The organism is Pseudomonas sp. R43(2017) (assembly GCF_002112345.1).
Classification (GTDB): Bacteria; Pseudomonadota; Gammaproteobacteria; order Pseudomonadales; family Pseudomonadaceae; genus Aquipseudomonas; species Aquipseudomonas kribbensis.
The window spans coordinates 555,315-611,727 of record NZ_NEHJ01000001.1; the positions used below are offsets into that span (position 1 = coordinate 555,315).

Annotated in this window: 55 protein-coding genes (1 of these 55 running past the window's edge); 33 read left to right on the forward strand and 22 right to left on the reverse strand. The window is 60.5% G+C overall.

Annotation, left to right across the window (positions count from 1 at the left end; translation table 11 throughout):
* Positions 1 to 50: 50 nt before the first annotated feature.
* Positions 51 to 374 (reverse strand): hypothetical protein, encoded by a 324-nt coding sequence (locus tag CAG02_RS02395; RefSeq protein ID WP_085741427.1) that lies wholly within the window; start codon positions 372 to 374, stop codon positions 51 to 53.
* A 185-nt stretch (positions 375 to 559) separates the two neighbouring features.
* On the opposite strand from CAG02_RS02395, the gene CAG02_RS02400 reads away from it, so the two are divergent.
* Positions 560 to 1,420, forward strand: a complete 861-nt coding sequence (locus CAG02_RS02400) for a Ku protein (RefSeq protein ID WP_085708148.1) — start codon at positions 560 to 562, stop codon at positions 1,418 to 1,420.
* Between the two features lie 54 nt (positions 1,421 to 1,474).
* Here CAG02_RS02400 and lpxO read toward each other — a convergent pair whose 3' ends face one another.
* Positions 1,475 to 2,374: a lipid A hydroxylase LpxO gene (gene lpxO / locus CAG02_RS02405; protein ID WP_085708729.1), complete on the reverse strand. Its 900-nt coding sequence runs from the start codon at positions 2,372 to 2,374 to the stop codon at positions 1,475 to 1,477.
* A gap of 391 nt (positions 2,375 to 2,765) precedes the next feature.
* On the opposite strand from lpxO, the gene CAG02_RS02410 reads away from it, so the two are divergent.
* Positions 2,766 to 4,352 (forward strand): ABC-F family ATPase, encoded by a 1,587-nt coding sequence (locus CAG02_RS02410; protein ID WP_085708149.1) that lies wholly within the window; start codon positions 2,766 to 2,768, stop codon positions 4,350 to 4,352.
* A 138-nt stretch (positions 4,353 to 4,490) separates the two neighbouring features.
* Entirely contained in the window at positions 4,491 to 5,678 is a 1,188-nt protein-coding gene (locus CAG02_RS02415; RefSeq protein WP_085708150.1) for an MFS transporter, read from the forward strand.
* A 3-nt stretch (positions 5,679 to 5,681) separates the two neighbouring features.
* On the opposite strand, the gene CAG02_RS02420 is transcribed toward CAG02_RS02415, so the two are convergent.
* Both CAG02_RS02420 and CAG02_RS02425 read right to left on the reverse strand, forming a co-directional pair.
* A complete protein-coding gene (locus tag CAG02_RS02420) occupies positions 5,682 to 6,719 on the reverse strand; it encodes a dienelactone hydrolase (protein WP_085708151.1) in 1,038 nt (345 codons plus the stop codon).
* Positions 6,720 to 6,954: 235 nt separating this feature from the next.
* Entirely contained in the window at positions 6,955 to 7,566 is a 612-nt protein-coding gene (locus CAG02_RS02425; protein WP_085708152.1) for an FMN-dependent NADH-azoreductase, read from the reverse strand.
* 128 nt (positions 7,567 to 7,694) lie between these two features.
* Between CAG02_RS02425 and CAG02_RS02430 the strand changes: the two genes are divergently transcribed.
* Together CAG02_RS02430 and CAG02_RS02435 are read left to right on the forward strand one after the other, a co-directional pair.
* Positions 7,695 to 8,603, forward strand: a complete 909-nt coding sequence (locus tag CAG02_RS02430) for a LysR substrate-binding domain-containing protein (protein ID WP_085708153.1) — start codon at positions 7,695 to 7,697, stop codon at positions 8,601 to 8,603.
* Positions 8,600 to 8,959: an MmcQ/YjbR family DNA-binding protein gene (locus CAG02_RS02435; protein WP_085708154.1), complete on the forward strand. Its 360-nt coding sequence runs from the start codon at positions 8,600 to 8,602 to the stop codon at positions 8,957 to 8,959. The genes CAG02_RS02430 and CAG02_RS02435 overlap by 4 nt, the downstream gene beginning before the upstream one ends.
* A 3-nt stretch (positions 8,960 to 8,962) precedes the next feature.
* Here CAG02_RS02435 and CAG02_RS02440 read toward each other — a convergent pair whose 3' ends face one another.
* Positions 8,963 to 9,391, reverse strand: a complete 429-nt coding sequence (locus CAG02_RS02440) for a DUF1294 domain-containing protein (protein ID WP_085708155.1) — start codon at positions 9,389 to 9,391, stop codon at positions 8,963 to 8,965.
* A complete protein-coding gene (locus CAG02_RS02445) occupies positions 9,388 to 10,218 on the reverse strand; it encodes an undecaprenyl-diphosphate phosphatase (protein WP_085708156.1) in 831 nt (276 codons plus the stop codon). The genes CAG02_RS02440 and CAG02_RS02445 overlap by 4 nt, the downstream gene beginning before the upstream one ends.
* A gap of 302 nt (positions 10,219 to 10,520) precedes the next feature.
* Between CAG02_RS02445 and CAG02_RS02450 the strand changes: the two genes are divergently transcribed.
* From CAG02_RS02450 to CAG02_RS02490, 9 genes are all read left to right on the forward strand, one after another.
* Positions 10,521 to 12,155 carry a methyl-accepting chemotaxis protein gene (locus CAG02_RS02450; RefSeq protein ID WP_085708157.1) on the forward strand — a complete coding sequence of 545 codons (1,635 nt, stop codon included), beginning with the start codon at positions 10,521 to 10,523 and terminating at the stop codon, positions 12,153 to 12,155.
* A gap of 81 nt (positions 12,156 to 12,236) precedes the next feature.
* Positions 12,237 to 12,800 carry a nicotinamide riboside transporter PnuC gene (gene pnuC / locus CAG02_RS02455; RefSeq protein ID WP_085708158.1) on the forward strand — a complete coding sequence of 188 codons (564 nt, stop codon included), beginning with the start codon at positions 12,237 to 12,239 and terminating at the stop codon, positions 12,798 to 12,800.
* Positions 12,797 to 13,321, forward strand: coding sequence for an AAA family ATPase (locus tag CAG02_RS02460; RefSeq protein WP_085708159.1), 525 nt, complete (start codon positions 12,797 to 12,799; stop codon positions 13,319 to 13,321). The genes pnuC and CAG02_RS02460 overlap by 4 nt, the downstream gene beginning before the upstream one ends.
* Before the next feature lie 344 nt (positions 13,322 to 13,665).
* A complete protein-coding gene (locus CAG02_RS02465; RefSeq protein ID WP_085708160.1) occupies positions 13,666 to 14,115 on the forward strand; it encodes a hypothetical protein in 450 nt (149 codons plus the stop codon).
* A gap of 1 nt (position 14,116) precedes the next feature.
* Positions 14,117 to 14,686, forward strand: coding sequence for an adhesin (locus tag CAG02_RS02470; protein WP_085708161.1), 570 nt, complete (start codon positions 14,117 to 14,119; stop codon positions 14,684 to 14,686).
* Positions 14,687 to 14,757: 71 nt separating this feature from the next.
* Positions 14,758 to 15,750 (forward strand): heme utilization protein, encoded by a 993-nt coding sequence (locus CAG02_RS02475; protein ID WP_085708162.1) that lies wholly within the window; start codon positions 14,758 to 14,760, stop codon positions 15,748 to 15,750.
* A gap of 63 nt (positions 15,751 to 15,813) precedes the next feature.
* Entirely contained in the window at positions 15,814 to 16,494 is a 681-nt protein-coding gene (locus CAG02_RS02480) for a C39 family peptidase (protein WP_085708163.1), read from the forward strand.
* 44 nt (positions 16,495 to 16,538) lie between these two features.
* Positions 16,539 to 17,285 (forward strand): hypothetical protein, encoded by a 747-nt coding sequence (locus tag CAG02_RS02485; RefSeq protein WP_085708164.1) that lies wholly within the window; start codon positions 16,539 to 16,541, stop codon positions 17,283 to 17,285.
* 46 nt (positions 17,286 to 17,331) lie between these two features.
* Positions 17,332 to 18,639, forward strand: a complete 1,308-nt coding sequence (locus CAG02_RS02490; RefSeq protein WP_085708165.1) for a transporter — start codon at positions 17,332 to 17,334, stop codon at positions 18,637 to 18,639.
* A gap of 94 nt (positions 18,640 to 18,733) precedes the next feature.
* On the opposite strand, the gene CAG02_RS02495 is transcribed toward CAG02_RS02490, so the two are convergent.
* Entirely contained in the window at positions 18,734 to 20,059 is a 1,326-nt protein-coding gene (locus CAG02_RS02495; protein WP_085708166.1) for a sigma-54 dependent transcriptional regulator, read from the reverse strand.
* A 344-nt stretch (positions 20,060 to 20,403) separates the two neighbouring features.
* Here CAG02_RS02495 and CAG02_RS02500 point away from each other — a divergent pair, with 344 nt between their 5' ends.
* The 3 genes from CAG02_RS02500 (at position 20,404) to nhaB (ending at position 23,819) form a co-directional block, all read left to right on the forward strand.
* Positions 20,404 to 20,670: a hypothetical protein gene (locus CAG02_RS02500; RefSeq protein WP_085708167.1), complete on the forward strand. Its 267-nt coding sequence runs from the start codon at positions 20,404 to 20,406 to the stop codon at positions 20,668 to 20,670.
* A gap of 282 nt (positions 20,671 to 20,952) precedes the next feature.
* Positions 20,953 to 22,242: a hypothetical protein gene (locus CAG02_RS02505; protein WP_085708168.1), complete on the forward strand. Its 1,290-nt coding sequence runs from the start codon at positions 20,953 to 20,955 to the stop codon at positions 22,240 to 22,242.
* Between the two features lie 74 nt (positions 22,243 to 22,316).
* Positions 22,317 to 23,819, forward strand: a complete 1,503-nt coding sequence (nhaB, locus tag CAG02_RS02510; RefSeq protein ID WP_085708169.1) for a sodium/proton antiporter NhaB — start codon at positions 22,317 to 22,319, stop codon at positions 23,817 to 23,819.
* A gap of 45 nt (positions 23,820 to 23,864) precedes the next feature.
* Here the strand turns inward: nhaB and CAG02_RS02515 are convergent, their stop codons facing one another.
* Genes CAG02_RS02515 through gnd form a run of 3 tightly spaced genes read right to left on the reverse strand, consistent with a single transcriptional unit; the run spans position 23,865 to position 27,171 of the window.
* Positions 23,865 to 24,674, reverse strand: a complete 810-nt coding sequence (locus CAG02_RS02515; protein ID WP_085708170.1) for a Cof-type HAD-IIB family hydrolase — start codon at positions 24,672 to 24,674, stop codon at positions 23,865 to 23,867.
* Entirely contained in the window at positions 24,671 to 26,194 is a 1,524-nt protein-coding gene (gene zwf, locus CAG02_RS02520) for a glucose-6-phosphate dehydrogenase (protein ID WP_085708171.1), read from the reverse strand. The genes CAG02_RS02515 and zwf overlap by 4 nt, the downstream gene beginning before the upstream one ends.
* Positions 26,191 to 27,171, reverse strand: a complete 981-nt coding sequence (gene gnd / locus CAG02_RS02525; protein ID WP_085708172.1) for a phosphogluconate dehydrogenase (NAD(+)-dependent, decarboxylating) — start codon at positions 27,169 to 27,171, stop codon at positions 26,191 to 26,193. Before gnd ends, zwf begins: the two co-directional genes overlap by 4 nt.
* Positions 27,172 to 27,443: 272 nt before the next feature.
* Between gnd and CAG02_RS02530 the strand changes: the two genes are divergently transcribed.
* From CAG02_RS02530 to CAG02_RS02540, 3 genes are all read left to right on the forward strand, one after another.
* Positions 27,444 to 27,626, forward strand: coding sequence for a DUF6026 family protein (locus tag CAG02_RS02530; RefSeq protein WP_085708173.1), 183 nt, complete (start codon positions 27,444 to 27,446; stop codon positions 27,624 to 27,626).
* Positions 27,627 to 27,839: 213 nt separating this feature from the next.
* Positions 27,840 to 29,588: a phosphoethanolamine transferase CptA gene (locus CAG02_RS02535; protein ID WP_085708174.1), complete on the forward strand. Its 1,749-nt coding sequence runs from the start codon at positions 27,840 to 27,842 to the stop codon at positions 29,586 to 29,588.
* A 227-nt stretch (positions 29,589 to 29,815) separates the two neighbouring features.
* Positions 29,816 to 30,022: a hypothetical protein gene (locus tag CAG02_RS02540; protein ID WP_085708175.1), complete on the forward strand. Its 207-nt coding sequence runs from the start codon at positions 29,816 to 29,818 to the stop codon at positions 30,020 to 30,022.
* An 83-nt stretch (positions 30,023 to 30,105) separates the two neighbouring features.
* Here the strand turns inward: CAG02_RS02540 and CAG02_RS02545 are convergent, their stop codons facing one another.
* The 7 genes from CAG02_RS02545 to CAG02_RS02575 form a co-directional block, all read right to left on the reverse strand.
* Positions 30,106 to 30,603: a GNAT family N-acetyltransferase gene (locus CAG02_RS02545; protein WP_085708176.1), complete on the reverse strand. Its 498-nt coding sequence runs from the start codon at positions 30,601 to 30,603 to the stop codon at positions 30,106 to 30,108.
* Between the two features lie 97 nt (positions 30,604 to 30,700).
* Positions 30,701 to 31,282 (reverse strand): DinB family protein, encoded by a 582-nt coding sequence (locus CAG02_RS02550; protein WP_085708177.1) that lies wholly within the window; start codon positions 31,280 to 31,282, stop codon positions 30,701 to 30,703.
* 17 nt (positions 31,283 to 31,299) lie between these two features.
* Positions 31,300 to 32,418 (reverse strand): cell division protein ZapE, encoded by a 1,119-nt coding sequence (gene zapE, locus CAG02_RS02555; protein ID WP_085708178.1) that lies wholly within the window; start codon positions 32,416 to 32,418, stop codon positions 31,300 to 31,302.
* A gap of 22 nt (positions 32,419 to 32,440) precedes the next feature.
* On the reverse strand, positions 32,441 to 32,782 hold the full coding sequence (locus CAG02_RS02560) for a nuclear transport factor 2 family protein (RefSeq protein WP_085708179.1): 342 nt from the start codon (positions 32,780 to 32,782) through the stop codon (positions 32,441 to 32,443).
* Positions 32,783 to 32,833: 51 nt separating this feature from the next.
* On the reverse strand, positions 32,834 to 33,550 hold the full coding sequence (locus CAG02_RS02565) for a YafY family protein (protein ID WP_085708180.1): 717 nt from the start codon (positions 33,548 to 33,550) through the stop codon (positions 32,834 to 32,836).
* Positions 33,551 to 33,638: 88 nt separating this feature from the next.
* A complete protein-coding gene (gene speB / locus CAG02_RS02570) occupies positions 33,639 to 34,598 on the reverse strand; it encodes an agmatinase (protein ID WP_064381781.1) in 960 nt (319 codons plus the stop codon).
* Positions 34,599 to 34,627: 29 nt separating this feature from the next.
* Positions 34,628 to 35,719, reverse strand: coding sequence for a polyamine ABC transporter substrate-binding protein (locus CAG02_RS02575; RefSeq protein ID WP_085708730.1), 1,092 nt, complete (start codon positions 35,717 to 35,719; stop codon positions 34,628 to 34,630).
* 99 nt (positions 35,720 to 35,818) lie between these two features.
* Here CAG02_RS02575 and CAG02_RS02580 point away from each other — a divergent pair, with 99 nt between their 5' ends.
* The 4 genes from CAG02_RS02580 to CAG02_RS02595 all read left to right on the forward strand — a co-directional run bounded on the left by CAG02_RS02580 (position 35,819) and on the right by CAG02_RS02595 (position 39,434).
* A complete protein-coding gene (locus CAG02_RS02580; protein ID WP_085708181.1) occupies positions 35,819 to 36,718 on the forward strand; it encodes a LysR family transcriptional regulator in 900 nt (299 codons plus the stop codon).
* Positions 36,719 to 36,817: 99 nt separating this feature from the next.
* Positions 36,818 to 38,284: a nucleobase:cation symporter-2 family protein gene (locus CAG02_RS02585; protein ID WP_085708182.1), complete on the forward strand. Its 1,467-nt coding sequence runs from the start codon at positions 36,818 to 36,820 to the stop codon at positions 38,282 to 38,284.
* Between the two features lie 70 nt (positions 38,285 to 38,354).
* The gene (locus CAG02_RS02590; protein WP_085708183.1) at positions 38,355 to 38,828 is read left to right on the forward strand and encodes an LEA type 2 family protein; all 474 of its coding nucleotides are present in this window, start codon (positions 38,355 to 38,357) and stop codon (positions 38,826 to 38,828) included.
* A gap of 51 nt (positions 38,829 to 38,879) precedes the next feature.
* A complete protein-coding gene (locus CAG02_RS02595) occupies positions 38,880 to 39,434 on the forward strand; it encodes a GNAT family N-acetyltransferase (RefSeq protein ID WP_085708184.1) in 555 nt (184 codons plus the stop codon).
* Here CAG02_RS02595 and CAG02_RS02600 read toward each other — a convergent pair.
* Positions 39,424 to 40,347, reverse strand: a complete 924-nt coding sequence (locus CAG02_RS02600; RefSeq protein WP_085708185.1) for a carbon-nitrogen hydrolase family protein — start codon at positions 40,345 to 40,347, stop codon at positions 39,424 to 39,426. The two genes, CAG02_RS02595 and CAG02_RS02600, sit on opposite strands and share 11 nt — an antisense overlap.
* 84 nt (positions 40,348 to 40,431) lie before the next feature.
* On the opposite strand from CAG02_RS02600, the gene CAG02_RS02605 reads away from it, so the two are divergent.
* Positions 40,432 to 41,346: a LysR family transcriptional regulator gene (locus CAG02_RS02605; protein ID WP_085708186.1), complete on the forward strand. Its 915-nt coding sequence runs from the start codon at positions 40,432 to 40,434 to the stop codon at positions 41,344 to 41,346.
* Here the strand turns inward: CAG02_RS02605 and CAG02_RS02610 are convergent, their stop codons facing one another.
* Complete coding sequence (locus tag CAG02_RS02610) at positions 41,347 to 41,601, reverse strand: hypothetical protein (protein ID WP_007957535.1); 255 nt, start codon at positions 41,599 to 41,601, stop codon at positions 41,347 to 41,349.
* A 153-nt stretch (positions 41,602 to 41,754) separates the two neighbouring features.
* Here CAG02_RS02610 and CAG02_RS02615 point away from each other — a divergent pair, with 153 nt between their 5' ends.
* Positions 41,755 to 42,072, forward strand: a complete 318-nt coding sequence (locus tag CAG02_RS02615) for a YqjD family protein (RefSeq protein ID WP_016982860.1) — start codon at positions 41,755 to 41,757, stop codon at positions 42,070 to 42,072.
* A gap of 55 nt (positions 42,073 to 42,127) precedes the next feature.
* Here CAG02_RS02615 and CAG02_RS02620 read toward each other — a convergent pair whose 3' ends face one another.
* A complete protein-coding gene (locus CAG02_RS02620; protein WP_085708187.1) occupies positions 42,128 to 43,159 on the reverse strand; it encodes an Ldh family oxidoreductase in 1,032 nt (343 codons plus the stop codon).
* 207 nt (positions 43,160 to 43,366) lie between these two features.
* Here CAG02_RS02620 and CAG02_RS02625 point away from each other — a divergent pair, with 207 nt between their 5' ends.
* Positions 43,367 to 48,151: a dermonecrotic toxin domain-containing protein gene (locus CAG02_RS02625; RefSeq protein ID WP_085708188.1), complete on the forward strand. Its 4,785-nt coding sequence runs from the start codon at positions 43,367 to 43,369 to the stop codon at positions 48,149 to 48,151.
* 214 nt (positions 48,152 to 48,365) lie between these two features.
* Entirely contained in the window at positions 48,366 to 49,367 is a 1,002-nt protein-coding gene (locus CAG02_RS02630; protein ID WP_085708189.1) for a FecR family protein, read from the forward strand.
* A gap of 57 nt (positions 49,368 to 49,424) precedes the next feature.
* Here CAG02_RS02630 and CAG02_RS02635 read toward each other — a convergent pair whose 3' ends face one another.
* A complete protein-coding gene (locus CAG02_RS02635) occupies positions 49,425 to 51,767 on the reverse strand; it encodes an acylase (protein ID WP_085708190.1) in 2,343 nt (780 codons plus the stop codon).
* Between the two features lie 298 nt (positions 51,768 to 52,065).
* Between CAG02_RS02635 and CAG02_RS02640 the strand changes: the two genes are divergently transcribed.
* Complete coding sequence (locus CAG02_RS02640; RefSeq protein ID WP_085708191.1) at positions 52,066 to 52,443, forward strand: fe2+ zn2+ uptake regulation protein; 378 nt, start codon at positions 52,066 to 52,068, stop codon at positions 52,441 to 52,443.
* Positions 52,444 to 52,461: 18 nt separating this feature from the next.
* Here the strand turns inward: CAG02_RS02640 and CAG02_RS02645 are convergent, their stop codons facing one another.
* Positions 52,462 to 52,650: a hypothetical protein gene (locus tag CAG02_RS02645; protein ID WP_085708192.1), complete on the reverse strand. Its 189-nt coding sequence runs from the start codon at positions 52,648 to 52,650 to the stop codon at positions 52,462 to 52,464.
* A 157-nt stretch (positions 52,651 to 52,807) separates the two neighbouring features.
* Here CAG02_RS02645 and CAG02_RS29755 point away from each other — a divergent pair, with 157 nt between their 5' ends.
* From CAG02_RS29755 to CAG02_RS02660, 4 genes are all read left to right on the forward strand, one after another.
* Entirely contained in the window at positions 52,808 to 52,945 is a 138-nt protein-coding gene (locus tag CAG02_RS29755; RefSeq protein WP_167443772.1) for a hypothetical protein, read from the forward strand.
* A 263-nt stretch (positions 52,946 to 53,208) separates the two neighbouring features.
* Complete coding sequence (locus tag CAG02_RS02650; protein ID WP_085708193.1) at positions 53,209 to 54,462, forward strand: MdfA family multidrug efflux MFS transporter; 1,254 nt, start codon at positions 53,209 to 53,211, stop codon at positions 54,460 to 54,462.
* A gap of 12 nt (positions 54,463 to 54,474) precedes the next feature.
* Positions 54,475 to 55,605 (forward strand): acyl-protein synthase, encoded by a 1,131-nt coding sequence (locus CAG02_RS02655; protein WP_085708194.1) that lies wholly within the window; start codon positions 54,475 to 54,477, stop codon positions 55,603 to 55,605.
* Position 55,606: 1 nt separating this feature from the next.
* Positions 55,607 to 56,413 carry the 5' portion of an acyl-CoA reductase gene (locus CAG02_RS02660; protein ID WP_085708195.1) on the forward strand. The gene runs 1,644 nt beyond the window's last position, so the window shows 807 of its 2,451 coding nt (coding positions 1-807); the start codon lies at positions 55,607 to 55,609; the stop codon falls past the right edge of the window.

Sequence of the window (56,413 nt, forward strand, 5' to 3'; positions counted from 1 at the left end):
TCAACGTTCCTTTTTTTTGTTTGAAGGGTGAAAAAGAGGGGCTTTTCCATTCAACGGTTGGTTGCCGCGGCCCGGGGGGGGGGGTTGGGAATGAATTTCGGCGGCGTGCTCGGCACCGAACGCAGTGGCTGGCCATTGCCGATGCCGCCGTTCTCGACGGTGGGCTGGCGAGGCGCGGGCACCGTACTCGGCCCACGAATCACCGGATTGGCGGGCTGCGTGCCCTGCATGCTGTTGGGGTTGGCCCGGTGAATCGGGCTGTTATAGGGGTTGCTGCTGTTGCCGGTCGGACTTTGCGCCAGCAACAGGGCATCGGCGTGAACCAGCCCGCCACTGAGGGCCAGCGATGCGATGCCAAGCAGAAAACGGTTCATGGACGGCCTCTCTCGATGCACGTGGAATAGAGCCTTCGAGTCCACGCTACGCCGAGGGTTCGGATTTGTTAACCCGTCATCGCTAAACAAGGTGTAACACCGTTTGACCAGTTGCCCGTCGGCGGGCAACGGAAACTTTCACGCATGCCGACGGGTCACCCGAACATCAAGCGGAGAACGGCACCATGGCTCGGGCAATCTGGAAAGGCGCAATCAGTTTCGGTCTGGTGCACATCCCCGTAGCGCTGGTCTCGGCGACTTCGTCCCAGGGCGTGGACTTCGACTGGCTGGACAGCCGCAGCATGGACCCGGTCGGCTATAAACGGGTCAACAAGGTCACCGGCAAAGAGGTGACAAAGGAGCATATCGTCAAAGGCGTGCAGTTCGAAAAAGGCCGGTATGTCGTGCTCAGCGAGGAAGAAATCCGTTCGGCCCACCCGGTCTCGACCCAGACCATCGACATCTTTGCCTTCGTCGACAGTGAACAGATCCCGCTGCAGAACATCGACACGCCCTACTACCTGGCCCCGGACAAACGCGGCGGCAAGGTTTACGCATTGCTGCGCGAAACCCTGAGCAAAACCAAAAAAGTCGCCCTCGCCCGCGTGGTGTTACACACGCGTCAGTACCTGGCGGCGCTGATGCCGCTGGAGTCGGCACTGGTGCTGGTGAAATTGCGCTGGCCGCAGGAAGTGCGCAGCCTCGATGAACTGGCGCTGGGCAGCGAAGTGACCCAGCCGCAACTTGCGAAAGCCGAACTGGACATGGCCAAACGGCTTGTTGAAGACATGAGCGCCGACTGGAGTCCCGAGGATTACCGCGACGAGTTTGAAGACAAGATCATGGCCCTGGTGGACAAGAAGGCCCATCAAGGCAAGATCGAGGACGTTGAGACCGTTGATGGTGAAGAAGAACGCAAGTCGGCGGATGTGATCGACTTGACCGAACTGCTCAAACGCAGTCTTGGCGGGAAATCACCGGCCAAACCGGCGAAGAAGGCCGCGAGCAAGGCCACCCCGGCGAAAAAGACCAAAAAAGCGTCGTGAAAATGAAATCGGGCGACTGTCTTTCAACAGTCGCCCGATTTATCAGATCAGTTATCAGATCAGAATGAAGATCGCCAGCAGGCCACCGAAGATCGCCCACTTTTCCAGGTAATAGCGCGCGCGATTGCGTTTTTTCAGCTCTTTGCCGCGCAGGCGGATCTTGTAGATTTTGGTAAACAGGCGGTTGATGCCGCCGGTGCGGTCGCCCGCATCGTTCGGCGCACCGGCCGCCGACATCACGGTACGGCTGAACCAGCCATTGAACGCGGCTGCCCAGCGATATTTCATCGGGCGCTCGACATCGCAGAACAGGATGATGCGGTTCTTGTCGGTGGTGTTTTCGGCGTAGTGAATGTAGGTCTCGTCGAACATCACCGCTTCGCCGTCGCGCCAGTGATAGTTCTCGCCATCGACGTTGATGTAGCAACCGGCGTCATTCGGCGTTTCCAGCCCCAGGTGGTAACGGTAGGAACCGGCATACGGGTCACGGTGACGCACCAGTTTCGAGCCTGGTGGCAGCTCGGCGAACATCGCCGCCTTGATCGAGCCGATGCTCTGCACCAGTTCAGTGGTGCGCGGGCACAGTTGCAGCGCCGACGGGTGGCTGTCGCCGTACCATTTCAGGTAGAAACGCTTCCAGCCGGTCTTGAAGAACGAGTTGAAACCGACATCGTCGTACTGATCCGAGCGCTTGATCGCACCGGCACGCAGAAGGTTCTGACCTTCCTCGCGGATTTCTTCCCAATGGGCCTGCAACGGGCTCAGATCGGGAAAGTCCTTCGGGTCGAGGTAGGGTTTGTTCGGTTTTTTCGAAAACAGATAAAGGAAGCAGTTGATCGGCGCGAGAAATGTCGAGTGATCGCTCAACTGACGGCCCAGTTTGTGACGCACACGACCACGCAGGTGAACGTATGCAATGGAAATGACATAAATAGCAGCAATGATGAGTTTCACGGAAATCGTCACACGTCAAAAGTGAACAAACTGCGCGCCTTTCTGGCTGTGGCCATAGGTCTGTAGCAGTGGTCTGGATACAAAACAGCGTCTCGGTGGCACATCCTTGAGCCCATGCCGGGCAAGGGCATTGGGTGAATGGATGGCATTTTAGCCACAGTTTGTAACCAATAGTGAACCTTCATCTGTGAAAAACTGTCCCGCGATTGCGCCAATCGGCATTCCGGGGATCACCGCCCTATCGCTGGAAGAGCCAGACCAGTACAATCGCCGCCAAACTTTACGCGCCCCCCTTGGTTGATGACGGGATTTCCCGCCTCAGCGCACTTCGACTCGGGCCAAGCGCTCCGGCCGCACCCTCGCTACTCAGAATGCTTCGCAGGATAAACCTTTGATTTCTACAGCTAATATCACGATGCAGTTCGGCGCAAAGCCGCTGTTCGAAAACGTTTCGGTGAAATTCAACAACGGCAACCGTTATGGCCTGATCGGCGCTAACGGTTGCGGCAAGTCGACGTTCATGAAAATCCTCGGTGGCGACCTGGAGCCGTCTGCCGGCCAGGTGATGCTCGAGCCGAACGTGCGCCTCGGTAAACTGCGTCAGGATCAGTTCGCCTACGAAGAATTCACCGTGATCGACACCGTGATCATGGGTCACGAAGAGCTGTGGAAGGTCAAGGCCGAGCGCGATCGCATCTATTCGCTGCCGGAAATGAGCGAAGAAGACGGCATGGCCGTGGCCGAGCTGGAAACCGAGTTCGCCGAGATGGACGGCTACACCGCCGAATCCCGCGCCGGTGAACTGCTGCTGGGCCTGGGCATTCCGCTTGAACAGCATTTCGGTCCGATGTCCGAAGTGGCGCCGGGCTGGAAGCTGCGTGTTCTGTTGGCTCAGGCGCTGTTCTCCGATCCGGAAGTGCTGTTGCTCGACGAACCGACCAACCACCTGGACATCAACACCATTCGCTGGCTGGAATCGATCCTCACCGTGCGTAACAGCACCATGATCATCATTTCCCACGACCGTCACTTCCTGAACAGCGTCTGCACCCACATGGCCGACCTGGACTACGGCGAGCTGCGCCTGTTCCCGGGCAACTACGACGAGTACATGACCGCAGCGACCCAGTCCCGTGAGCAACTGCTGTCGGACAACGCCAAGAAGAAAGCCCAGATCGCCGAACTGCAGACGTTCGTCAGCCGCTTCTCGGCCAACGCCTCGAAAGCCAAGCAGGCCACTTCCCGCGCCAAGCAGATCGACAAGATCCAGCTGGCCGAGGTCAAGCCATCGAGCCGCGTGAGCCCGTTCATCCGTTTCGAACAGACCAAAAAGCTGCACCGCCAGGCCGTGACCATCGAACAGATGTCCAAGGGCTTCGACGGCAAGACCCTGTTCAAGAACTTCAGTTTCACCGTTGAAGCCGGCGAGCGCGTGGCGATCATCGGCCCGAACGGTATCGGCAAGACCACCCTGCTGCGCACCCTGATGGGCGAACTGACCCCGGACGCCGGCACCGTGAAGTGGACCGAAAGCGCGGAACTGGGCTACTACGCTCAGGACCACGCCCACGACTTCGAAGACGACGTGAGCCTGTTCGACTGGATGGGTCAGTGGACTCAGGGCGAGCAAGTGATTCGTGGCACCCTGGGCCGCATGCTGTTCTCCAACGACGAGATCCTCAAGTCGGTGAAGGTGATTTCCGGTGGTGAGCAAGGTCGCATGCTGTTCGGCAAGCTGATCCTGCAAAAGCCGAACGTTCTGGTGATGGACGAACCGACCAACCACCTGGACATGGAATCGATCGAGGCGCTGAACCTGGCGCTGGAAAACTACCCGGGCACGCTGATTTTCGTCAGCCACGACCGTGAGTTCGTATCGTCCCTGGCCACGCGCATCATCGAGCTGAGCCCGAACGGCGTGACCGACTTCAGCGGCACCTATGACGATTACCTGCGCAGCCAGGGCGTCGTGTTCTGATAGCGGCCTAGAGTCGAAAGCCCCGCCCCATGGCGGGGCTTTTTATTGCGCCCAGGAAAGATAGTTAGCCTGCTTTCTTTTATTCCAGCGCCAAGCCATGATGCGGACTCTCCCACCGCCGCCCGCGAACGAGCCCTCATGTCTGCGCAGCAACAGCCACCGCAAAGCTCCATGGCGATCACCCTGCAGATCGTCTCCATCGTTTTCTACACTTTTATCGCCTTCCTCTGCATCGGTCTGCCGATTGCGGTGCTGCCCGGTTACGTGCACGAACAACTGGGTTTCAGTGCCGTCGTTGCGGGTCTGGTGATCGGGTCGCAATACCTGGCGACTCTGCTGAGCCGGCCAATGGCCGGGCGCATGTCGGATACCGTCGGCACTAAGCGGGCAATCGTCTATGGCTTGCTGGGGATCGTCCTCAGCGGTGTGCTGACATTCATATCGACCGTGCTTCAGGACTTCCCGCTGGCAAGCCTGATCATTTTGATCGCCGGCCGTTTGTTGCTCGGCATCGCACAGGGCTTGATCGGTGTGGGCACCATCAGTTGGTGCATGGGTCAGGTCGGCGCGGAACACACCGCCCGCTCCATCGGCTGGAACGGCATCGCCTCCTACGGTGCCATTGCCATCGGTGCGCCGCTGGGCGTGCTGATGGTGGCCGATTATGGCTTTACCAGCCTCGGTATTGCGCTGTCGGTATTGTCCGCTGGTGCTCTGCTGCTGATCCGCAACAAACCTTCCGTGCCGGTAGTGCGCGGCGAGCGTCTGCCGTTCTGGGCGGTGTTCGGGCGGATCGCGCCGTTCGGTGCCAGTCTGAGTCTTGCCTCGATCGGTTACGGCACCCTGACCACCTTCATCACCCTTTATTACCTCAATCGCGGCTGGACCGGTGCGGCGTATTGCCTGACGGTGTTCGGCGTGTGCTTCATCCTGTCGCGGCTGTTGTTCATTTCCGCTATCGCCCGATTCGGCGGCTTTGCTTCGGCCATCGCCTGCATGAGCATCGAAACCGTCGGGTTGCTATTGCTGTGGCTCGCACCGTCCACCGGTTACGCACTGATCGGCGCCGGGCTGGCGGGGTTCGGGTTGTCACTGGTGTATCCGGCGCTGGGGGTTGAAGCCATCAAGCAGGTGCCCAACTCCAGCCGTGGGGCCGGGTTGAGTGCTTACGCGGTGTTTTTCGATCTGGCACTGGCGGTTGCCGGCCCATTGATGGGCGCGGTGGCGTTGAATCTGGGGTATTCGTGGATTTTCCTCGGCGCTGCGCTGTTGTCCGTGACCGGACTGGCGCTGACCTTGTGGCTCAAGCGTCGGGCGATGGCCTGACGCTTACTGATCCGCCGTCTGCATCCCCGCCCGGGAAGGCTTGCCCAGCGCATGGGAAAAGAACCGCCCGGCCTCGGAAATCAGGTTGCGATGGATGTCTTCGCGATCCACCCCGTCAGCATCGGTGCACAGCGCCGGCATCGCACGGATCTGCTCTTCATTGCACGGCGCCATGAACACGAAGTGCCCGGCCCCGGCCAGCAACTTGAAATCCGGTGCGGTCGGCAGTTTGCGCGCCAGGGCGGCGGCGTTCTTGTCGAAGGCCACCAGTTTGTCGCCGTCGCCGCTGTACAGCAGCACCGGCACATGCACGTCGGCCAGGGTGTGCCGGCCGAATTTCAGGCTCAGCGGCGCCATCAACAGCAAGGCGTGGACTCTCGGGTCGGCCACCGGTTGCAAGTCATCGCGATCGACGATCAGTTCGCCCTGGGTGTTGCAGGCGTCGCGGTCGTCCGGTCGTTCCTGGCAGTAGCGGCGCAAGCGATCCAGGTCAGGCTGCGCACCTGAAAGAATCAACGCGGTCTCGCCCCCTGCCGAATAACCAATGACACCGACCTGATCGGCGTTCACGAACGGCGCGAGCATGCGGTCGCCAAGGGTGGCGGTAATGGCTTCGGAAATCTGGATCGGCCGGCCATACAGATTGCTCAAGGTGCCGAGGCGACTGTGATCCTTGGAGTTGTCGCCGGGATGAATCACTGCCACAACCACAAAGCCCTTGCGGGCCAGCGATGTGGCGAGGTCGTGCAGGGCCAGCGGCGTGCCGGTGTTGCCGTGGGACAGCATCAACATCGGAAAGCGGCCGAGGGCGATTTTGGTGTCTTCGCCGGCTTCGACCGAATAACCCTCGAGCAGGCTCATGTGCTCGCGGTCGCTGGAGGGATAGAACGCGATGGCACGCATCGGTTGCAGGTCGAGCGGATCGAGGAACGTCATTTCGTGATAACCGACGCTCCAGCGTGGGTGCTGGCCGGGGGCTGCGTGCACTGAATTCAGGCTGCCGAGCAGGCAAATCAGTAACGTTGCACAAAGACGCATCATGGGATGCCCCACCCTGTTGTTACTCAATCGAAAGATCCGTTGTGTTCGACGCCCGAAACTCCGTGGTTCGGTGTTCCGGCGCGGCGTTGCACTCAGACGTTGATCGTAAGACTGCATAACCCGGGCCAGATTATGTAACAGTCGGACACAAAAAACCCCGTATCTGGCCCTTGCAGAACCAGAATACAGAGTTTTTTGGGTGTTGCCTGAACGAGAGCTGTTCTTTACGAAAGCCTTACGCTGCGGCGAACAGTTGCTCGCTGATGCGGGCGTGGGCCGCGCTCATAGCGTTGTTGCGAACTTCCTCACCGTAGGCCAGGCCTTCGGCACGGACGATTTCGATGTCGGTGATGCCGAGGAAGCCGAAGACCAGTTTCAGGTAGTCTTCGTGAGCAACGCCCGAAGCCTGACCGGCGTGGATGCCGCCCGAGGTGGAGACGATGATCACTTTCTTGCCACCGCACAGGCCTTCAGGGCCGGCTTCGGTGTAGCGGAAAGTCTGGCCGGCGACGGCGATGCGGTCGATCCAGGCCTTGAGCTGGGTTGGCACGGTGAAGTTGTACATCGGCGCGGCAACGACAATGGCGTCAGCAGCGATGAATTCGGCCAGGGTGTTGGCGCTCAGTTCGGCTTCGTGCTGTTGTGCGGCGTTGCGCAGTTCAGCGGTGGTGCCGGCGGCGACCAGAGTGGTGGACGAGAAGTGGCTGATGGCGTCGGCAGCCAGGTCGCGGTAGGTCACGACAGCGCTTGGCTCGGCGGCTTGCCAGGCTTTGACGACTTCGGTGCTCAGCTGACGGGAAGCGGAGTTGTCGCCCAGAATGCTCGAATCGATGTGCAGCAGTTTCATAGTGGAATCTCCTGGAAAGAATCGCCGGTGGCGACGGAATGGAGACAATCCTACCTACGAAACCAATAGCTGATTAGACGGCAACAATGCGATAGTTTGTCCCACTGATAGAACAGTCGGAATTCCCCATGCAAGACCTCAACGATCTCTACTATTTTGCCAAAGTGGTCGAGGCCGGCGGATTCGCCGCTGCCGGCCGCTTGCTGGGCATTCCCAAGTCGCGCCTGTCGCGGCGAATTGCTGAACTGGAAGAACGTCTCGGCGCACGCTTGCTGCAACGCACTACCCGTCAATTGAAGCTGACGGCGGTTGGCGAACGCTATCTGCGTCACTGCCAGGCGATGCTGCTGGAAGCGGAAATGGCCGATGAAACGGTGGCCAGCATGTCCAGCGAACCCCGTGGCCGCCTGCGGGTGTCGAGCCCCACGGGGCTGGCCCATGAAATGCTGCCGGTGGTGATCAGCAACTTTCTCGGCAAATACCCGCAGGTGCAACTGGAAGTCACCCTGATCAATCGCCGGGTCGATCTGATCACCGAAGGCATCGACGTCGCCCTGCGCGTGCGCGAACACGGCGACGAAGAACCGATGCTGGTAACCCGCCGCTTGCGTCAGGCGCAAATGGTGGTGGTCGCGAGCCCTTCCTTTATACAGGGCGTGGAAATCAATCATCCGCAGGACTTGAAAACCCTGCCGGTGCTCGGTGCGCTGGAAGCCGATCGCATGGTGCATGTGCGCCTGCTCGATCAGCACGGCAAGAGTTGCGATCTGGCACTGGAGGCCCGACTGGGCATCGACGATTTCATCGTGCGCAAGGCTTGTGTGCTGGCCGGCCAGGGTTTCACCCTGCTGCCGATGATGTATTGCGAAGCGGAGCTGAACAACGGCACGCTGGTGCAATTGCTGCCGGGCTGGTCGTTGCCCGGCGGCTGGCTGCAAGCGGTGTACCCGCACCGACGCGGGGTGATGCCGGCGGTGCGCGCGTGGATCGATCATCTGGTCGAATCGTTCAATGCCTGTGGAGAGCGGCTGTTATGAAACAAGGAAAGATGAGCGAGAAGGATGTCGCGGATTTCTGCCTGGCATTGCCCGGCGCCCGGGAAGACTATAAATGGGGCGGTGTGCGGGTGTTTTCGATTGCCGGCAACAAGATGTTCGCCTTGCAGGGGCTGCGCGGTGAGTCGCTGGCGTTCAAGGTCGACAAGGATCTGTTTCTCGGCCATTGCGACCGACCGGGCATTCACCCGGCGCCGTATCTGGCGCGGGCGCAGTGGATCATCATGCACCCGCCCTACCCCTTGGGCGCCGAGGAACTGCGAGGATTGCTACAACGCTCTCATCAACTGGTGGTGAGCAAGCTGCCGAAGAAAACCCAGGTGGGTTTGCTGCTGTAATCCCTACCCCAGCGCCAACAGGTTCGAACCGAGGAACAACTGATCGATCCAGAACACCTGGTGCAGCGCGACGATCACCCAGAACAGAATCTGAAACGACACCTTGCGCGTCTTGTGCCGGAAGACTTGCTGGGCGATCAATGCGCCCGGCCAGCCGCCCGCCAGTTCCACGGCGTGCAGGACGTTTTCCGGCGTGCGCCAGGCGTCGGCGCGGGCCTTGCGCTTGTCGGCCCAATACAGGAAGAACGCCAGCACACTGACAATCCCGTAGGCCGCCAGCGGCACCCGCGAAATCCCGCGCAACCACATCGACAACGAACCGAACAGCGGCAACGCACAGACGATCAGCAACACCATCAGCTTCAACTTCAAATGCTGAATGTTGCCACCGGACGGGCCGCGATCCGGGCGGCGTGCGCGGGAATCACTCATGCCTTGGCCGCCGCCCAGTCCACCCAGCCGAACTGCCAGGTCGCCAGAATCAACAGGCCGAACACGATCCGGTACCAGGCGAATGCCGCGTAGCTGTGGCTGGCGATGAACTTCAGCAAACCGCGCACGGCGATCATGGCGAAAACGAATGCAGTGACAAAACCGATGGCAAACACCGGGAAGTCCGCCGGCACGAACAGCGCGCGGTACTTGTAGCCCGAATACACCGCCGCACCGACCATGGTCGGCATCGCCAGAAAGAACGAGAACTCGGTGGCAGTCTTGCGCGACAGACCGAACAACAGGCCGCCGATGATGGTCGAGCCGGAGCGCGAGGTGCCCGGGATCATCGCCAGACATTGGGCGAAGCCGACCTTCAGCGCATCTTTCCAGGTGATCTCGTCAACGGTTTCGGCGTGCACGTCATGCTGCCGGCGCTCAGCCCACAACATGATGAAACCGCCCACCACCAGCGCCGTCGCCACGGTGATCGGGTTGAACAGGTATTTGTGAATCAGATCGGCAAAGATCACGCCCAGCACCACGGCGGGCAGGAAGGCGATCAGCAGGTTGGCAGTAAAGCGTCGTGCACTCGGCTGGGTCGGCAAGCCGATGACCACGTCGAGAATCTTGCGGCGAAACTCCCAGACCACCGCGAGAATCGCGCCGAGCTGAATGATGATGTTGAACGCCATGGCGCGTTCACCGCCAAAATTCAGCAGGTCGGCGACGATGATCTGGTGTCCGGTACTGGAAATGGGCAAAAACTCCGTCAGCCCTTCTACAACTCCAAGAATCAGTGCCTGCAAGGCGGTCCAAAGGTCCATCAATCCCCCAAAGAGCGATGCGCTCAGGCATGCCCCGATAGTATTTTTTTACGTTCACTGCGTTCAGCGTAGCTGTGTTGCTGTACCGATTCCGCGGGCCAAGGATCCACACGAAACGGTCAAAATTCCGTGAAATGGCAACTTGGGTTCAGGTTTTCACCCACGGGGCCGAAATCCTAACAGACAAGCCGTAATCGCGCTGCCGCGCTCTACGACTTGGGTCGCGTATGCCCGGCCACTGAAACGTGGTTGGATGCTGGCGGTGATTTATTACAAGAAAAAGAAACCGGAGTGACAGCGTTATGAACAGCTTGCGCAGTGTGTCGATCAGCCGACGCTTGTGGCTCATCTTGATTGTGGCGGTGGTCATGCTGCTGACCCTGGGCCTGTTGATGCTCAAGCAGATCCACGATGACCTGTATCACGCCAAGGCCCAGAAAACCCAGCATGTGGTGCAGACCGCCAGCGGTTTGCTGACCTACTACCAGGGCCTGGAAGCGGCCGGGACCCTGACCCGCGACGCCGCCCAGAAACAGGCGCTGACTGCGATTCGCGGCCTGCGTTACGACCAGAACGATTACTTCTGGATCAACGACCTCACGCCCGTGATGGTCATGCATCCGACCAATCCCAAGCTCGAAAGCCAGAACCTCTCGGCGATCCGCGACCCGGACGGTTTTGCGGTGTTCAACGAGATGGTTGCCATTGCCAAAGCCAAGGGCGCCGGCATGGTCGATTACCGTTGGCCGAAACCCGGTGCCAGCGAGCCGGTGGCCAAGACCTCCTACGTGAAACTGTTCGAGCCATGGGGCTGGGTGCTGGGTTCCGGTGTGTACGTCGACGATGTGCAGGCCGAATTTCAGGGCCAGGTCATCAAGGCGTCCGTTGTTGGCTTGGTGATCGCGCTGATCATGGGCGTGCTGGTGATTCTCATCGCCCGCAGCATCGTCCGTCCGTTGCAGGAAACCGTGAACGCCATGGCCAATATCGCCAGCGGCGAAAGCGACCTGACCCGCAGCCTCGACACCCATGGCCAGGACGAAGTCACGCAACTGGCCCATCACTTCAATGCCTTCACCGCCAAACTGCGCCGGGTCATCGGCGATTTGCAGGTGTCGGCCAGCGCGCTGGGCCAGTCCTCCACTGAATTGGGCAATGACGCGAACCAGGCCCAGCAACGCAGCCAGCAACAATCGCAGCAGATGGAGCTGGTGGCGACGGCCATCAACGAAGTCACTTACGGCGTGCAGGATGTAGCGAAGAACGCCGAGCATGCCGCCAGCGAAATGCGCGATGCCGAAGCCCAGGCGCAGCAAGGCCAGATCAACATCGACGGCAGCCTGCAACAGATCGACAAGTTGTCCGGCACCATCGATCAGGCCGTCGAAGTCATTCGTACGCTCGCGACGGAAAGCACGCAGATCGGCAGCGTTCTGGAAGTGATCCGTTCGATTGCCGAGCAGACCAACCTGCTGGCACTCAACGCCGCCATCGAAGCCGCCCGGGCCGGCGAACAGGGCCGTGGTTTTGCCGTGGTGGCGGATGAAGTTCGTTTGCTGGCGCAACGCACGCAGAAATCCACGGCGGAAATCCAGTCGATGATCGAGCGCCTGCAAAATCATTCCGAAGCCGCCGTTAAAGTGATCGGCGACAGCAGCAAGGCGTCGCAACTGACCATCGAGCAGGCCGGACTGGCCGGCGCCAGCCTCAATGCCATCGGCCAGGCGCTGCGCAACCTCAACGGCCTGAACGCCTCGATCGCCAGTGCGACCCTGCAACAGGCGCACGTGGTCGAGGACATCAACCAGAACGTCACCCAGGCCGCCGGCCTTTCCCACAGCACCGCACTGGCTGCCGAACAGTCGAGTGCCGCCAGCGTGCGGCTCGGTCAGTTGAGCGAGCAACTGAACGGTTTGCTTCGCCAGTTCCGCGTCTGATCCCGGTCACCGGTGGGAGCTCACTCCCACCGGTTTTTGGGTACAATCCGCTCCCTCTTTTACTCCCTCCAAGGATCTTGCATGTCCGGGCTCGAACTGTTTGCCGCCGCCCTCGGTGTGATCGCCGTCTGGCTGACGGTCAAACAGACCCCCTGGTGCTGGCCGATCGGGCTGGTCATGGTGCTGCTCTACAGCTGGATCTTCTTCGAGGTGAAGCTGTATTCGGACATGTTGCTGCAGGTGGTTTACGCCGCGCTGCAAGTCTACGGCTGGTGGCAATGGACCCGGGCCGGGACGATGCATGACGGGCGTGAGGTCAGCCGGCTCGACACACCTTCGATGCTCAAAGGGCTGGCCATCGGCGCGGCCGGCAGCCTTTTGCTGGGCGCCGCCATGGCGCACTGGACCGATGCCGCGCAGCCCTGGCTCGACGCGGCGCTGACCGCTTTCAGCCTGGTCGCGCAATTCTGGATGGCGCACAAGCGCCTGCAATGCTGGGCGCTGTGGTTCGTGCTGGATGTGATCTTCGTCGGCCTGTTTCTTTATAAAGGCCTTTACCTCACCGCTGCGCTGTACGCCCTGTTCACCCTGATCGCGGTGCAGGGCTGGCGGGAATGGCGCGCCGATCCGGCGTTGCGCGCATGAAAGTCGTTGTCCTGACCGGGCCGGAATCCACCGGCAAGAGCTGGCTGGCGGCCGGGCTGCAGCAACAGTTCGGCGGTTTGCGGGTGGATGAGTACGTGCGCTGGTTCATCGAGCAGAATCCCCGGGACACCTGCCTCGCAGACATTCCCGAGATTGCTCGCGGCCAATTGCAGTGGGAAGACGAGGCGCGGGTGCAGCAGCCGTCGTTGCTGATTCTCGACACCCATTTGTTGAGCAACATTCTCTGGAGCCAGACGCTGTTCGGCGACTGTCCCGACTGGCTGGAACCGGAACTGCTGGCGCGTCATTACGACCTGCACCTGCTGCTCTCCCCGGAGCAGATCGACTGGACCGACGATGGCCAGCGTTGTCAGCCGCAGTTAAGTGAACGACTGGGGTTCTACGACGCCACCAAGGCCTGGCTGGAGCAACATCACCAGCCCGTCAGGATCATTCAGGGCGACTGGGCCGCACGGCAGACTCAAGCCTTCGACGCCGTACGAACCTTGCTGGAAGGCTGACCCGGTTTTCGGGTCAATATCCCCTATCCGGGGCAGAAGTGTCCGTTCCTGAAACACTCCCACCGGTGCAAAGTGCCCGTCTCAACGGTCTTCATCGCTTTGTCACCCGACTTGTTACGCCTGTGAAACACCTGCTCGCAAACCCTTGTTCCAGAGCTTTGCAACAGGTATGGGCGCTTGTACCGATGACGCGTTGTTTCAATGTTGAAACAGCTTTTGTATCAGCCCTGCACACCTTCGAGCCAACCCTTTGAAATCCAAGAACATTTAAAAACCGGCACAGCTTTCGCTCTCTCCTTCACAACGCTGACTTGGGCCAGCCCACTGAAGAAGGAATTGCCGCCGTGGGAAACATCAACAAAGCCTTCACTTGCCTTCTGCTGATCGGATCAGCAGCCAGCACATTCCTCAGTTTCAACGTTCAGGCCGAAGGCAATGGCGTGATCGTGCTCAATCGCGACGTCCAGCCCATTCCGATCGGACGCAGCGCTTTCGGCAAAGACCCCTATCCAACCACCGTCAATGCCAACCCTTCCGGTCGCATCAATCAAGCGATGACCAGCACCGAACTCAATGACGGTGACTTTGCCAGTGTAGCCAGTGGCTCATCCATTCGCGGCAACATCGGGGTTGATTCCAGCCTGCCCGGCATGAACGTCCTGACCAATCCAAACGGCCTGCCCGGCATGAGTGCCGGCCACGGCGGCGGCGGTGGCGGCACGATTTCCAACACCATCAACCGCTCCCTCAGCACCGGTCTGGCTCCGCTGACCCGCATGGCCGGAGGCCAATAAGATGAATCGTTCCCTGCTCCTGCTTGCTCTGCTTGGCTGCACCAGCGTCATGGCCGATCCGAGCGCCGTGGACAGCGCCAACATTCAGAACTCCGGCGTTCAGTACAACGGCAACTTCAACGTCAACCAGGCCGCCGGCGACCAGCAGCAACAGACCAACGTCAAGTCGATTGCCATCGGCACGTCGGCCAGCGCCACCACCACCATTCACCAGAAACTCGACACCCCCGCCGACCGCTCGATCAACGCGAGCTCGACCATCGGCGGCACCTCATTCAGTAACGGCAACGGCGCACTGGGCGTGAACCAGGGTTCCGGGGCCAACAACCAGATGGCCAACGCCATGCGCATCAGCATCAGTGCTGCACCGCAGAGCGTTGACGATAGCGCCCTTTCCCAACAGAACGTGGCGTTGTTACCGAGCTCAGGAGCAACTGGCACCCCCGGCAGTCGCCAGGTCACGACAAGTGATCAGGCCTTCACCGGCAGTCGAGGGGTAATCCAGGTGAACCAGAGTGCCGGGGTGGGGAACCGAATGGCTAACACCCTGAGCATCCGGGTCGCAGACTGACCCAAACAAGAAGCAGTGCAATTAGAAAGTACCAACACTTAACCAACTAATAAGCACGACGGAGAAACACCATGAAACCTACAATGGCTCTCAAACCACTGGTTTTCGCACTCGCAGCAGTGATGGCAATCGCAGCACAGGCAGGCGGTCGTGATGACAATCACGGTCATGGTCACGATCACGGCCCAAAAGGCCCAACCCTTGAAGAACTGCTGCAAATCGGCGCTGGTGCCGGTGCTGCAGTACTCGATGTGCAAAACAACAGCGGCAACACCGTGTTGAATCAGGGCACTCAAAATAACGCCAACGTCAGCGGCTCCCTCAACGGCGCCAACGGCAACATCGGCGCAAACAACGTTGGCGGTGACGGCAACCAGCAAGACAACGCCGCTGCACTGGCAACCGCCGACGAAAGCTTCATCTTCGGCTCCGCCGTATCTGCCTCCAGCGCAACCCAGGTCAACACCAACAACACCGTTGCCAACTACTCCAGCACTGCCAATGCCAGTCTGAACAACGTCGGCAACAGCGGCTCGGGTAACATCGGCGTGAACAACGCCGCCGGCAACTTCAACCAACAGAAAAACAACCTGGCAATCGCTGTGTCCGGTGGTCGTGTAGCGCAAGCCGCTGCCGCCGCCAACCAAAGCACCACCGGTCTGCAAGTCGGCAACAACGGCACTCAGACCTACAAAAAAGATACCCTCACTGGCACTGTTACCGCCGCCGGCGCATTCGTGGCCGCAGGCACCGCAACCACCAAAGACGATGACCACGGTCATGGTGGTTATGGTGGTGGCTACGGCAACAACGACAAAGGCCATGGCGGTGGCAAAGATCAGAAATCTGATTTCGTTGCCGTGGGTGTCTTCGGTCTGGCTGGTGTGACCACTCAACAAGTGATGACCCCAGATGGCTGGAAAAACCCTGTCACCAACAACGCCAACATGACCAACGTGGGCAACAACTGGTCCGGCAACGGTGGCTTCAACAACGCTGCCGGCGTTGGCAACCAACAAAGCAACTCGCTGTCCATCGCTGCAGGTTGCAAAGCCTGCATGTAATCGCGATCGAAACGAAAGCCCCGGAAACGGGGCTTTTCCTCAGTCCGCATAGGCGTATCGATCATGCGTAAGACTACCCTCCTCGCTCTGCTTTGCCTGTCCGGCCTCGCCCAGGCTGCCCAGATGCCCGTGGCTGCCCTGCCGGGTGGCACACTCGTCTACAAGAACGTGCAAAGCATTCGTGAGCGCAAGTTTTCCGACATCGTCGAACAAAAAACCGATTTCAGCTGCGGCGCCGCCGCACTGGCGACGGTACTGCGCCAGGCTTATTGGCTCGACGTCGATGAGGAGCACATCATCAAAGGCATGCTGGTCAACTCCGACCAGGACCTTGTCCGTACTCAAGGTTTTTCCATGCTGGACATGAAGCGCTACATAGAAAGCATCGGCATGCGCGCCAGGGGCTACAAGATCCCTCCGGAAAAACTCGACGCGGTCACTATTCCGGTGGTGGTACTGATGGAAATTCGCGGCTACAAGCATTTCGTGGTGCTGCAGCGGGCAGACAAGGATTGGGTCTACATCGGAGACCCGGTTTTAGGACACAAACGCTACGCCCATGATGACTTTGTCAAAGGTTGGAACGGCATTGTCTTTGCCATCGTCGGCCCCGGATACGACAAGACCAATGCATTACGCAGTCCTCCGGCTCCGCTGACCGCCAAGAACAAGCTGGATAACTTCAACCCCGTCAAAGATGCTGAATTGATGGACTTCGGGTTCATACAGAGCGACTTCTTTTAATCGCCGATTATAAAGAGTGGGGCTGGATGTCCCGGGAGCAGCAGATGAAAACCTCATACTGGCTGGCCGCCGCCTGCCTGGCAGCGAGTGCGTCAGGCTATGCCAATGCAGGATTCAAACCCATAGAAATCCAGGATTCGGAGCTGTCACAGCTTCGCGGTCGTTATGTGATGCCGGGGCGGATCATCAGCTTCGGCATCGTCATGAGCAGTACCTGGCGCAACGCCAGTGGTGATCTGATCGGGGCCGCGACCTCGATGCAATTGCAGGCAGCAACCGTAAAACCCGAATTTTATGTCTCGACCATCAAGGAAACCGGCAACGGCAGCACCCCGCAAACGGGTACCGGCTCGGTCATTGGTGGCGCAGGACTCAACAGTTCCCAGGGCGTGACGCAAAGCGTACGCGCCGCCGGCGACGGCAACACGGCCTACAACAACGTGGCCATCAATGTTTCCGAAGCCAACCAGGCCCCCGCACTGGTACCGGCCCAAGGGCAGGCCCTGATGGCCGGACAAACGATTTCCGGCAGTAATGCCGCCGGCAGTGTCGCGGTTTCGGCCACTGGCGGTGGCGTGCAAATGGCCATTCAGGCCGCAGGCAATCAGGGCACGGCCCTGCAACAAGTTGCTCAAGGAGGTCTGCTGCAAAACACCCGCCTGCTCGGAAATGCAAACGTCGTCAACAACCTGACGCAACTCAATGTTGTCCTTAGCAATAACGGCATGAGCGCCGGCGCACTGGATTGCAATTTGAGTCAACTCAGAGCACTACGCAATATCGGATATTGAACTACGCTGAGTCTCGATCCATTGGGCTTAAAGGGACGGCTTATTCATGTATCGATCAGTATCACTGCGTGCCGCTGTATGTTTGAGTACTCTTCTACCCGCGGCGATGCTGCAAGCAGCACCCGATGCGGATGTGGAGACCTTGAAACAGGAACTTCTGGAGCTTAAGCAACGATACGAAGTACAACAGAAAGCCCTGGCGGTGCTCGAACAGCGAGTCCGCCAGGTCGAAGATCAACCGGCTTCTCCACCACCAAAACGTCTGGCCAAGTCGCCAGCCGACATGAAAGGCAATCCCAAAGTGGCCACCGGTACCGGGGCCGCAGCAGCGTCGGGGGGCGCCGCCGGGGGCAGTGGCGCATCCTATGGCCAGTCGCTGGCCGACGACTCACAACCTGCACAGAGTGTGTCCAACCTGTACGACGAGGCCAGCGGCTTCTTCGGCGGCGGCAAGTTCAGCCTGGAAACCGGCATAACCTATTCGCGTTATGACACTCGCCAGCTGATTCTCAACGGCTTCCTGGCACTGGACTCGATCTTTCTGGGCAACATCAACCTCGACCGGATCAAGGCCGACACCTGGACCCTCGACCTGACGGGCCGCTACAACTTCGATAACCGCTGGCAGTTCGATGTGAACGTGCCTGTGGTGTATCGCGATTCGACTTATCAGTCGGGCGGCGGCAATCAGGGCGCAGCCAACGTCACCACGGAACAGGATGTCTCGCGGGATCCGACCCTTGGCGACGTCAACTTCGGTATCGCCTACAAGTTCCTGGACGAGTCGGTGAACACCCCGGACGCGGTGGTCACCCTGCGAGTCAAGGCGCCAACCGGCAAGGACCCGTTCGGTATCAAACTGCGCCAGACCGACGCCAACACCAACCTGTTCGTGCCTGACACCCTGCCGACCGGTAACGGCGTCTGGTCGATCACCCCCGGTATCTCGCTGGTCAAGACGTTTGACCCGGCCGTGCTGTTCGGCAGTTTGTCCTACACCCACAACCTGGAGGAGTCGTTTGACGACATCAGTTCCACGGTCAACCAGAAAACCCCGGGCAAGGTCCGCATCGGCGACAGCTTCCAGATCGGCGCAGGCATAGCCTTCGCACTCAATGAAAAAATGAGTATGTCGTTCTCGGTTTCTGACCTTGTACAACGCAAGAGCAAGCTGAAACAGGATGGCGGGGACTGGGAATCGGTGGTGTCCAGTGACGCCAACGCCGGCTACTTCAACGTCGGCATGACCATTGCAGCCACCGACAACCTGACCATCGTGCCCAACCTGTCCATCGGCATGACCGACGATGCCCCGGACTTTTCCTTCAGCCTGAAATTCCCGTACTACTTCTAACCCGCCCCACCCTGAACGCAACATCATTAAAAGGCCCGCTGCGATGCACTCGCAGCGGGCCTTTTCAGCTTCTTCCCCGAAGAAGCACCGCGCCCTAGCGGATCTGGTGTTTGTGCAACAAGCGGTAGAACGTCGGCCGGGAAACCCCCAGCACTTTGGCGGCCACACTGAGGTTGTCACTGTGCCGGTTCAGTACATCGCACAATGCCTGGCGTTCGGCCCGGGTCTTGTAGTCTTCGAGGGTGCCCATCGGAGTGGCCAGCGACTGCTGACTGATCAGCCCCAGGTCGCGAGCCTCGATCTGCCGCCCTTCAGCCAGGACCAGCCCTCGGCGTACACGGTTGGCCAGTTCCCGGACATTACCCGGCCAGTCGTGCTTGCCCATGGCGATCAGCGCGTCTTCACTGAAGCTGCGCGGCCGACGTCCGGTTTCGTGGCTGTAGAAATGGGAAAAGTGGTTGGCCAGCATCGACAGATCGCCATGCCGCTCTCGCAACGGCGCAGTCACGACTTGCAGCACATTGAGCCGGTAGTACAAGTCCTCACGAAAACGCTTTTTCTCGATCGCTGCTTCAAGATCGACGTGAGTGGCTGCCAGCACCCGGACATCCACCGGGATCGGCTGGCTGCCGCCTACTCGTTCTATGTGCTTTTCCTGGAGAAAGCGCAGCAGATTGGCCTGTAGCTCCAGCGGCAGATCGCCGATTTCATCGAGAAACAATGTGCCGCCGTTGGCCGCCTCGATACGTCCGACCTTGCGTTGATGGGCGCCGGTGAATGCGCCTTTTTCATGACCGAACAGTTCGGACTGGATCAAGTGTTCGGGAATAGCCCCGCAGTTGATGGCCACAAACGGTTTGCTGTGGCGCTGCGATTGTCGGTGCAGGGTACGGGCGACCAGTTCCTTACCGGTCCCGCTTTCGCCGCGAATCAGTACCGGTGACTCGGTGGGAGCCAGTTTGCTGAGCAGCTTGCGCAATTCGCGGACCGGTTTGCTGTCGCCGAGCAGCTCGTGTTCCGGCTGGTCCACATGGACATTGCCCTGGCCGCGCAGGCGCGCCATGCCGAACGCCCGGCCAAGGGTGACCTGGACCCGCGACACGTCGAACGGCAAGGTATGAAAGTCGAAAAACCATTCACAAACAAAGTCGCCAACGTTCTGCAGGCGCAGCACTTCCTGATTCAGCACGGCAATCCACTCGGTACCGCTGCGGCTGATCAACTCTTTGACGGCTTCGGGACGTTCCAGGTGAAAAGGCTGCAAACGAAGCAGGCCGACATCGCAACTGCGGTCGGCGGCATTTTCCAGGCTACAACTATCAACATCCCAGCCTACGGCGCGTAAACCGGGCAACAATCGGTGACAGTCGTCACAAGGGTCGACTACCAATAAACGTCGTAACGCAGGCGCTTCGCTCATGACTGTTCCTTGGCGCCAAATTATAGGAAATGATTGTAAAAACAGTCATTTGGCAGACCTGGCTGTAACATTAGCAAGAATTTGACGGCGCCTTGTATCGATTGCTTATAGGTGTACAAGTGAAGCAGTTATAAGAACCTGTTTTGTTAGTTGGCTATCGACTCGATTCTTTCACCCAGCTTTCAAAAAACGCCGTAACAGAGATTGTATGAAAGAAAGTCGAAATTTCTTCAAATCCTGTGTGACCTGCCGGCGGGTTGCGTGCATCAGTACAAGTAACTCGCCGCACGGTAAGCCCAACCGACGGCACATCACTTGATTGGGCACTACAGAGAGAAGACCCCATGACCGCCCCGCTCCGTATCAACGAAGCTCTTTTGATTGCCAACCACGCATTTAAACCTTTCCAATGCGTGGCCTGGGCCCCACAAGACGGCAATGGCGAACTGAGCCTGACCGTTATCGACCGCACCAATTCGCAGATCGGTCGCACCCGTATTCCAAGCAGCGCTTATTCCGATCCGGCCCAGCTCGAATGCCTGTTGCAACAGGCTCGCGCTGAACTGAGCGACGAAGGTTATGCACTGCAGTCCTGGTCGATGCCACACTGATCCGAGGGCAATGCGGATGACTTTCAAGTCATCCGCCCTCTTCATTCAAGTTGCTGAATCCTTTTTAACTTCAGCCATTTTGTACAACTTTCCTCCACACTTTCGCGCCTGAATGCTTGGCAGGCTTGCGACTGGTTCAAAAAGTCACTGTTCTGGCACACAACGACGCTCCACCTGTTAGTTCTGTCAGTTGTACTTGTGCGACTACAGGGATTGAATGTTTCGCCATGCAGTTACCGACCCGGCTTCCGGCTATTGGTCAACTTGCAAGGAGGAGCAGGTATGTCAATCCAGTCCGCTATTGCGCTCCCGGCGCTAGCGAATAACGCCGGACAACTCGACAAGAGATTTGCCAATAACGGCGTGGCTCAGGTTTATTTTTCCGGCAGCACGTCCAGCCTGACCCAGCATGTCGCACTTGATCCGCAAGGTCGCATCCTGATCGCCGCCAAGGTCGGCACGCCTCAAGGCAGCCGTTTCGGCCTGGCCCGTCTGCTGGATGATGGTTCTGCGGATCTTGGCTTCGGCTTTCAGGGCAGCGTGATCGGCCAGTTCGCCTCTGGTTTCGAAGCCACGGGCAGCAAGGTCCAGGTCTTGCCTGACGGGCGAATCCTGCTGGCAGGCCTGCATTACGAGTCCGAACATCGCACCTTGCCCGCCCTCGCCCTGTTCGATGCAGAGGGTCGGCCGGCCCCGGAGTTCGGCGACAACGGCCGGAAAATAGTGCGCTTGCCCGGCGATCTGTCCATGGGCACCCGCGACACCTGGCTGCCACCCGGTGTCCCGGGGGCAGAAGCCTGCGATTTTGCAGTCCAGAATGACGGGCATATTCTGTTGATTGCCAACCACCACTGCTCTTTGGCCGACCATGTCGGCATGCTGATCCGCGTCACGCCAGACGGTAATCTCGACGCAACCTTCAATGGCCGAGGGTTTGTCATGGTCCGGCACTTGCTGCTCAATACCTGGCTGGGGAGCTTGTTGCTGCAAGAGGACGGACGAATCGTGGTGGCCGGCGCCATCGACTTCCCCCAGGAAGGCCTGCTCGCACGCTACCTGCCGGACGGGCAGCTCGACGAACGCTTTGCGCTGGACGGTTTCCTTGCCTTCAAGGCTCAAGGACACAGCGCGCTGGTCAACCAGATCATCGAATCCGCGAATCACCTGCATTGCTTTGGCAGCAGCCGCGACCCGATCCGCTGCATGGCGCTGTCTGTCCACAGCAATGGTCGCCCCGACCTGCACTGCAACAACGGTCAGCCCACCCTGCTGGACATCGGCCCCAGCGGCTGCCAGTGGAGCGCCGCACAGCGCATGCCGGACGGCCGGCTTATCGCGGCAGGCGCGACGATTGGCGGGGTCGAGGCCGATTTCATCGTTGCGCGCTATCTGGCCGACGGTCGCCTCGACCACAGCTTCGGCGCCGGCCACGGCTGGTTGCGTACGCGACTGGGCCGCAGCCTCGATACCGCTACATCGCTGGCGGTGCAACCGGAAGGCGGGATTCTGGTCGGCGGTTATTCGCTGGATGGCAACTACCGCGCCGTGGTTGCGCGCTATCTGAACCCATAAACAGAAACTTCCCACACTTGATCTTGCTCAACGCTTACGGCACCTTGCGCGCTTCTTAAAGCAAGGAGCAACCGATGTCCGGTTCGATGGCCCAGGCGTTCGCGCACAATTTTCTCGGGCATTCGCCCCGCTGGTACAAGGCGTGCATCGTCGGGTTCCTGATTCTCAACGCCGTGGTGCTGTGGTCGGCAGGTCCTGTCGCTGCCGGCTGGCTGTTGGTGATCGAATTCATTTTCACCCTGGCGATGGCGCTCAAATGCTACCCGCTGATGCCCGGCGGTCTGCTGCTGATCGAAGCGCTGCTGTTGAAGATGACCACGCCCCAGGCGCTGTACGAAGAGTTACAGCACAATTTCCCGGTGATCCTGCTGTTGATGTTCATGGTCGCCGGCATCTACTTCATGAAGGATCTGCTGCTGTTCCTGTTCTCGCGGCTGCTGCTCGGCGTGCGTTCGAAAATGTTGCTGGCGCTGATGTTCTGCTTTCTGTCGGCGTTCCTTTCGGCCTTTCTCGACGCGCTGACCGTGACCGCCGTGATCATCAGTGCCGCCGTCGGCTTCTACTCGGTCTATCACCGTGTCGCCTCCGGCAACGATCCGCGTCAGGACAGCGAATTCAGCGACGATCAGCATTTGCCAAAGTTGCATCACGAGGATCTGGAACAATTCCGTGCCTTCCTGCGCAGCCTGCTGATGCATGGGGCGGTCGGGACTGCGTTGGGCGGTGTCTGCACGCTGGTTGGCGAACCGCAGAACCTGCTGATCGGCCACGAGATGGGCTGGCACTTCGCCGAGTTTTTCCTCAAGGTCGCGCCGGTGTCTCTGCCGGTGCTGGTAGCGGGTCTGTTGACCTGCATGCTGCTGGAGAAGCTGCGCTGGTTCGGCTACGGCACCTTGCTGCCGGACAATGTCCGCGCGGTACTGGCCGATTACGCCCGTGAAGATGATGCCGAACGCACACCTCGCCAGCGTGCCGCGCTGTTGGTGCAAGGCGCGGCCGCATTGATCCTGATTGCAGGGCTGGCGTTCCATGTCGCCGAAGTAGGCCTGATCGGTCTGATGGTCATTGTCCTGATCACCGCGTTTACCGGCATTACCGACGAGCATCGTCTGGGCAGCGCGTTCAAGGACGCCATGCCGTTCACTGCGCTGCTGGTGGTGTTTTTTGCCGTAGTGGCGGTGATCCATGATCAGCAACTGTTCGCGCCGTTGATCCAGTGGGTACTGGCACTGCCAGCCGAGCAGCAACCGGGGATGCTGTTCATCGCCAACGGTCTGTTGTCGGCGATCAGCGACAACGTGTTCGTGGCGACGATCTACATCACCGAAGTGAAACAGGCATTCCTGTCCGGCCACATGAGCCGCGAACATTTCGAGACCCTGGCCATCGCGATCAACACCGGCACCAACCTGCCGAGCGTGGCGACGCCCAATGGTCAGGCTGCGTTCCTGTTTCTGCTGACGTCGGCGATTGCACCGCTGGTACGGCTGTCTTACGGGCGGATGGTGTGGATGGCATTGCCCTACACCGTGGTGATGGGGCTGCTCGGCTGGTATGCCGTGAGTTACTGGCTGTAGAAACAACAACGGGAGCCCTGGGGCTCCCGTTTTTTTATGCATCGATCAGCGCGGCAGAATGTACTTTTCGATAGCCTGCGCCACACCGTCCTCGGTGTTCGTCCCGGTCACCACGTCTGCCTGACGCTTCACGGCGTCTTCTGCCTGGCCCATGGCGATCGAAAGGCCGGCGACATGAAACATCGCCGGGTCGTTGCCGCCGTCGCCAATCGCTGCGGTCTGCGCCAGCGGCACGCCGAGATGGGCAGCAATCGTTGCCAGAGCTTCGCCCTTGTTGGCTTCGAGTGCCGTCACGTCCAGATACACCGGCTGCGAACGCGAGACCTGCGCCATGCCCTCGACCTTCGGCAGCAAACGCGCCTCCAGCTCGATCAACAGCTCGGTGTTGTTGCTGGTCGCAACGATCTTGTCGATGCGCTCCAGATAAGGCTCGAAACTGTCGACCACCACCGGCGGATAACCCAGTCCATGCTGCTCGCGAGGAACCATCGGCCCGTGCGGATCCTTGAGCAGCCAGTCGCCACCACTGAACACCCAGATCTCGACCTCCGGCTGATCGGCGAACAGCGCCAGTGCCGTCAGTGCCGCTGTGGCTGGCAGGTAGTGAGCGACCAGAATGCTGCCGTCCGGGTTGACGATCGTGCCGCCGTTGAACGCCGCCGTCGGCAGATCGACGCCCAGGGCTTCGATCTGTTGCAGCATGGCTTTGGGCGGACGCCCGGTGGCAAGGCTGAACAATACGCCGGCTTCGCGCAACGAACGAACCGCATCTATGGTGCGCTGACTCAGGCTGTGATCGGGCAGCAACAGCGTGCCGTCCATGTCGCTCAGCAGAAAACGGATAGGCTCACTCATCCGAGACCATGCCAGACGCGACCATCGCGAGTCAGCAGATCATCGGCAGCCTGAGGCCCGTCTTCGCCGGCGGCATAACTCTGCACGCTTGCGTCCTGTTGCCAGGCATCGAGGAACGGCTGCACCGCACGCCAGCCGTTCTCGATATTGTCGGCGCGCTGGAACAGCGTCTGGTCACCGGTCAGGCAGTCGTAGATCAGGGTTTCATAGCCGGTGGACGGCTGCATCTCGAAGAAATCCTTGTACGCAAACCCAAGCTCGATGTTGGCCATGTTCAGCGCCGGCCCCGGCCGTTTGGCCAGCAGGTCGAACCACATGCCTTCGTTGGGCTGGATCTGGATACGCAGGTAGGTCGGCTGCAATTCGTCGACCTCGGTGTCGCGGAACTGCGCATACGGCGCCGGTTTGAAGCAGATAACGATCTCGGTGTCGCGCACGCTCATGCGCTTGCCGGTACGCAGGTAGAACGGCACGCCGACCCAGCGCCAATTGTCGATCATCACCTTGAGCGCCACGTAGGTTTCGGTGGTGCTGTCGGGCGATACGTTGGCTTCTTCGCGATAACCGGCCAGTGGCTTGCCGTCGATTTCGCCGGCACTGTACTGGCCGCGCACCGAATTGGCCCGCGCCTCTTCGGTAGTCCATGGACGGATCGCGCCGACCACCTTGGCCTTCTCGCCCCGCACCGCATCGGCGCCGAACGCGGCCGGCGGCTCCATCGCCACCATGGCCAGCAACTGGAACAGGTGATTGGGCACCATGTCCCGCAGGGCGCCGGTGTGTTCGTAGAAACTGCCACGGGTTTCGACGCCGACGGTTTCGGCGGCGGTGATCTGCACGTGGTCGATGTAGTGATTGTTCCAGAACGCTTCGAACAGGCTGTTGGAGAACCGGCTGACCAGAATGTTCTGCACGGTTTCCTTGCCCAGATAGTGATCGATCCGGTAGATCTGCTTTTCCGACATGACCTTGAGCAGGCAGGCGTTCAACGCCTCGGCAGTTTGCAGGTCAGAGCCGAACGGCTTTTCGATCACCACCCTTCTGAAGGCTTCCGGGGTTTCTTCCAGCAGTTTCGCGGCGCCAAGGCGACGCACCACTTCGCTGAAGAAACGCGGCGCGGTGGCCAGGTAGAACACCGCATTGCCGGTGCCGCTGTCGGCGATTTTCGCCGCCAGCGCGGAATAAGTGCTGTCGTCCAGGAAGTCGCCCTGGACGTAGCTGATACCTTTGGCGAGCTTGGCCCACAAGGCCGGATCAAGCATCTGATCGCCCTTGCCGACCTTCGCCGCCACTTCGGTACGGATGAAGTCTTCGAGCTTTTGCGCGAAGGCTTCATCCGTGATGGCGTTGTGGTCAACGCCAACGATCCGCAGATTTTCGTCAAGCAAGCCGTCGCGACTGAGGTTGTACAGCGCCGGCATCAGCAAGCGCTTGACCAGGTCGCCGTGGGCACCGAACAAAAACAGCGTGGTCGGTGGTGCGGGTTCTGCCTTGGATTTTCTGCGGATCGTATGGGTCATTTCTTCGCAGTCTCTACGTGGCCGCCGAAGCCGAAGCGCTGGGCCGAGAGGATCTTGTCACCGAACGTGCCCTGACCGCGGGAGCGGTAGCGCGAGAACAGCGAGTTGGACAGCACCGGGACCGGCACCTTTTGTTCCATTGCCGCTTCGATGGTCCACTGACCTTCGCCGCTGTCGGCCACGGAACCGGAGAAACCGTCGAGTTTCGGGTCGACCGCCAGGGCATCGGCGGTCAGGTCGAGCAGCCACGACGACACCACGCTGCCACGACGCCAGACTTCGGCGATGTCGGCCACGTTCAGGTCGAAACGCTGATCTTCCGGCAGAAGCTCGCTGGACTTGGTCTTGAGGATGTCGAAGCCTTCGGCGAAGGCCGCCATCATGCCGTACTCGATACCGTTGTGAATCATCTTCACGAAGTGACCGGCACCGGCGGGACCTGCGTGGATGTAGCCGTGCTCGGCGCGGTGATCGTCGGACTTGCGGTCCTTGGTGCGCGGGATGTCGCCCATGCCCGGCGCCAGTGCGGCGAACAGCGGGTCCAGGCGCTTAACGGTCTCGGCATCGCCGCCGATCATCATGCAGTAGCCGCGCTCAAGGCCCCATACGCCGCCGGAGGTGCCGACGTCGATGTAGTGCAGGCCTTTCTCGGCCAGGGTCTTGGCCCGGCGGATGTCGTCCTTATAGTTGGTGTTGCCGCCATCGATGATGGTGTCGCCCGCCTCAAGCAGCGTGCTCAGGGTTTCGATGGTGTCTTCGGTCGGCGCGCCGGCCGGCAGCATGACCCACACGGCACGCGGCTTGGCCAGGCCCGCAACCAGCGCAGGCAGATCGGCGACGCCGGTAGAGCCCTCGGCGGCCAGGGTGTCGACAAAGGCGGTATTGCGGTCGTAAACAACGGTGGTGTGACCGTTGAGCATCAGACGCCGTGCAATATTGCCGCCCATGCGGCCCAGTCCAATAATCCCGAGTTGCATGTGCTGATGCTCCTTACTACAAATAAAAGTGTGTCAAAGGTTATAGCCCAACGCTCTCATGGAGGTTAGTCCAGAGCGTCGGTGTGAAGTTTCCGGGCATTGTGCCCGATCCAGACTGATAACGTCGGGAAACGTGGCGAAGACACAACGACCATGAAAAATAAAAAAGTTCCATTCACGAGCAAAAGAAACCAGAATCGGCGCCGATAGCAGATCAGCGCCCGTTATCGGGAGCGATCTGCAGTTGAGACACGCCATTTGCGAGGTGAGCAATGGGCACAGTACACACAGCAATGCCGCCACAAACCCTGTACGTCACGATCCGCCGTGATGAACTTCGTCAGTTGAAGGACGAACGCGACCAGCTTAAACAAGAGCTGGCGCAACTGCGCCTGATGACCCAAGGCGTCGAGCCAAAGCCTCTGCCACGCGTCCAGCGCTCACCCCACGCCTGACCGCCCACCTGATCGGGAACCGCAGCCCAGCCGTTCCCGACATGATCCTCCCTCTGCCATTCGCGGCAACTAACGAAGTTTTCACATTGGCTTGTTGATACTCCGGCCCATTCTGCCGTGCGTGTCCGCGCGCGGTTTCCGTTCGTCGGTTTCATGCTCCCGATTTCATGAAACGTCCCGGCGGTGGCAATGGTGACTGAGTTGGAGTGCTGAATGGCATGGTTTAAACGCAGCAAGACTGCTGCGGCAGGTTTTGACTGGGCCGGTTTCATCTGGCTGTTTGTGTTCTTCTGGTACTTCTCCGGTATCACTCAACTGCTGATCCAGCTGACCGGCACCTCTGGCTTCACCGGATTCCGTCAGGCATTCGTGATGAGCGCAGTCTGGCTCGCGCCGATGCTGTTGTTCCCCAAGCGTACCCGCCTGCTCGCCGCCGTGATCGGCGTGGTGCTGTGGGCCTGCTCGATGGCCAGCCTGGGCTACTTCTTCATCTATCAGCAGGAATTCTCCCAGAGCGTCATCTTTATCATGTTCGAGTCGAACGTGTCGGAAGCCGGCGAGTACATCACCCAGTACTTCGCCTGGTGGATGATTCCTGCGTTCCTCGCTCACACCGCGTTCGCCTATTTCCTGTGGACCCGCCTGCGTCCGGTCTACATGCCCCGTGGCCGGGCCTTCGTGGCCGCCATGGCGATCCTGTTCGCGGTGGTCGGTTACCCGCTGATCAAGCAGACCCAGCGCACCGGCAGCTTCGCCGGCGGTTTCGAGAAATTCGAAACCCGCATCGAACCGGCCGTGCCATGGCAGATGGCCGTGGCCTACCACCGCTACCTGGAAACTCTGGGCGAGATGCAGGGCATGCTCCACAGCGCGAGCAAGATCCCGCCGCTGCATAACCTCAAGGATGCCGGCGCCAATCAGCCTGCGACCCTGGTGCTGGTGATCGGCGAGTCCACCAACCGCCAGCGCATGAGCCTCTATGGCTATCAGCGCAAGACCACGCCGGAACTGGACAAGCTCAAGGACCAGCTGTCGGTCTTCGATAACGTCGTCACCCCGCGTCCGTACACCATCGAAGCGCTGCAGCAGGTGTTGACCTTCGCCGACGAAGAAAACCCGGACCTGTACCTGTCCACGCCGTCGCTGGTCAGCATGATGAAACAGGCGGGCTACAAGACCTTCTGGATCACCAACCAGCAGACCATGACCAAGCGCAACACCATGCTCACGACCTTCTCCGAACAGGCCGACGAGCAGGTGTACCTGAACAACAACCGCAACCAGAACGCCGCGCAGTACGACGGCGATGTGATCGAGCCGTTCAACAAGGCCCTGACCGACCCGGCACCGCGCAAGCTGATCGTCGTGCACCTGCTCGGTACGCACATGAGCTACCAGTACCGTTATCCGCCGAGCTTCGACAAGTTCCAGGACCGCACCGGCGTCCCGGCCGGCGTGCGTGACGATCAGGTGCCGACCTACAACAGCTACGACAACGCGGTGCTGTACAACGACTTCGTGGTCTCGAGCCTGATCAAGGACTACGCCAAATCCGATCCGAACGGTTTCCTGCTGTACCTCTCCGACCACGGTGAAGACGTGTTCGACTCGGCGGGTCACACCACCCTGGGTCGTAACGAAAACAAACCGACCGCGCCGATGTACACCATTCCGTTCATGGCCTGGGCCTCGCCGAAGTGGCGTGAAAACCACGACTGGAGTTTCGCCGCAGACCTGAGCCGGCCTTACAGCAGTGCGCACCTGATCCACACCTGGGCGGACCTGGCCGGTTTGAGTTTCGATGAACTGGACCGCAGCAAAAGCGTGGTCAGCGACAGCTTCAAACAGCGTCCACTGTTGATCGGCAACCCTTACGAACGCGAACAGCGAGCACTGATCGACTTCAGCCTGATGAAGCCGAAAAAGCCCGAAGAGGCGCCGAAGGAAGTCGTCAAGCAATAACCAGAAAGGGCCGGAAACGGCCCTTTTTTCATGCTCTCGCCCCACACCCTGAAATGACACTACTCCCTGTTTTCTCCTGAATCACCCTCTCCGCCCCTTCGGAAACAATCGGTAAAACCTGCACGGGGCACGCGTTAACCCCTGGTTAATACCCTCGACGGACACTGCGTCTCGAGGGTTTGAGTCATGGATGAACGGCTCCGACATTTTTTTCGCAGGAGACAACCATGAAAATCACGACTGCAATCCTTGCCGGTCTGATCACACTTGCATCCGCCAGCGCTTTTGCCGAGGGCGGTGCCGAGCGGATGCGTAATCACTGGGAAAACTTCCCGGTCCACACCGCCCAAAGCCAGCAGGCTGGCACCAAAACCAACGAACTCCGCGTTCCGGACGACCAGACCGCACAGGTCACCGAGCATTACCGTCCGTGATGTAGCAAGGTTTACCGATGGACCTGCGATGGCTCCGCTCTGGCTTCGCAGATGACAGTTGGGCGCCCTTCGGGGCGCCTTTTTTATGCCTGCAGTTCCTTGATCCAGAACAGCATGCGCCCGTGATTCGGGTCGAACATGCCCGGCGCAAAGCCGAATTTGGCGTATGAGCCCTGAGCGACGGCATTACCTTCGAGCACTTCCAGGGTGATCTTGCAGCAACCGCGCTGACGGGCGATTTCCTCGACCTTGTGCAGCATTTTCTGGCTCAACCCCAGGCCTCGAAACTTTGTCACCACCGACACGTCGTGCACGTTGACCAGCGGTTTGCAGGCGAAGGTCGAAAAGCCCTCAAAGCAGTTCACCAGCCCGGCCGGTTCGCCACCGACAAAGGCCAGCACGCTGAACGCGTGAGGCCGCTTGGCCAGCTCTGCGGGCAGTTGCTGCAACAGTTCGGGGGCAATCGGCTGGCCGCCACCCATCGGGTCTTCGGCGTAATGATTGAGCACCACACCGATGGCCTCGGCATGCAGCGGGTTGGTATAGCTGGCTTGAAGTACAAGAATCTCTGCGGAATCCATTTCCATCCTCGATCGCACGGGCCCCGGTGCGTTTCATACGCACTGAAAGGCTCACCGACCTTAGCGCGAGGCAACCTGCGACCACAACCCGACCGTCTCAGTGGCCCCAGATCAGTTCTTCGGTCCAGCCCAGCTCGGCGAAATCCTCGGCCCGCAACCCGGATTCGCCGGCGCAGAAAAACTCGTCCAGTTGCGGCGGTTTCACTGGCGTGCCGCTGAGCATGGCGTGGACCTGGCCACGATGGTGGATCTGATGTTCGAACAGGTGCGAGATCATCCGCAGACGGCTGTCGTGCTGCGGCGTGTCCCGGGCGATGGTGACGATGCGCCCCAGATCGGCATCGCGCAGTTGTTCGCAATAGGCGATCAAGCGGCGGTCGACATGGGCCTGCTCACGGCGCAAGGCCTGAGCCTCGGTGAAGGGTTCGTCTGCATTGAAGAACACGTAGCAGTCGGGATGCGGTTCGTCACCGCGCAACTCACGCTCCAGCGCATCGACGTAGAACCAGTCGCAGGTGAGGATGTGATTGAGGGTCAGGCGAATGCTCGGGAAGAAACTGACCCTGGGTGCCGCCAGCTCCCTGTCGTCGAGCTGCAGCCAGGCCTTGGCCAGTCGATGGTTGGCCCAGGCGTTCTGATAGGCCATGGTCAGCAAGTGATGGGACAGTGGCTGAGGCATGTCGCGCCCTCCATGCATCAAGTGTCGGCAAAGCGTTGCAGTTGCATCTCCTGCAAACGGCTGAGGGTCCGGCGGAACGGGAACTCCAGATAACCCTCGGTGTACAGCGCGTCCATCGGCACCTGCGCCTCGATGTACAGCGGCACCTTACGGTCGTAACACTCGTCGACCAGCGCGATGAAACGCCGTACGCCGTCATCGTGCACCGACAGTTGCGGCAATTCGCGGTCGCCGGCCACCACCCGCTCCGCGCCGTCCTCGGTGCCACGGGCGATCCGCCCTTCGCGCTTTTGCGCGCTCAGGTTCGGCACCTCGCTCAACAGGATAGCCCGGTAGGTGTCGCACAGCGCGATGAAGTCCATGGCGGCGAACGGTTGCTCGCACAGGTCGGCGTAACGGCACCACAGCACCGAATCACTGGCCTGCACCACGTTCAAGGCGCGGTAACCGACCGGCACTGGTTCGTCGCTGACGGTTTGCCCGGCGGCCAATGCGTCGAACACTTTGGCCAGCGCACAATCCTGCCCCGGCGCCGCCACCCAGTAGCGCTGTTCGAGGGCACCGGGATGCAAACGGTGATCCTCGGCGCCGTTCACCGCGACCACCTGCATATGCTGCTTGATCGCCGTGATCGCCGGCAGGAAGCGGTCGCGGTTGAATCCGTCGGCGTACAACTGATCCGGCGGCAGGTTGGAGGTGCAGACCACCACCACGCCTTCGTCGAACATCACCTGGAACAACCGGCCGAGGATGATCGCATCGCCGATGTCGTTGACGAACAGTTCATCGAAACAGAGCACCCGCACTTCGGCCGCCAGTTCCCGGGCCAATGCCCGCAATGGATCGGCGATCCCGGTCAACTGAAAGGAACGCTGGTGGACCCAGCCCATGAAGTGATGAAAGTGCTGTCGCCGCGCCGGCACCCGCAGGCTTTGATGGAACTGGTCCATCAGCCAGGTCTTGCCGCGCCCGACCGGGCCCCACAGGTAGACGCCGGTGACCGAACGGGCACCGGCATGCAGGGCTTCATGGCATTTTTGCAACGCCCAGACGGCGTGCTCCTGGGCTTCATCCTGGATGAAACCCTTGTGCTCGACGGCATGTTGCCAGGCGCTTAGGGGGGAGTCGAAAGTCATGCGCGGCAGTATGCCACGATGGCTACACGGAAATATCCAGCCGTGCGATTTTGCCCTGCTCGTTAAGGCGGAAGGTGTAGCGCAGCTCCAGCGGGCTGCCGGGGAACGTCCCGGAAATCAGCCCTTGCACCAGCACTTTGCCGGTGCGCTGCTGGACGCCCAGCACCTCGACCCGCGGCTGATAGCGTTGGGCGGTGTCTTGCATCCAGTCGGCGATGGCCTGCGGGCCGACCTGATGGCGGCCTTCATCAAACACATGGGCATCCTCGGCAAAAAAACTGCCAACCCGGGACGTATCGCGAGCATTGGCGGCGTTGATGTACTCAACGATGGCCGGGGCGAGTATCGAGGTGGGATGGAACATGAGTGCAACTCCTTGTTTTCGGTTCTGACGCCATCCTAGAACAGCCCTGCGTCAGTTTTTGTCAGGAGTGAAACGCCCGTTGTCGTCCAGTTGCATCTGCCGCTGCCAGGTGCGCAGCAGGTCGCTGCGACGTCCCGGATAACGCTCGCCCTGCAGGCTGGCAGCGGCAATCCGGTCGGTGCGAAACGTACGATACGCGCTGCGCAACTCGCACCACGCGACGATGATCCGCACCTCGTTGAGAAACCCCAGCGCCAAAGGCCAGATCAAGCGCTGGCTCGGCACCTGCTGTGCGTCGGCGTAATCGATGTGCAGCTTGGCCTGATCGCGAATTGCCTGACGAAACACATTCAACGGCACCACGTTCTGCGGAAACCCGTAACCCGGCGGCCCGGGCATCACCGTCGGATTGCGCAAGGCTTCCTGAGCCTGCGGATCCAGCACCGCCGCGATTTTTGCCAGCGCATCCGCTGCGGCTTTGCTCAGGACCTCGTCGCCACGCTGATCGACGTAACGCAAGCCCAGGACGATGGCTTCGGTCTCATCGGCGTTGAGCATCAGCGGCGGCAGAAACAAACCGCTGCGCAACACATAACCAATACCCGCCTCGCCATGGATCGGCGCGCCGAGCGCCGTCAGTTCGGCGATGTCGCGATAGAGGGTGCGTTCGGAGATCTCCAGCTCGGATGCCAGCGTCGCCGCGGTCACCGGGCGTTTCTTGCCACGCAGCACTTGCAGCAAAGTCAGTAGACGAGTGGTTCGCGACACGATGCGGGGCTCTGGACGGAAATTTGCCGGAGCTTAGCAGAGCCTGGTGTCAGAAATTGTCAGGAGCTTTCACCAGGCTCGGAGCCGGTCACGCGTCGACTTTGTGCCTTGCCGCGTACAGACACAGCATCTCCATGGCCAGCGTCGCCGCCGCCAGCGATGTCACGTCCGCATGGTCGTAAGCCGGGGCCACTTCCACCACGTCCATACCCACCAGATTGATCCCGCGCAGGCCTCCGAGGATTTCCAGCGCCTGCACCGTGCTCAACCCGCCGCAGACCGGAGTCCCGGTGCCCGGTGCGAAGGCCGGATCCAGACAGTCGATATCGAAAGTCAGGTACACCGGGTTGTCCCCGACCCGTGCACGAATGGCCTCGACAATCGCTTCGCAGCCACGGCGATGCACCTGCCGTGCGTCCAGCACCTGAAAGCCCTGATGATCGTCATTGGTGGTGCGCAAACCGATCTGCACCGAACGCGCCGGATCCACCAGCCCTTCCCGCGCCGCGTGCCAGAACATGGTGCCGTGGTCGACCCGTTTGCCGCCCTCGTCCGGCCAGGTGTCACTGTGGGCGTCGAAGTGGATCAGCGACAGCGTGCCGTGCTTGCGCGCATGGGCCTTGAGCAGCGGATAGCTGATGAAGTGATCGCCGCCGAAGGTGAGCATCGCGCTGCCGGAGCTGAGGATGTGCTCGGCGTGGGCTTCGATGCTTTCCGGAATGGTGTGCGGCGAGCCGTAATCGAAGTCGCAATCGCCGTAATCGATCACCGCCAGATGATCGAACGGGTCGAACGCCCAGGGCCAGTGCCGTTCCCAGGCGATCCCGGTAGACGCCGCACGGATCCCGCGCGGCCCGAAACGCGCGCCTGGACGGTTGCTGGTGGCGGTGTCGAACGGCACGCCACTGACCGCCACGTCCACGCCGCGCAAGTCGCGGCTGTAGCGCCGGCGCATGAAACTTGTAATCCCGGCGTAGGTGCTTTCGGCGGCGGTGCCGTAGAGGCTGTCACGGGTCAGGGCCTGATCGTTTTGCATTGGCACGTCCATCGATGTGCTCCTTTGGTATTTATCCAGGGTTATTGATGGCTACGGAAAGTGGTCCACAGACGCGTGCGCTGACGCATGTCCTTGAGGCCCATGCTGCGGTCGGCGTACAGCCGCTCGCGCACTTCGGGTTTCGGGTAGATGTCCGGATCGTTGCGCACTGCTTCGTCCACCAGCGGCGTCGCGGCCTGGTTGGCAGTGGCGAAGAACAGTGTGTTGGTCAGCGCCGCCACGGATTCGGGGCGCAACATAAATTCGATGAAGGCCCGCGCGGCCTCCGGGTGCGGCGCGTCCTTGGGGATGGCCAGGTTGTCCTGCCACACCAGCGTGCCTTCTTTCGGGATCCGGTAGGCCACCTCGAACGGCTTGTTGGCCTTGCGCGCCTGATCGGCGGCCATGCTCGCGTCACCGTTGTAGGTCAGCGCCAGGCATACGCTGCCGTTTGCCAGATCACTGATCTGCCGGCCCGTGGCGACGTAGAGCACCGAGGGCTGCAACTTCTGCAACAAGGCTTCGGCGGCGGCCAGATCGGTCTTGTCGGTGCTGTAGGGATCTTTGCCGAGGTAGTGCAGCGCCAGACCGATCACTTCCTGCGGCGAATCGAGAATGGCGATCCCGCAGTCCTTGAGCTTGCTGGCGAATTCAGGCTTGAACAGCAGATCGAGGCTGTTGAGCGGTACATCCGGCAGCCGCTGTTTGACCGCTTCAACGTTCATGCCCAGGCCGAGGGTGCCCCAGGTGTAAGGCACGCCGTAGCGATTGCCGGGATCGACCGCCGCCAGTTTTTCCAACAGATCGGGATCGAGATTGGCGTACCCCCTGAGCCCCTCGTGAGGGATTTCCTTCAAGGCACCGGCGGCCAACCCACGGGCCAGCACGCTGGACGACGGCACCACCACGTCGTAGCCGCTGCCGCCGGTCAGCAGTTTGGTTTCCAGCACCTCGGAGGTATCGAAGGTGTCGTAGCGCACGTGAATGCCGGTTTCCTTTTCGAAGCGCTGCAAGGTGTCGGGCGCTACGTAATCGGCCCAGCTATAGAGGTTGAGCGTCTTCTCCTCGGCCTGGGCGGCGATGGAGACGGAGAGCAACAGCGCGGGCAAACACAGCTTGAACAAGGGAGCCATGACGAACACCTGACCAGAGGAAGTGGTGGCAGGATGCGCCGTCGGATACATTGCAAAAATATCAAGTTTGTTAACCTGACTTTATCCAAGGCTAATGTGATGCTCGGTCAACTCCACGATGTCGATTTGCAGCTGCTGCGCCTGTTTCTAGGGGTGGTCGAGTCCAACGGTTTCAGCGCCGCCCAAGGTGAGCTGGGGCTGAGCCAGTCGAGCATCAGCCAGCAAATGGCCAAGCTGGAAACCCGTCTCGGCTATCGAGTATGCAACCGTGGCAAGGGCGGTTTCAGCCTGACGCCCAAAGGCGAGCAACTGCTGATTGCTGCCCGAAGCCTGTTCGATTCCATTGAAACCTTCCGCCATCAATCCAACGGCGTGGCCGGGCGCCTGATCGGTGAAGTGCGGCTGGGTCTGTCGGAAGCAGTCGATCAATCGGTGCTGCAACGGGTGGCCGAGGCGATCCGGCGGTTTCGTGAACGGGACGAATCGGTGCGTATCGAGCTGATCAGCGCCATGCCCGGTGAAATGGAGCGCCTGCTGCTGCAACAACGGCTGGACCTGGCCATCGGTTACTTCTCCCAGGTGCAGAGCGCCTTTGATTACCGCGAATTGTTCAGCGAAACCCAGCATCTGTATTGCGCGCCCGGCCATCCGCTGTTCACCAACGATGCCCCCGATGACGCAGCATTGCAGGCCTGTGACCGGGTCGATCATCCGTATCGTTTTCTGCGCAGCGACGAACCGTTTCAGGGCAAGGTCTGCTCGGCACGTTCGGAACAAGTCGAAGGCACCCTCGCCTTCATTCTGTCCGGCAAACATGTCGGCTACCTGCCCAGCCATTACGCCCGCCAATGGCAGGAAAAAGGGCTGCTGCGTCCGGTGCTGGAAGGCGAGTTGAGCTTCGAAGTGGCGTTCCATCTGGCTCGCCATCGGGCACAGGTGCCGGGGGATGCGCAGAAGGCGTTTGAGGAAGATCTGCTGTCAGCCTTTGGTCGAACCTGACCTTTTGGGCAGTTTTAATGCGTTGCCCTCGCCCCGCGCTTGCGGCATCCTGCGCACCCATTTTCCGACCCGGCCCCGCATTGCGGCACGCAAACCACCATGACCGTCTCTGAAAAAGCCCCGCGCAACAACGATCTCATCTACGGTCTCAACGACCGTCCGCACTTCACCGCGACGGTGTTTGCCGCCCTGCAACACGTGCTGGCCAGCTTCGTCGGCATCATCACCCCGACCCTGATCATGGGCGGCGCCCTCGGTCTGCAAAGTGAAATCCCTTACCTGATCAGCATGGCGCTGTTTGTGTCCGGCCTCGGCACCTTCGTCCAGGCCAAGCGTTTCGGCCCGGTCGGCTCGGGGCTGCTCTGCCTGCAAGGCACCAGTTTTTCCTTTATCAGCGTGATTCTCAGCGCCGGTTTCATGGTCAAGGCCCGGGGCGGCGGCACCGATGAAATCCTGTCGACCATTTTCGGCGTGTGCTTCTTTGCCGCGTTCATCGAAGTGGTGCTGAGCCAGTTCATCGGCAAGCTGCGCATGCTGATCACCCCGGTGGTGACCGGCACCATCATTACGCTGATGGGCCTGTCGCTGATCAAAGTGGCGATGACCGACATTGCCGGCGGCTTCGGCGCGGCGGATCTGGGCGCGGGCAGCCATGTGTTCCTGGCGGCGCTGGTGCTGGGCACCATCGTGGTGTTGAATCGGGTCGACGTGCCGTTCCTGCGCCTGGGCGCGATCGTCATCGGCCTGACCCTCGGCTACGTGGTGGCGTGGCTGATGGGCACCGTGGATTTCGCCAACTTGCCCGAAGTGCCGGTGGTCAGCGTGCCGGTGCCGTTCAAGTACGGTTTCAACTTCGACTGGGTGGCGTTTGTGCCGGTGGCGGTGATTTTCCTGGTGTCGCCGCTGGAAGCTGCCGGTGACCTGACCGCCAACTCGATGATTTCCCGGCAACCGGTCAAAGGCCCGTTGTATATCCGCCGGATCAAGTCCGGGCTGCTGGCCGACGGCCTCAACTCGGCGATGGCTGCGGTGTTCAACAGCATGCCGATGGTGACCTTCGCCCAGAACAACGGGGTGATTCAGCTCACCGGCGTGGCCAGCCGCTACGTGGCGTTCTTCATTGCCGGTCTGCTGGTGCTGCTGGGCCTGTTCCCGATGATCGGCGCGGTGCTGCAATTGATGCCGAAACCGGTACTGGGCGGCGCGGAGCTGGTGATGTTTGGCACCGTGGCGGTGGCCGGGATCAAGATACTCGCCGAGGCCGGCCTGCATCGGCGCAACATGCTGATCGTGGCGATTTCCGTCGGTATGGGCCTGGGCATCGCCGCCGTGCCGGAAGTGCTGCGCGAACTGCCGCAGGCGCTGCGCAATATTTTCGAATCGCCGATCACCGTTGGCGCGCTGTGTGCGATCGTGCTGAACATCTTCCTGCCGGAAGAGTTCATCGAACTGGAAGAGGATGATTTCGACCCGGAAGCCTCTATCCTTCAGGTCATGGAAAACCCCGACATGCCGGCCAAAGCTGAACCTGCCTCCCCGGCCGCTGTCGCACAGTTGAACCGTTGATCCTGTCCGCTCGATGAAAAAAGGGCTGATACCGGCAACGGTTCAGCCCTTTTTCAATGAGAGAGCATCAATGCGTCGTATCCAAGCCGTCATCCTGTCCCTGCTTCTGCTCTCCCTCAGTGCTTGTGCGCTGTTTCCCAACCGTGACCCGGTGAACATCAACGTGGTCGGCGTCGAACCGCTGCCGAGCCAGGACCTGGAAGTGCGCTTCGCCATCAAGCTGCGGGTGCAGAACCCCAACGAAACCGCCATCGATTACAACGGCATCGCGCTGGACCTTGACGTGAACGGGCATTCGTTTGCGTCCGGTGTCAGCGATCAAAGCGGTTCCATCCCACGGTTCTCCGAAGCCATCGTCAGCGTCCCGGTGAGCATTTCGGCATTCTCGGTGTTGCGCCAGACCCTGGGGCTGAGCCAGACGCAATCCCTCGACAACCTGCCTTATGTGCTGCGCGGCAAACTGGCGGGCGGTGTGTTTGGCACCATGCGTTTTGTCGACAGTGGCAAGCTCAGCCTGCCGCGAGCCAGTGCCGCAAACTGGTAAAGATGCGGTAGCCTGCGGCGCTCACTGGAATAAAACGGAAGGCTCAGGTTTATGGAAGACACGCCCACGCTGTACACCGAACGGCTGATTCTGCGCCCGCTGGAGCTGGCCGACGCCGAGGCCATCCAGCAGAAGTTTGCGCACTGGGAAGTGGTGCGTTACCTGAACGCTTTGGTGCCCTGGCCCTATCCGGACGATGGCGCCCTCACCTACCTGCGGGACATTGCGCTGCCGGCGATTGCGGCAGGCAAAGAGTGGCACTGGACGATTCGTCTCAAGTCGGCACCCGAGCAATTGATCGGCAACATCAGCCTGATGGACGAGCCGGACAACCATCGCGGGTTCTGGCTCGCCCCCGACTGGCAGGGCCAGGGCCTGATGACCGAAGCCAGCGAAGCCGTGACCCGCTACTGGTTCGAAACCCTCGATCAACCGCTGATGCGCGTGCCGAAAGCCGCACCGAATATTGGCTCGCGCAAGCTCTCGGAGCGCACCGGCATGCGCTTGATCCGCACCGACGAGGATGACTTCGTCAGCGGCCGCTTCCCACGGGAAATCTGGGAAATCACGCGTGAGGAGTGGCAACAGCAGCGCCTCAAGCGGTGAAGCGCACACCGAGTTTGGCGCGCTCGTCCACGCTCAACTCGAACACATCCGGCCGTGCATAGTGGCCGACCACGTCGTAGTCATAGCGGGCCCGCACCAGTTCATCGGTGTCGATCTCGGCGGTGAGCAATCCGGCCTCGCCCCGAAGCGGCCCGGCCAGCACATCGCCCATCGGCCCGACGATCACGCTGCCACCGGCGATCAGTGGTCGATCCCCCGGCCAATTGGCAACCTCCACGCCCAACTCATTCGGCGAGGCCTGCACCTGACAGGCGCTGACCACAAAGCAGCGCCCTTCATGGGCGATGTGGCGCATGCTCACTTGCCACATCTCGCGCTCATCCACGGTCGGCGCGCACCAGACCTCAATGCCCTTGGCGTACATCGCGGTGCGCAGCAGCGGCATCATGTTTTCCCAGCAGATGACTGCGCCGAGTTTGCCGACCTGAGTGTCGAGCACCGGCAGGGTCGAGCCGTCGCCCTTGCCCCAGATCAGCCGTTCGGTGCCGGTGGGCATGAGTTTGCGGTGTTTGGCCACCAGGCCCGCCTGCGGGTCGAAATACAGGGCGGTGCAATGCAGGGTGCTGCCGGCCCGTTCGATCACACCGATCACCAGATTGGCCCCGGTGCGCGCCGACAGTCCGGCCAGTGCTTCGGTTTCCACGCCTGGCACATCGATGGCGTTGGCGAAATAACGGGCGTAGGCCTCGCGCCCTTCGGGCAAGCGATAACCCAGTTGCGTGCCGAAGCCCTCGCCTTTCGGATAACCGCCGAGCAGCGCTTCGGGCATCACCACCAGCGCGGCACCGGACTCGATGATGGCGCCTTCCCAGCTCAGGATCTGTTCCAGGGTTTCCCCCTTGCCACCTGGCAAGGCGCCGATCTGCAGGGCGGCAACGATTGATTTGGGCATGGCGGTCACTCCGTAAAGTTCAGGTGTTGCTCATTCTCCGGCGCCACGGGATCATGAATAAAGCCCGACTCACTGCTGAATGATATGAACCAAATGAATATCGCTTCCGTCGACCTGAACCTGCTGAAAGTCTTTGAAGCACTGCATGAAGAGTCCAGTGCCAGCCGAGCGGCATTACGTCTGGGTGTGACGCAATCAGCGGTTAGCGCCGCGTTGCGCCGGTTGCGCGAGGTGTATGGCGATCAATTGTTCGTGCGCACCGGTCGGGGTCTTGCGCCAACGCTCAAGGCCAATCAGTTGAAACCGGTGGTCAGCGATGCCCTGAACAAGTGCCGGCAGAGCCTGGCGATGGTCGACCCGGCAGCCAATCAGTACGACGGGCGCTCGGTCAGTATCGGGCTGTCGGATGATTTCGAAATCGCCTACGGGCGGCGTCTGATCGAAGAAATCGGGCGACGGGCGCCGAAGTTGCGTCTGATCTTCCGCCAGACCCACAGCCAGATCGTCGCCCGGGCCCTGATGGAGCGCAGCATTGACCTGGCGATCACCGCGGGCGGGTTCGCCGAGCGGCTGCTCAGCCGTCAGGTCTTGGGTGAAGGGGGTTACGCGTGTCTGGTGGATCCGGCGAGCCTTGCGCCCGGCCAGCAGCAGATCGGTCTGGAGGAGTTCGTCACCCGGGAGCACATTCTGGTGTCGTCGGGCGGTTTTATCGGGATCACCGATGAGGGGCTGGCGGCGCTCGGCTTGAGTCGCCGGGTGTGCGCCTCGACCACGCATTTCGCGGCGTTGCCGCATCTGCTCAAGGGCAGTACCGCTGTGGCGACCATCCCGACCCACGCGGCGCAGGCCATTGCGTCCCTGAGCGGGCTGGCCCTGCTGCCCTGCCCGCTGGCCTTGCCGCGTTATCCGGTCGAACTGGGCTGGCGCACCAATACCCAGATCGATCCGGTGGTGCTGAAGGTTCGCGAAGCGATTGTCGCCAGTTTCAAGACCGAATGATTACTTGTTGGCCGCCATCAAACGGTTGACTTCACTGCGCACCATGTTGGCGAACTCCGGCGGCGACATGCCGTCCAGCTCGGCGCGCACGAATTCGGCCCATTTGCCCTTGCGCTTGGAGCGCTCGCCGAACAATCGTGCGGCTTCGCCCTTGGCTTTGCCCAGATTGTTCTGCCAGAGTTCGAACAGTCGGGATTTCTCGTCTTCCAGCGCAGCGCGCTCTGCGAGGGATTTGTCGGCCAGATTGAAGCTCATGGGGAATTACCTGCTGCATGAAATGGCGACATCTTACACGCTGGACGGAAATCTCCGGCGCTGGTTTTTCTTCCTGAAAGAAATTCACTGCAACTTTTCAAGCAGCGCCACACTCCATTGTTCACTGTCCATTCACCTGCAAGGAGTCACCCAATGGCCCGCAAAAGCGCCGTTCAAGCCGCTGAAGACCAAATCAAGGATCAAGCGTTCAGCGAACTTCAGGCTCTGATCGAAGAGTCGGACAAACTGCTCAAAAGCAGTGCCTCACTGGTCGGCGAGGAAGCGGAAACCCTGCGCGGACAAATCGCCCTGAAACTGCAGCAGGCACTGGATTCGGTGTCCAGCGTGCGTGACCGCACCAAACCGGCGGTTGACGCTACCGAGAGCTACATCGGTGGCCACCCGTGGCAGACCGTGGCGATTTCCGCCGGTTTCGGTCTGGTGGTCGGTCTGTTGCTCGGCCGCCGCTGAGCGAGAACAAAAAAGGCGAGCCATCGGGCTCGCCTTTTTCATGTCCGCTCAATTGTCATTCGCCCGCCAGTTCACGCAACTGCGCCAGGGTCTGCTCATCCAGCACGATGCCCTCGGCCAATGATCTGGCCCGTTGCAAATGCCGCCGATCACCCGGCAAACGCTTGAGCCCTACCCCATGCATCTGCCTGACCAGCTCCTGACTGCGCTCGGCGAAGCTCTGCCCGGCGGTCTTGCTCGGGTCGATCACGATCAGCAACTGACCGGTCCACGGGGTCTTGGCCCCGGGATGGTTCTTCCAGTCGAACTCGAACGAGAAATTGCCACCGGTCAGCGCTGCCGCCAACAGCTCAACCATCATCGACAACGCCGAGCCCTTGTGCCCGCCAAACGGCAGCAAGGCGCCGCCCTCGAGAATCGCTTTCGGATCACAGGTCGGCTGGCCGAGGCTGTCCACGCCCATGCCCGCCGGCAGTTTTTCACCTTTGCGCGCGGCGATCTGCACGTCGCCGTGGGCGATGGCGCTGGTGGCCAGGTCGAACACGATCGGCGCTCCGTCGGCCCGAGGCGCAGCGAAAGCAATGGGATTGGTGCCGAACAGGGGGCGGTCGGCGCCGTGGGGCACCACACAGGTCATGCTGTTGACCACGCTCAGCGCCACCAGGCCTTCGTCGGCGAACGGCTCGACGTCCGGCCACAGCGCGGCGAAATGATGGGAATTGCGGATCGCCAATATCGCGATCCCGGCACTGCGGGCCTTTTCCACCAGCAGCGGACGTGCCGCCGCCAGCGCAGGCTGGGCGAAACCGTTACCGGCATCGACACTGACAAACCCTGATGCGACGTCCTCGACCTTTGGCACAGCCTTGCCGTTGACCCAGCCGCTGTTGAGGGTCGAGACATATCCCGGGATCCGGAATACACCATGACTGTGGGCGCCGTCCCGCTCGGCGTTGGCGCAATTGGCGGCCAGCGTTGCGGCCACCTCGGCCGAGGTGCCGTGACGGATAAAGATCGTTTCCAGCAGTTGAGTCAGCTCGTCCAGGGACACCGTGGACGAGATCGCATGATCGTGTGGCGCAGACATCTGAAGCTCCAGAATAATTATTGGAGGGAACAACAGCGTACGAACTGACGCATCCGGATTAACCACGGGCAGCCGGTGGCCTGTCAACCCTGCAATGTCTGTGGTGAAACTTCCAGGCAATATTCATATACCACCTGCGACGGCTCCCCGGTCCCTAGCCTCACGTCTCGCCATTCACGTGCCCACGCACACTTTTCGAGACTTGAGATGCCCACACCCGCATTGCTGTTCCCAGAAGCCCTCGACTCCCCGGGGCTGTGGCCCGAACTGGGCAGAATCCACGGCCTTGAAGACAAGGATTTCCGCTGGCTGGCCGATGTCCGGCTGGCGTCCGATAGATTACGGCGCCAGCAGAGGCCGCCGATGTTGGCCGAACGTATTCTGCTCACCGCCGACAACCAGTTACCCGTCACGCTGCCAGGCGCATTCGTTCTGAGTGAAACCCCTTACGACAAGGGCCAGATCCTTTACACCCCGTACGACGGCATCCGCAAATATCACAGTCGCGCCAACCTGAGGGCACAGCTCGAAGCACGCCTCAGAACAGTCGACGATCAGGACACCCTGCTGGCCTTTCTACCGCTGGCCCAGCAACGACGACTGCAGGATGCCGAGCGCATTTCGGTGACGTTTTCGATCATCGAAGAAGATGTGTTCGAGGAACGCGATACCTCCCTCAGGCAAGGTCCGTTGCTCAATGCCCAGGCCGTGCTGGACGAACTGAAGAAACTGCCGACTCTCACCCAATTGCTGGACAGCGCACTGGATGAACTGCTCCAGCCCCACTTCGGGGCGTTGCAGCAGAGTCGCACCCGGGTCAGCGTTTACTCGGCTCAAGACACGGATGGCAATTCCGAGCCCGCCGGTGATGTCCCCCGGGTCGACTCCATGAGCCTGAGCGAGGCCGTGTTGCTGCACTACCGCCACCAGCGCTGGTTGGGTACTCGCCAGCCCGGGTTTTCCCATCCCGCCAGGACACCGGGCCCCCATGACCAGGAACAATGGAGAAATGCCGTCATCCAGGCCTCCGGCATGTTGCCGGCGTTGCTCTTCCGGCAGCTGGAACATTACTGGAACGCTGCCGCAGTCTTGGGTTCGACGCGCCGTGCTTTCCTGGCCCGGGTACTGGAGGATCAGGCGCGAGTCGACTGGATGCGCAAGCGCGAAGCCGGAATCCTCGACGCAAACCAGTTCGACACGCTGCATCAGTTGATCCGGCCGACAGCCGAGCACCCTTCTGCCCCCATCACCGAAACCGTTCGCCTCTGGGAAAACCCGGCCAATTATGTCGAGCTGGCAGGCTCATTGATGATCAGCAGCGGTTCTGATGCGTTTCTCTACACGCCATCTCAAGGACTGCACCAGCTCAAGGACTATCAGGACCTGAAAGCGACCCTGCAGAGCAAGTTCGTTGCCGAAGGCCACGAGGATGAACTCTATGCCCTGCTGAGCCTGGAGGAACGCAGCCGCTTCCTGGGCTTCGATCGGCCTCAGGTTTCGGGAGACCGGGTGGCCGGCGAGGTGTTCCGGTTCCTGTGCGAATCGATCATCACCAAGCAACGACAGAACGTCGAGTACGCCCTGCAAGTGTTTCGTCTGAGCGACGGAGCGGTAAACCTCCATGCACTGTTCGACAAGAGCGTGGATATCCGCTCGATGATTCACGAACATCTGCTGCAACTCGATGCCCAGGGGCGCTGGAGCACACAACCGGTCTGGTCCGGCAGCCAGCAGCCTTCGATCCTTCTGGCCGACAAGGCCCGCGCGGCGATCAGGACGTACCATGCGGTCGAGACGCCACTGCTGGAAAATCTCGACAGACAGCCCATGACAACCCGGGACACCCAGCGCGCCTGGCTTGAGAACATGAAAGCGGATCTGGCCCATGCCTGGTTCGTCGGCGTGAACGGTGAAGCCCGTCTCAGGGCATCGAGTGGCAGTCTGCCGGCCTGGGCCCAGGCCGTCGTCGAAACCGTCATCAACGCTGACCGACCGAGTCGCCTGGAACGTCCGGGGCTTGGAGGTTTCCGGCCCGATGCCTTTGCCCTCACCCTCGAGACGCCCGACGGCAAGACCGTCTGGCCCCTGGCCCATTGCGTCTTCATGACCGAACGCGGCGGCCTCGACGCCCGTCACTCGGGACGTGCCGTGTTGTGGACGCCGGCACTGGGGCTGGAGGCTTTCGACAGCGTCGCCAATGCCCGACAGACGCTGAACAGGCGGCTGCTCGACAACGTTCAAAGCCTGTCAGTGCTGGAGAACATCCTTCCCGAGCAGTACCAGCCCCATCAGCGTTATACCCTCGGGCGGTTGCGCACCCTTCATGGCAACGTGTTGCAAGACCGTATTCAGTCGGCCGTCGAGCACTATCTGTCGCGATGCGAACAGGTACGTCAGCGCCTGCAGGACAGCACGAAACGGGAAAAGGCCCTGTCAGCGCTGCGCGGGATGCCACCCCAGACCAACCTGCGCCTGGCGAGTGAACATGCCCGGGCCATCGAGAACCAACAGACATTTCCTGCCTGGCTGAGTATGGCCCCGGTCATGGATCAGAAGCGACACGTCGAACTGCTTGAACGCTGGAACCGCAATGTCGTCGACGACAAGGATTACCTGACAGGCGTCACACCGCTGGTCGAGCATGTCGAACACGCACTGAAAACCTCGCTCGCCCTGCGCTTTCCGAACGAGCACCTCGATCCCCGACAGATCGAAATCATCCCCAATCTGGCGCTGGCCGGCCCTCCCCGCAACCTGGTCGATTTTGCCCTCAATCACGTCAACGTACTCCAGGGCACGGGTTACAAGGTGGTGTCGAAAACCACCGAATCGCTGCCTCCCGGACTGGATCGCAGAGCGGTCGATCAATTGCTGCTGTCGCTGGAGATCCCGACGACCTTTGGACACAAGGTAGCGGCGGCTCTCTCGACGGACACGCTTGAAGGTCGTGAACGCAAGCAACGCTTTTTCCGCCAGGTGCCCTGGCAATTGATGCAGCATGCCCACGCATTGAAACTTCAGCAGCATTTGTCGACTGCCGCTTATACCCAGGTCTGCCAGGCACTGGACATGCCTGATGGCTATGCTCGCGCCACCGTGTCCGGTGCCCATGTCGTCGTGAGCCCGCTGGCACTGGTCAAGACAATCGGTGCCAGCGCAGAAACCGCGTTGGGACTTTACGTCTTTGCTCCAGGTCAGCGGCACGATGGGCCTCTGGTGTTGTACGCGCCGTATGCCGAACAGCTGTTTCACGAATTCAGGACCGAGATGGAACTGATCGCAGCCCTGAATACACCGGGGCCTCTGCAGAACCTGTTGCTTCGGCGCCTGCCCGCCGGCCGGCAGGCGGTTTTTCGCAGCCTGCTGGCAGCCACGGCGGGCCAGACCAGCGAAATGACCCTGGCCAGTCACCCCATCGAAGGCAACCTGCTGGAGCAGCTGTATAACGACAACCTCAAGCTCCTGCAGCAGCAGCTCGAATCACAGACAGAACGCGAAGCACAGTCAGATTGGGAAAACGTCAAGACCCTGTTCAGCCATGGCATCAGGCAGGTCGCGACAACGTTGCAAGGCAAACTGGCCTTTGTGCCCTTTCTCTGGCGCGCCTACGACGAGTTCAAAGACTCGGCCGAAGCCTTGCAGGACCATCACTGGAAACGGGCCATGCAGTCGTTTATTGCCGGCGGCGTGCAAATGGTGCAGATGGCGTTGCTGCCGGAGATTTCGACCGATGCCGCAACTGCCGGGCAACAAACCCGTGAAGCCGCGTCGCCCGATATCGCTGAAGTGGAGCCGACTTCGCCAATACGCACCGTGATGCAATCTTTCGAAGCCACCCACGTTGCGCTCAAGGATCTGGCGTACGGCTCGACAACGGGAACCTACCACCAGCCCGACACGAATCGCGACTATGCAGCCATCAACGGCAAGGTCTATCAGGTCACAAAACGCGACTCATCCTGGCAATTGACGGGTGCCGGTAAACACAGTTTCCGGTTTCAGAAAAGCGGTCTGGCCATGGTACAGAGCCCGACGCATCAGACCGTCCACTACGGCCAGGCCTTCAGAAAGCTGGCCGAGCGCAACACCATTTCCCGACTGCGCCGCACGATGCTGAACATCGAGGCTCGCGGGATGGACGAAATCCGTCTGAAATACCCGGACAAGGCCAGGATGCTGGTAAACGCCATCGACCTTGCGCGGCGCTATGCCTTCTACTGCCTGCATAATCTGACACCGCTCAGCCACGGCACCGACAATCCCCGGGTGAGCCGATTCATTGAACGTTTTTTTGATGTGCCAACCGTCACTACCGCAACACTTGCCAAGATCAGCGCGACGATCCTGCCGATCTGTCGGGCGCTGGTGGATCCGGCCGATGAGTTGCTGGATTCCGATAGATTTGTCGTCGGTTCGAACCGGTTCATGCACGATGTGATTGCGTTCGTACTGGACGGTGACGAGAAGAAACTGGTGCATTTCACCGAGCACTTTTTTGACCAGCAACTGGGTCAGTTCAAAAACCATTTGCTGGAGGCATTCGATGTCGATGGCCATGCACAGGCGTCAACGTTGATTCACGAGTTTTCCCACCAGTACAGCAAGGCGCTGGATATCGCCTCGTTAAGAGCTCGGGAGCCGTTCAGCGACCTGATCTCGACCATCACGGCTCCTGGAGCGTTACTGTTTCAGGAGCTGCAGTTCGATCAGACATCTGCATTGTCTCTGAGCACTCCCCGGGCACAATTGTTCGCCGAATGGAATACGACACTCAAGTCCTGGGTCGACATCGACAAGGTCCCGGACATGCAGCTCATCAGTGAAGAAGTTCTGAAGCTGACGGGAAGCAAAACCATGCAGGAAGCTCGCAACGCCTTTCTCGATCCGCAGACGCCGGACGTGCGAATCGACGTCATCTTGCGCAACGCCGACTCCATCGCCCGCCTGATCTGCGAAATCGGCCGGCAGCTCGATCCGGTTCAGTCCCCTTGACGCACGTTGCACGCGGGCCCGGCGCCCGCGCGCAAATGCGAACAGTGCGCTTTTGATCATTTTTTCACTCTGCATCGTGAATACTGTGCTCAATACATCCCGTGTTTCAGGGGTATGACGGAGGAAGCAGCGCCTCATTGATGGGAAATCGCCATGACCCCGGTTCTCGCCACCTTCCCGTCAAGGTTAGAATGCAGCAAATCAGGACGAGTCAATGACCCAGAACACCCTTTCCGAAGCCGAATACGATGCGATCACCGATGCCGCTGCGCATTGGTGCATGCGCCTGCACGCCGTCGATTGCACCGCCGAGGAACGGCTGGCATTCGAACAATGGCGCGACGCGCACCCGCTGCACGCGTTCGAATACGAGGCCATGCTGGAAATCTGGGATGTCGCCGAACACCTGCCGCGCCCGGAGCCAGCGGTAATCGTGCCGATCCGGCCACCGGCCCGGACCTGGCGTCAATATGCGGTAGCGGCGTCCGTTTGCGCGCTGGCGCTGCCGCTGGCGGCCTGGACCGGATGGAACCTTGGCTGGCTGCCCAACAGCTATCAGCATTTCGCGGCCACCGACAACGTCCGCCACGTCACCTTGAGCGATGGCAGTCAGGTCGAGCTGAACCTCAATACCGATCTGACCTTCAGCAATTACAAGGACGAGCGCCGGGTCACCCTGAAAAAGGGCGAGGCATTCTTTGAAGTCAGCCACGACCTGAGCCACCCGTTCATCGTGAAGGCGGCCGAAGGCAGGATTCGCGTCACCGGTACCCGGTTCAACGTCTGGATGTATGAAGACCAGGTGAAGGTCAATCTGGTCGAGGGTTCCGTACTGGTCACCAGCAACACTCAGTTGTCCGGTGACGGCCTGCGTTTGGGGCCTTCGATGCAGGCTCGCTACAAGCACGGCGACTACATGCCGCAAATCAGCCAGACCTACGCCAGCGATACTTCGCTGGCCTGGCGCAGCGGCAAGCTGATCCTCGACAACCTGGCGTTGAACGAAGCCCTGCCACTGATCAACCGTTACCTGGACAAACCGCTGATGCTGGCCGACAGCGCCACGGGTTCGATCCGGGTCGGCGGCATCTACAACATCAAGGAGCTGAACAGCTTCGCCGGCTCGATGCCCAAAGTCCTGCCGGTGTTCATCACCCGCAACCAGGACGGCAACCCGGTGATCAACCCGATGCCGCAGCAACCGCCAAAAAGCTGAAGGCCGCCCCTTTGCGGGAGCGGCCTTCAGTGCGTGTTGCGACATCGTGACGACTGATTACTGCGCCGCTACCTTTCCTGCCTTATCCAGTTCTTCACGCACGCTTTGCACCTGATACTGCGGATCGGCCTTGATCTGCTGTTCGGTGAACGGCAACACGCTCCACTGCTTCTTCGAGAAGGCTTCGGTCTGATCCCGCGAGTACTTCGACGCCGGATCGCTGGACAGCGAGAACGCAAGCAGGCCCTGAGCGTGCGGCCCCTTGTCGTCGAACGTCACTACTTGCAGATAACTCGTCCCGCTGACCACTTCGAGTTTGCCGTCCTCACGCGGCACGCTCTGGATCGCGTTGTAGATCCCCAGCGTACCCGGGCCGCCATGGATCGGCGTCTGCTGACCACCACTGCTGACCACCTGGACATCGCCCCACCGGGTTTGCGCAGTCAGGCCCATCTTGCCGGCCGATTCGGCTGACGCCAGCATCGCTTCGCGCAACGCCTTGGCCACTTCGGGCTTTTCAGTCGCCAGTTCGCGCGGGGTGTGCTGCGCATCCTTCGGATCGAACGCCACACGCCAGATTGCTGGCGATTTCTGCAAGGCTTGCATGATGTGCTGGAAATGCACCAGGCCCATTCCCGAATCCAGGTTCGCCCGACCGTCCCAGGCCTTGAGACTGCTGCACACCGATTTCAACTCGGCCTCGGCGCTGGTTTGCGAGGCGCAGAATTTCAACAGATCCGGCAGCACCTGGCCGGCGAGAAACACCTGATCATCCATCACCATGTGTTGCAGGTCCTGCACCGACACCGAACCTTTTTTGCTCAGGGTCGCCAGGCGATCCAGCGCAAAACGCGAGCGCAGCCCCAGTGGCTGGCCTTCCTGACTGATCAGCGGCGAGAAACCGGTCAGCGGTTGCGCCGGGTTGGCCAGCCAGGCCGAATCGTTGGAGTGCTGGACGAAATCCTTGCGCAGCAATTGCGGCAATTGGCTCGACGCGTAAATGCCCTGCTGCGCCGCCTGCGGATCGATGTCCCAGGCGCAGGCGCTGTTGGAGCCGTCGAGGACGATCATTTGCAGGCCGATACGCGGATCGCTGCACCTGGCCAGTTTGTCGGCGCTGACGTTCGGCACCACTGACAAGTTCATGTACAGCGTCTGCCCCTTGTCATCCACCGCCAGGGTGTTGACCCACGGAATGCCCTGGATCTTGTGCACCGAATCCTGCAGATCCTTGAGATTGGCGGCGCGGTTCATCGCGTACCACTGCGTCAACACACGATCGTTGTCGAGGTTGGCATCGCGCAGGCTGTAGGCGTACTGGTTGTCCCAGTCGAGCTTGCCCGGCCACTGCACGATCGGGCCGAACTGCGAGCTGTAGATATCCCGCGATACCGGCGTCACCTGGCCGTCCGCCTGCTTGACCTGCACCGTCACCGTTTGCTTGTTCAACGGCAACGATTTGCCATCTAGCACATAACGGGTTGGATCTTTCGGATCGAGTTGCAGGCGATAAAGCGTGAAGTGTTTGGACGAGTCAACGGTGTGGGTCCAGGCCAGGTGCTGGTTGAAACCGATGTTGATCATCGGCAGACCCGGCAGCGCCGCGCCCATCACGTCCAGTTTGCCGGGAATGGTCAGGTGCATCTGATAGAAACGCATGCCACCGACCCACGGAAAATGCGGGTTCGCCAGCAACATTCCACGGCCGTTGAAGGAACGCTCGCTGCCCACGGCCACTGCGTTGCTGCCGCGGTCCAGGGCGAAACGTTGCAGGCGCGTGGCGGCCAGGTCATAGGCGCGGGCATGACTCGGGTTTTGTGCAGTGGCTTGCGGCGGCGTGGCCCCGGCCAGTGCCTCGGCGAACTGACCGACGCCGCCCTCGACCAGCAGCCGACGCGTCAGCTTCACCAGGTCCTCGGCCGCAATATCACGCACCCATTCGCCCTGGCACTGTTGCGGCAGCCCTTGCCGGCGGCGCTCGGCCAGATAGCGGTTGTAGCCGGCGGCATAACCCTCCACCAGATCACGCACTTCGACCGGCTGCGCCTGCCAGAAGGCACTGACTGCTTGAGGGGTATTGAGCCATTGGAAGAACACGTCACTGACGCGGTTCTCGCGCTCTTCGACAGTCAACTGATCCGGCCCGAAGTAGCGCGACCGCTCACCATTGACCGTGACGATCTCGTTGGCCAGCAGGCACAGATTGTCTTGCGCATAGGCATAACCGATGCCGAATCCGAGGCCACGTTCGTTTTCAGCGCGGATGTGCGGTACGCCAAATCCCGTGCGACGAATGTCGGCCCCGGCCTGGGTGGAAGGACTGAACGCCTGCGCCGACAGGCTCAGCCCGAGAAACATGCCGGCAAGGGTCAGCCCGGTTAACTGCCTGGAAATAATCACGCTCGCTCCTGATCGAAATGCCTGAGAGCGGAGCGCGCCGTGATCGAAAAGCCATGCGCAGCAGCTCCGCCCAGAAATCACCCACGCGTCCACGCGCAATGAGCCTGACCGGGAAACGAAACCGATGAAAAAAAATTTAGGGGATTACCAGACCGTTTAAAGCCCGGATCACGGAGAAAAGACGAATCATCGACAAATTTTCTACATTTTTCGCTTCATGATTTGTCGGGCTGATACGTCTTGTTTAGAGAGAGCACCCATAACCCTTCCTGATCAGGCTCTGAAAAGGAGAAATCGCATGTACATCCCGCAACTACCATCGGACGGTAGCCAGGCACCACAAGGAGCTTCCATGGGTTCGCACGCCGGCGTATTCGGACCACGAGTCGAACGCCACGGCAATGAACGTATTCGCCTGCTGCTCAAGAGCTTCGGCCTGCGCACCAGCCTGATTCGCCTGAAAGTCATCGATGCCCTGCTGGTCGCCGCCGAGAGCGAGCGCAGCCTGGGTGTGCGCGGTGTCCACAGCCAATTGCTGGAACTGGGCATTCCGCTGTCCTTTCTCAGCGTGCGCGAAGTCTTGAAGCGCCTGTGCGCCGAAGGTGTGATCACCTTCAATGCCGACAAGAGCTACAGCCTGCATCCACAGGCTGCCGCCGTCCTCAACAGCGATTGATTCCCTTCTCGAGCGCCGTCAGGGTTTGACCTTGCGGCGCATCACCCCGTTGATCACCACCACGACCACCGCCACGCCAATAGCGATGTACTGGAACACTTTCTGGCTGATCATCCCGGCGTTCTGCAACCAGGACAGGCCGAACATGATCGCCAGTACGGTAAGGGCGATCAGAATCGAGTACTTCAAACGTTGCGACTGAGTCATTGCGAATTCCTGAAACTTTGAAATGTATCGGGTTTGTATCGGCTTTCATGCCATGGGCATACCGTGTCACGGGGATGCGCCGCTGCAAACGAGGTCACATGTTACAGCCGATGAAGAGTTTTGACTCCATACGGCGTTAACCATGAGGACTTTTGAAATGCTGCGTCGAATCACCTGGCTGATTCCAGTTCTGGCACTGCTCACACTGAGCGGCTGCATCATTTTCCCCCACGGCGGCTGGCATGGCGATCATCGCTACTACGGCGGAGGCCCTGGTTACTACCAACATCGGTAAATCCGACATCGCAAGAGCACTGACAATCGTCTCTTCAAATGCAACATTTGATTAAATACCTGTGAAAAATGCCCACGAGGATGTGGGCATTTTCCGTAGTTCCTCCCCATCAAAATGTCGGACGTTTCGCCAAGAACAATAGGACATTCACCTTTCGCAACATCACGCAAACTTGTGACATGCATCGTCACACCAATGACATAGAACACCTGCCCCCTCGCCCCTAGCCTTTGCGCTCTCCCCTTTGAAGGCCATGGAAGCGCATGCAAAGAACACTCATCGATATCCCCCCGCTAAAAACCCTCGGCTTCTGTCTGTCCATCACGCTGTTCGAGTGGCTGACCTACATGGCCAGCGACATGATCATGCCGGCCATGCTCACCGTCACCGAAGACCTCGGCGCCGACCCACGCCATATTCCCGATGCGTTCAACCTGTATCTGATCGGAGGCGTCTGCCTGCAATGGCTGATCGGGCCACTGTCCGACCGGTTTGGCCGGCGCCCTTTGTTGCTCGTCGGCTGTGCGCTCTTCGCAGTGACCTGCGCTGCGGCGATCGTCACACCCGGCATTGAAGTGTTCAACACATTACGGCTGTTGCAAGGCATGGGATTGGGGTTCGTGGTCGCGGTCAGTTATCCCGCGCTCCAGGAAGTCTTCTCTGAAGCCGATTCCGTGCGGCTTATGGCGTTGCTCGGCAATATCGCGCTGCTTTCACCGTTGCTGGGGCCGCTGCTCGGCAGTCTGTTGCTGGAGTGGATGAGCTGGCGCGACCTGTTTCTGGCCCTGGGGCTGGCTGCCGCTATCGCATGGATCGGGCTCTATGTCTGCCTGCCGGAAACCATTGGAGTGATTCGTCGCGATGGCGGCCACCCGGCCCCGATTCCGCTGTCCTGGCGAAAGACCCGTCATCGCTACCTGGCGCTGCTGCGCAACCCGGAGTTCCTTGGAGCGAGCCTTGCGCTCGGGTTGATGAGCCTGCCGTTGATCGCCTGGATCGGCCTCGCGCCACTGTTATTGATCCAGTGGCTTGGCTTGTCGACGCGAGAGTACGCGTTGTGGCAGATCCCCATCTTTTCGGCAGTCATCGTCGGCAATCTGCTCCTTGACCGGTTGCTAGCCTCGCGCGAGCTGCCGCAATTGATTCGCCTCGCGCTCTGGCCGTTTTGCCTCGGATTGCTGAGTTTGCTGGGCGGCGCGCTGATCGGCGTATCCCTCGGTTTGCTGATTGCCGGCCTCGCGCTGTATGCCGTTGGCCTGGGCATGAGCAATGCCGTGCTGTATCGGCTTGCGTTGTTTTCCAGCGATGACAGCAAGGGGCTGGTCTCGGCAGCCGTGGGCATGATCTCGATTGCAGTGATGGCCGCTGGCGGTTCACTCATCGCGGCCATCGGCGGCGGTGCCCGCCTCGAATCCTTCGCCCTCTGGGCGGCCGTGGGCGGGCTGCTGAGCCTGCCCCTCCTGTACCGGTTTCTTCGAAACACCTCGGCAGAAACCGCTTCCTCGCCACATCAATAACAAGGACGCCTGATGTTCGACTTCCCCCATAGCGACGCACTCTGTGCGTTGACGCAACCCTATTGTCCGGAATCCGTGCCGGCAGGGCTCTTTGATCGGGCCATGGCCGAAATCAGCCGGTTTCACAGCGAGCACACGCCCGGTTATGAACACTGGCTGAAGGCCAACGGGTTGGCCGTGGCAGACCTGGACAGCCTCGACGACTGGTCTCGACTGCCGCCGATCTTCGCCAGTTTTTTCAAACAGCAACAACTGCTCAGCCCGACCGGTGCAGACGCACTGGAACTGACATCGTCAGGCACCAGCGGCCAGAAAAGCCGCATGCGTTATGACGAGCGCAGTCTGGCCGCCGCTCAATACATGGTTGAACGGATTTTCCACCACTATGGCTGGGACAGTCCGCACACGCCGTGCAACTACTTGCTGCTGAGCTACGAGCCCGAAGCCAGCATCACCCTGGGCACGTCGTTCACCGATCAGTTCCTGTGCCGGTTCGCGCCGGTCAACCGCGTGGCCTACGCATTGCGACGAACCGGAGGCGGCCACGAGTTCGACGGCTTCGGCGTGATCTCGGCCCTACAGTCATTTGCCGAAGAAGGCCTGCCGGTGCGGATCATCGGTTTCCCGGCGTTTCTCTGGCAGACCCTGCAACGCATGCAGGCCACCGGAGTGGCGAACCTGCAATTGGCAGCGAATTCGCTGGTGCTGTTTGGCGGCGGCTGGAAAACCAGCGCAGCGCAGGAAATCCCTCGCCAGCATTTGTACGAGCGAATCCATCGGCAACTCGGGATCGATCTGTCCCGTTGCCGCGACGGTTACGGTGCGGTCGAACATCCGGTGCCTTACCTCGAATGCGCTCACCATCATTTCCATGTTCCGGTCTATTCGAAGATATTTGTACGTAGCCCCTCCGATTTCACCGTCCTGCCCTATGGCCGGCCGGGGCTGCTGAGTGCGGTCTCGCCCTACATTTCCTCGAGCCCGGCCCATGCCGTCGTCATGAGCGACCTGATCACCCTGCACCCCGGCACGAACTGCGGCTGCGGCCTGGACAGCGACTGGTTCGAACTGCATGGCCGCGCCGCCACCAGCGCCGGCAGAAGCTGCGCCATGGCGGCTTCCGAATTGCTGGGGAGGCACTGATATGTACCTGATCAATGGACAACTTCACGATGAATTCAGCCTTGATGCCGCGCTGGATCAACTGCGCCAGACGCTGCCATTTCACCTGAACCTGCCCTTGCACAGCGGGACAGTCATCCAGGCAGCGGCCGCGTTTGCCGTCCGGCTGGGCGACAGTACGCTGGCCCTGCCACTCGACGCCGGACAACGCCAGTCGCTGATCGAGTTCTGCCAACCGCAAGGGCTATTGCGCAAACTCGAACGTGAGCTGGGCGATCAACCCGCTGCGCTGCGCCGCCCCGATTATCGCCAGCCGCGCTTCGAGCGCTGGAGCCCGTTGGGCCTGGTGGTTCACATCACCCCCGGCAACGCGACACTGCTGGCGTTCTGTGCGGTAATCGAGAGCCTGCTGGCCGGCAACGTCAACTGGCTGCGCCCCAGCAGCAGCGACGACGGCCTGACCGCGCAATTGCTCCATGCGCTGACGCAATGCGACCCCAGTGGCCAACTGGCCGGGCACGTCGCTGTCGTTCCGGCGACCACCGCACAAATCGGCCAGTTGTGCCGATGGGCCAACGGCGTCTCGGCCTGGGGTGGCGAGTCGGCCTTGCAAGCGATCCGCGAGCAGATTCCCGCCGGGTGCCGCTGGATCGATTGGGGACATCGCATCAGCTTCGTTTATCTGACCCCGGACGCCGTCTCGCCACAGATACTGGATGACGTGGTGGATGAGGTCTGCCGACTCGATCAGCAAGCCTGCTCCAGCCCGCAATGGTTGCTGGTGGACAGCGACGACCCGGCCGTACTGCGCGATATCGGTTTAAGCCTG

Bases quoted from the DNA above. Each gene is read 5' to 3' on its own strand.
- CAG02_RS02610 (WP_007957535.1), bottom strand. From the start codon at position 41,601: ATGAGCTTCAATCTGGCCGACAAATCCCTCGCAGAGCGCGCTGCGCTG.
- CAG02_RS02485 (WP_085708164.1), top strand. From the start codon at position 16,539: ATGAAAACCTCATACTGGCTGGCCGCCGCCTGCCTGGCAGCGAGTGCG.
- CAG02_RS02580 (WP_085708181.1), top strand. From the start codon at position 35,819: ATGCTCGGTCAACTCCACGATGTCGATTTGCAGCTGCTGCGCCTGTTT.
- CAG02_RS02450 (WP_085708157.1), top strand. From the start codon at position 10,521: ATGAACAGCTTGCGCAGTGTGTCGATCAGCCGACGCTTGTGGCTCATC.
- CAG02_RS02490 (WP_085708165.1), top strand. From the start codon at position 17,332: ATGTATCGATCAGTATCACTGCGTGCCGCTGTATGTTTGAGTACTCTT.
- CAG02_RS02475 (WP_085708162.1), top strand. From the start codon at position 14,758: ATGAAACCTACAATGGCTCTCAAACCACTGGTTTTCGCACTCGCAGCA.
- CAG02_RS02435 (WP_085708154.1), top strand. From the start codon at position 8,600: ATGAAACAAGGAAAGATGAGCGAGAAGGATGTCGCGGATTTCTGCCTG.
- CAG02_RS02440 (WP_085708155.1), bottom strand. From the start codon at position 9,391: ATGAGTGATTCCCGCGCACGCCGCCCGGATCGCGGCCCGTCCGGTGGC.
- pnuC (WP_085708158.1), top strand. From the start codon at position 12,237: ATGTCCGGGCTCGAACTGTTTGCCGCCGCCCTCGGTGTGATCGCCGTC.
- CAG02_RS02460 (WP_085708159.1), top strand. From the start codon at position 12,797: ATGAAAGTCGTTGTCCTGACCGGGCCGGAATCCACCGGCAAGAGCTGG.
- CAG02_RS02590 (WP_085708183.1), top strand. From the start codon at position 38,355: ATGCGTCGTATCCAAGCCGTCATCCTGTCCCTGCTTCTGCTCTCCCTC.
- CAG02_RS02545 (WP_085708176.1), bottom strand. From the start codon at position 30,603: ATGGATTCCGCAGAGATTCTTGTACTTCAAGCCAGCTATACCAACCCG.
- CAG02_RS02480 (WP_085708163.1), top strand. From the start codon at position 15,814: ATGCGTAAGACTACCCTCCTCGCTCTGCTTTGCCTGTCCGGCCTCGCC.
- CAG02_RS02595 (WP_085708184.1), top strand. From the start codon at position 38,880: ATGGAAGACACGCCCACGCTGTACACCGAACGGCTGATTCTGCGCCCG.
- CAG02_RS02500 (WP_085708167.1), top strand. From the start codon at position 20,404: ATGACCGCCCCGCTCCGTATCAACGAAGCTCTTTTGATTGCCAACCAC.
- CAG02_RS02585 (WP_085708182.1), top strand. From the start codon at position 36,818: ATGACCGTCTCTGAAAAAGCCCCGCGCAACAACGATCTCATCTACGGT.
- CAG02_RS02655 (WP_085708194.1), top strand. From the start codon at position 54,475: ATGTTCGACTTCCCCCATAGCGACGCACTCTGTGCGTTGACGCAACCC.
- CAG02_RS02650 (WP_085708193.1), top strand. From the start codon at position 53,209: ATGCAAAGAACACTCATCGATATCCCCCCGCTAAAAACCCTCGGCTTC.
- zwf (WP_085708171.1), bottom strand. From the start codon at position 26,194: ATGACCCATACGATCCGCAGAAAATCCAAGGCAGAACCCGCACCACCG.
- gnd (WP_085708172.1), bottom strand. From the start codon at position 27,171: ATGCAACTCGGGATTATTGGACTGGGCCGCATGGGCGGCAATATTGCA.
- CAG02_RS02615 (WP_016982860.1), top strand. From the start codon at position 41,755: ATGGCCCGCAAAAGCGCCGTTCAAGCCGCTGAAGACCAAATCAAGGAT.
- CAG02_RS02600 (WP_085708185.1), bottom strand. From the start codon at position 40,347: ATGCCCAAATCAATCGTTGCCGCCCTGCAGATCGGCGCCTTGCCAGGT.
- CAG02_RS29755 (WP_167443772.1), top strand. From the start codon at position 52,808: ATGCTGCGTCGAATCACCTGGCTGATTCCAGTTCTGGCACTGCTCACA.
- CAG02_RS02415 (WP_085708150.1), top strand. From the start codon at position 4,491: ATGTCTGCGCAGCAACAGCCACCGCAAAGCTCCATGGCGATCACCCTG.
- speB (WP_064381781.1), bottom strand. From the start codon at position 34,598: ATGGACGTGCCAATGCAAAACGATCAGGCCCTGACCCGTGACAGCCTC.
- CAG02_RS02515 (WP_085708170.1), bottom strand. From the start codon at position 24,674: ATGAGTGAGCCTATCCGTTTTCTGCTGAGCGACATGGACGGCACGCTG.
- CAG02_RS02540 (WP_085708175.1), top strand. From the start codon at position 29,816: ATGAAAATCACGACTGCAATCCTTGCCGGTCTGATCACACTTGCATCC.
- CAG02_RS02495 (WP_085708166.1), bottom strand. From the start codon at position 20,059: ATGAGCGAAGCGCCTGCGTTACGACGTTTATTGGTAGTCGACCCTTGT.
- CAG02_RS02395 (WP_085741427.1), bottom strand. From the start codon at position 374: ATGAACCGTTTTCTGCTTGGCATCGCATCGCTGGCCCTCAGTGGCGGG.
- CAG02_RS02420 (WP_085708151.1), bottom strand. From the start codon at position 6,719: ATGATGCGTCTTTGTGCAACGTTACTGATTTGCCTGCTCGGCAGCCTG.
- nhaB (WP_085708169.1), top strand. From the start codon at position 22,317: ATGTCCGGTTCGATGGCCCAGGCGTTCGCGCACAATTTTCTCGGGCAT.
- CAG02_RS02560 (WP_085708179.1), bottom strand. From the start codon at position 32,782: ATGTTCCATCCCACCTCGATACTCGCCCCGGCCATCGTTGAGTACATC.
- CAG02_RS02550 (WP_085708177.1), bottom strand. From the start codon at position 31,282: ATGCCTCAGCCACTGTCCCATCACTTGCTGACCATGGCCTATCAGAAC.
- CAG02_RS02575 (WP_085708730.1), bottom strand. From the start codon at position 35,719: ATGGCTCCCTTGTTCAAGCTGTGTTTGCCCGCGCTGTTGCTCTCCGTC.
- CAG02_RS02640 (WP_085708191.1), top strand. From the start codon at position 52,066: ATGTACATCCCGCAACTACCATCGGACGGTAGCCAGGCACCACAAGGA.
- CAG02_RS02400 (WP_085708148.1), top strand. From the start codon at position 560: ATGGCTCGGGCAATCTGGAAAGGCGCAATCAGTTTCGGTCTGGTGCAC.
- CAG02_RS02530 (WP_085708173.1), top strand. From the start codon at position 27,444: ATGGGCACAGTACACACAGCAATGCCGCCACAAACCCTGTACGTCACG.
- CAG02_RS02605 (WP_085708186.1), top strand. From the start codon at position 40,432: ATGAACCAAATGAATATCGCTTCCGTCGACCTGAACCTGCTGAAAGTC.
- CAG02_RS02625 (WP_085708188.1), top strand. From the start codon at position 43,367: ATGCCCACACCCGCATTGCTGTTCCCAGAAGCCCTCGACTCCCCGGGG.
- CAG02_RS02620 (WP_085708187.1), bottom strand. From the start codon at position 43,159: ATGTCTGCGCCACACGATCATGCGATCTCGTCCACGGTGTCCCTGGAC.
- CAG02_RS02430 (WP_085708153.1), top strand. From the start codon at position 7,695: ATGCAAGACCTCAACGATCTCTACTATTTTGCCAAAGTGGTCGAGGCC.
- CAG02_RS02505 (WP_085708168.1), top strand. From the start codon at position 20,953: ATGTCAATCCAGTCCGCTATTGCGCTCCCGGCGCTAGCGAATAACGCC.
- CAG02_RS02630 (WP_085708189.1), top strand. From the start codon at position 48,366: ATGACCCAGAACACCCTTTCCGAAGCCGAATACGATGCGATCACCGAT.
- CAG02_RS02535 (WP_085708174.1), top strand. From the start codon at position 27,840: ATGGCATGGTTTAAACGCAGCAAGACTGCTGCGGCAGGTTTTGACTGG.
- CAG02_RS02445 (WP_085708156.1), bottom strand. From the start codon at position 10,218: ATGGACCTTTGGACCGCCTTGCAGGCACTGATTCTTGGAGTTGTAGAA.
- CAG02_RS02425 (WP_085708152.1), bottom strand. From the start codon at position 7,566: ATGAAACTGCTGCACATCGATTCGAGCATTCTGGGCGACAACTCCGCT.
- CAG02_RS02470 (WP_085708161.1), top strand. From the start codon at position 14,117: ATGAATCGTTCCCTGCTCCTGCTTGCTCTGCTTGGCTGCACCAGCGTC.
- zapE (WP_085708178.1), bottom strand. From the start codon at position 32,418: ATGACTTTCGACTCCCCCCTAAGCGCCTGGCAACATGCCGTCGAGCAC.
- CAG02_RS02645 (WP_085708192.1), bottom strand. From the start codon at position 52,650: ATGACTCAGTCGCAACGTTTGAAGTACTCGATTCTGATCGCCCTTACC.